Annotated in this window: 50 protein-coding genes (2 of these 50 running past the window's edge); 31 read left to right on the top strand and 19 right to left on the bottom strand. The window is 71.8% G+C overall.

Features of this window, described 5'->3' with window-relative positions; all coding sequences use genetic code 11:
• Both ACFS27_RS01065 and ACFS27_RS01060 read left to right on the top strand, forming a co-directional pair.
• Positions 1-440, top strand: the 3' portion of a protein-coding gene (locus tag ACFS27_RS01065; RefSeq protein ID WP_377179462.1) for an NADPH-dependent F420 reductase. The gene continues 235 nt to the left of window position 1, outside the view; the window shows 440 of its 675 coding nt (coding positions 236-675); its start codon lies off the left edge, out of view; it ends in the stop codon at positions 438-440.
• Complete coding sequence (locus ACFS27_RS01060) at positions 391-1,380, top strand: alpha/beta fold hydrolase (protein ID WP_377179460.1); 990 nt, start codon at positions 391-393, stop codon at positions 1,378-1,380. The genes ACFS27_RS01065 and ACFS27_RS01060 overlap by 50 nt, the downstream gene beginning before the upstream one ends.
• 44 nt (positions 1,381-1,424) lie before the next feature.
• Here ACFS27_RS01060 and ACFS27_RS01055 read toward each other — a convergent pair whose 3' ends face one another.
• The 4 genes from ACFS27_RS01055 to ACFS27_RS01040 form a co-directional block, all read right to left on the bottom strand.
• Positions 1,425-2,084 carry a response regulator gene (locus ACFS27_RS01055; RefSeq protein ID WP_377179458.1) on the bottom strand — a complete coding sequence of 220 codons (660 nt, stop codon included), beginning with the start codon at positions 2,082-2,084 and terminating at the stop codon, positions 1,425-1,427.
• Entirely contained in the window at positions 2,081-3,256 is a 1,176-nt protein-coding gene (locus ACFS27_RS01050; RefSeq protein WP_377179456.1) for a sensor histidine kinase, read from the bottom strand. Before ACFS27_RS01050 ends, ACFS27_RS01055 begins: the two co-directional genes overlap by 4 nt.
• The gene (locus ACFS27_RS01045; protein ID WP_377179454.1) at positions 3,253-4,086 is read right to left on the bottom strand and encodes a CPBP family intramembrane glutamic endopeptidase; all 834 of its coding nucleotides are present in this window, start codon (positions 4,084-4,086) and stop codon (positions 3,253-3,255) included. Before ACFS27_RS01045 ends, ACFS27_RS01050 begins: the two co-directional genes overlap by 4 nt.
• 149 nt (positions 4,087-4,235) lie before the next feature.
• Entirely contained in the window at positions 4,236-4,730 is a 495-nt protein-coding gene (locus tag ACFS27_RS01040; RefSeq protein WP_377183564.1) for an aminoacyl-tRNA deacylase, read from the bottom strand.
• A gap of 533 nt (positions 4,731-5,263) precedes the next feature.
• Between ACFS27_RS01040 and ACFS27_RS01035 the strand changes: the two genes are divergently transcribed.
• The gene (locus tag ACFS27_RS01035; protein WP_377179452.1) at positions 5,264-7,588 is read left to right on the top strand and encodes a rhamnogalacturonan lyase; all 2,325 of its coding nucleotides are present in this window, start codon (positions 5,264-5,266) and stop codon (positions 7,586-7,588) included.
• Between the two features lie 204 nt (positions 7,589-7,792).
• Complete coding sequence (locus ACFS27_RS01030) at positions 7,793-9,259, top strand: transglycosylase family protein (RefSeq protein WP_377179450.1); 1,467 nt, start codon at positions 7,793-7,795, stop codon at positions 9,257-9,259.
• A 104-nt stretch (positions 9,260-9,363) separates the two neighbouring features.
• Here the strand turns inward: ACFS27_RS01030 and metH are convergent, their stop codons facing one another.
• Positions 9,364-12,891 carry a methionine synthase gene (metH, locus tag ACFS27_RS01025; RefSeq protein ID WP_377183562.1) on the bottom strand — a complete coding sequence of 1,176 codons (3,528 nt, stop codon included), beginning with the start codon at positions 12,889-12,891 and terminating at the stop codon, positions 9,364-9,366.
• 142 nt (positions 12,892-13,033) lie between these two features.
• Between metH and ACFS27_RS01020 the strand changes: the two genes are divergently transcribed.
• Positions 13,034-13,813, top strand: coding sequence for an SDR family NAD(P)-dependent oxidoreductase (locus ACFS27_RS01020; protein ID WP_377179448.1), 780 nt, complete (start codon positions 13,034-13,036; stop codon positions 13,811-13,813).
• 149 nt (positions 13,814-13,962) lie between these two features.
• Here the strand turns inward: ACFS27_RS01020 and ACFS27_RS01015 are convergent, their stop codons facing one another.
• A complete protein-coding gene (locus tag ACFS27_RS01015) occupies positions 13,963-14,904 on the bottom strand; it encodes a LacI family DNA-binding transcriptional regulator (protein WP_377179446.1) in 942 nt (313 codons plus the stop codon).
• Positions 14,905-15,063: 159 nt separating this feature from the next.
• Between ACFS27_RS01015 and ACFS27_RS01010 the strand changes: the two genes are divergently transcribed.
• From ACFS27_RS01010 to ACFS27_RS00980, 7 genes are all read left to right on the top strand, one after another.
• Positions 15,064-15,885: an ABC transporter permease gene (locus tag ACFS27_RS01010; protein WP_377179444.1), complete on the top strand. Its 822-nt coding sequence runs from the start codon at positions 15,064-15,066 to the stop codon at positions 15,883-15,885.
• Positions 15,882-16,715, top strand: coding sequence for an ABC transporter permease (locus ACFS27_RS01005; RefSeq protein WP_377179442.1), 834 nt, complete (start codon positions 15,882-15,884; stop codon positions 16,713-16,715). The genes ACFS27_RS01010 and ACFS27_RS01005 overlap by 4 nt, the downstream gene beginning before the upstream one ends.
• Positions 16,712-17,758 carry an ABC transporter ATP-binding protein gene (locus ACFS27_RS01000; RefSeq protein ID WP_377179440.1) on the top strand — a complete coding sequence of 349 codons (1,047 nt, stop codon included), beginning with the start codon at positions 16,712-16,714 and terminating at the stop codon, positions 17,756-17,758. Before ACFS27_RS01005 ends, ACFS27_RS01000 begins: the two co-directional genes overlap by 4 nt.
• Positions 17,755-18,828, top strand: a complete 1,074-nt coding sequence (locus ACFS27_RS00995; protein ID WP_377179438.1) for an extracellular solute-binding protein — start codon at positions 17,755-17,757, stop codon at positions 18,826-18,828. The genes ACFS27_RS01000 and ACFS27_RS00995 overlap by 4 nt, the downstream gene beginning before the upstream one ends.
• Positions 18,829-18,839: 11 nt before the next feature.
• Complete coding sequence (locus ACFS27_RS00990) at positions 18,840-19,964, top strand: adenosine deaminase family protein (RefSeq protein WP_377179436.1); 1,125 nt, start codon at positions 18,840-18,842, stop codon at positions 19,962-19,964.
• A gap of 225 nt (positions 19,965-20,189) precedes the next feature.
• The gene (locus ACFS27_RS00985) at positions 20,190-21,326 is read left to right on the top strand and encodes a GNAT family N-acetyltransferase (protein ID WP_377179434.1); all 1,137 of its coding nucleotides are present in this window, start codon (positions 20,190-20,192) and stop codon (positions 21,324-21,326) included.
• Positions 21,327-21,396: 70 nt separating this feature from the next.
• The gene (locus ACFS27_RS00980) at positions 21,397-22,512 is read left to right on the top strand and encodes a GNAT family N-acetyltransferase (RefSeq protein WP_377179432.1); all 1,116 of its coding nucleotides are present in this window, start codon (positions 21,397-21,399) and stop codon (positions 22,510-22,512) included.
• Between the two features lie 5 nt (positions 22,513-22,517).
• On the opposite strand, the gene ACFS27_RS00975 is transcribed toward ACFS27_RS00980, so the two are convergent.
• Positions 22,518-23,330 (bottom strand): TrmH family RNA methyltransferase, encoded by an 813-nt coding sequence (locus tag ACFS27_RS00975; protein ID WP_377179430.1) that lies wholly within the window; start codon positions 23,328-23,330, stop codon positions 22,518-22,520.
• Between the two features lie 25 nt (positions 23,331-23,355).
• Complete coding sequence (locus ACFS27_RS00970) at positions 23,356-24,126, bottom strand: enoyl-CoA hydratase-related protein (RefSeq protein WP_377179428.1); 771 nt, start codon at positions 24,124-24,126, stop codon at positions 23,356-23,358.
• A gap of 60 nt (positions 24,127-24,186) precedes the next feature.
• Here ACFS27_RS00970 and ACFS27_RS00965 point away from each other — a divergent pair, with 60 nt between their 5' ends.
• Positions 24,187-25,365 (top strand): acyl-CoA dehydrogenase family protein, encoded by a 1,179-nt coding sequence (locus tag ACFS27_RS00965; RefSeq protein ID WP_377179426.1) that lies wholly within the window; start codon positions 24,187-24,189, stop codon positions 25,363-25,365.
• Between the two features lie 71 nt (positions 25,366-25,436).
• Here the strand turns inward: ACFS27_RS00965 and ACFS27_RS00960 are convergent, their stop codons facing one another.
• A complete protein-coding gene (locus ACFS27_RS00960; protein WP_377179424.1) occupies positions 25,437-26,009 on the bottom strand; it encodes a TetR/AcrR family transcriptional regulator in 573 nt (190 codons plus the stop codon).
• Between the two features lie 41 nt (positions 26,010-26,050).
• On the bottom strand, positions 26,051-27,067 hold the full coding sequence (locus tag ACFS27_RS00955) for a hypothetical protein (protein ID WP_377179422.1): 1,017 nt from the start codon (positions 27,065-27,067) through the stop codon (positions 26,051-26,053).
• A 245-nt stretch (positions 27,068-27,312) separates the two neighbouring features.
• Here ACFS27_RS00955 and ACFS27_RS00950 point away from each other — a divergent pair, with 245 nt between their 5' ends.
• The 4 genes from ACFS27_RS00950 to ACFS27_RS00935 all read left to right on the top strand — a co-directional run bounded on the left by ACFS27_RS00950 (position 27,313) and on the right by ACFS27_RS00935 (position 31,665).
• Positions 27,313-28,458 (top strand): DUF4185 domain-containing protein, encoded by a 1,146-nt coding sequence (locus tag ACFS27_RS00950; protein ID WP_377179420.1) that lies wholly within the window; start codon positions 27,313-27,315, stop codon positions 28,456-28,458.
• 68 nt (positions 28,459-28,526) lie between these two features.
• Entirely contained in the window at positions 28,527-29,858 is a 1,332-nt protein-coding gene (locus ACFS27_RS00945) for an ABC transporter substrate-binding protein (protein WP_377179418.1), read from the top strand.
• A gap of 14 nt (positions 29,859-29,872) precedes the next feature.
• Positions 29,873-30,847, top strand: coding sequence for a carbohydrate ABC transporter permease (locus ACFS27_RS00940; RefSeq protein ID WP_377179416.1), 975 nt, complete (start codon positions 29,873-29,875; stop codon positions 30,845-30,847).
• Positions 30,844-31,665 carry a carbohydrate ABC transporter permease gene (locus tag ACFS27_RS00935; protein ID WP_377179414.1) on the top strand — a complete coding sequence of 274 codons (822 nt, stop codon included), beginning with the start codon at positions 30,844-30,846 and terminating at the stop codon, positions 31,663-31,665. The genes ACFS27_RS00940 and ACFS27_RS00935 overlap by 4 nt, the downstream gene beginning before the upstream one ends.
• A 54-nt stretch (positions 31,666-31,719) precedes the next feature.
• Here the strand turns inward: ACFS27_RS00935 and ACFS27_RS00930 are convergent, their stop codons facing one another.
• Positions 31,720-32,856: a glycoside hydrolase family 172 protein gene (locus tag ACFS27_RS00930; protein ID WP_377179412.1), complete on the bottom strand. Its 1,137-nt coding sequence runs from the start codon at positions 32,854-32,856 to the stop codon at positions 31,720-31,722.
• 152 nt (positions 32,857-33,008) lie between these two features.
• Between ACFS27_RS00930 and ACFS27_RS00925 the strand changes: the two genes are divergently transcribed.
• The 6 genes from ACFS27_RS00925 to ACFS27_RS00900 all read left to right on the top strand — a co-directional run bounded on the left by ACFS27_RS00925 (position 33,009) and on the right by ACFS27_RS00900 (position 42,852).
• Positions 33,009-33,998: a LacI family DNA-binding transcriptional regulator gene (locus ACFS27_RS00925; protein ID WP_377179410.1), complete on the top strand. Its 990-nt coding sequence runs from the start codon at positions 33,009-33,011 to the stop codon at positions 33,996-33,998.
• A 145-nt stretch (positions 33,999-34,143) separates the two neighbouring features.
• Entirely contained in the window at positions 34,144-36,654 is a 2,511-nt protein-coding gene (locus tag ACFS27_RS00920; protein ID WP_377179408.1) for a GH116 family glycosyl-hydrolase, read from the top strand.
• 32 nt (positions 36,655-36,686) lie between these two features.
• Positions 36,687-38,327, top strand: a complete 1,641-nt coding sequence (locus ACFS27_RS00915) for a fucose isomerase (RefSeq protein WP_377179406.1) — start codon at positions 36,687-36,689, stop codon at positions 38,325-38,327.
• Positions 38,328-38,373: 46 nt separating this feature from the next.
• On the top strand, positions 38,374-39,930 hold the full coding sequence (locus tag ACFS27_RS00910; protein ID WP_377179404.1) for a carboxyl transferase domain-containing protein: 1,557 nt from the start codon (positions 38,374-38,376) through the stop codon (positions 39,928-39,930).
• Between the two features lie 5 nt (positions 39,931-39,935).
• Positions 39,936-41,912 (top strand): ATP-binding protein, encoded by a 1,977-nt coding sequence (locus tag ACFS27_RS00905; protein WP_377179402.1) that lies wholly within the window; start codon positions 39,936-39,938, stop codon positions 41,910-41,912.
• Positions 41,905-42,852, top strand: a complete 948-nt coding sequence (locus ACFS27_RS00900; protein WP_377179400.1) for a hydroxymethylglutaryl-CoA lyase — start codon at positions 41,905-41,907, stop codon at positions 42,850-42,852. The genes ACFS27_RS00905 and ACFS27_RS00900 overlap by 8 nt, the downstream gene beginning before the upstream one ends.
• 8 nt (positions 42,853-42,860) lie before the next feature.
• Here the strand turns inward: ACFS27_RS00900 and ACFS27_RS00895 are convergent, their stop codons facing one another.
• Positions 42,861-43,280 (bottom strand): MerR family transcriptional regulator, encoded by a 420-nt coding sequence (locus ACFS27_RS00895; protein ID WP_377179398.1) that lies wholly within the window; start codon positions 43,278-43,280, stop codon positions 42,861-42,863.
• Between the two features lie 40 nt (positions 43,281-43,320).
• Between ACFS27_RS00895 and ACFS27_RS00890 the strand changes: the two genes are divergently transcribed.
• Both ACFS27_RS00890 and fgd read left to right on the top strand, forming a co-directional pair.
• Positions 43,321-44,154 (top strand): SDR family oxidoreductase, encoded by an 834-nt coding sequence (locus ACFS27_RS00890; RefSeq protein WP_377183560.1) that lies wholly within the window; start codon positions 43,321-43,323, stop codon positions 44,152-44,154.
• Positions 44,155-44,315: 161 nt separating this feature from the next.
• Positions 44,316-45,317: a glucose-6-phosphate dehydrogenase (coenzyme-F420) gene (gene fgd, locus ACFS27_RS00885; protein ID WP_377179396.1), complete on the top strand. Its 1,002-nt coding sequence runs from the start codon at positions 44,316-44,318 to the stop codon at positions 45,315-45,317.
• Here fgd and ACFS27_RS00880 read toward each other — a convergent pair.
• Positions 45,304-45,960: a response regulator gene (locus tag ACFS27_RS00880; protein WP_377179394.1), complete on the bottom strand. Its 657-nt coding sequence runs from the start codon at positions 45,958-45,960 to the stop codon at positions 45,304-45,306. The genes fgd and ACFS27_RS00880 overlap by 14 nt on opposite strands.
• Positions 45,957-47,117: a sensor histidine kinase gene (locus ACFS27_RS00875; protein WP_377179392.1), complete on the bottom strand. Its 1,161-nt coding sequence runs from the start codon at positions 47,115-47,117 to the stop codon at positions 45,957-45,959. Before ACFS27_RS00875 ends, ACFS27_RS00880 begins: the two co-directional genes overlap by 4 nt.
• Positions 47,118-47,236: 119 nt before the next feature.
• Here ACFS27_RS00875 and ACFS27_RS00870 point away from each other — a divergent pair, with 119 nt between their 5' ends.
• From ACFS27_RS00870 to ACFS27_RS00860, 3 genes are read left to right on the top strand one after another with little or no spacing between them, the layout of a single operon-like run.
• Positions 47,237-47,665: a hypothetical protein gene (locus ACFS27_RS00870; protein WP_377179390.1), complete on the top strand. Its 429-nt coding sequence runs from the start codon at positions 47,237-47,239 to the stop codon at positions 47,663-47,665.
• Positions 47,662-49,236, top strand: coding sequence for a multicopper oxidase family protein (locus tag ACFS27_RS00865; RefSeq protein WP_377179388.1), 1,575 nt, complete (start codon positions 47,662-47,664; stop codon positions 49,234-49,236). The genes ACFS27_RS00870 and ACFS27_RS00865 overlap by 4 nt, the downstream gene beginning before the upstream one ends.
• Before the next feature lie 20 nt (positions 49,237-49,256).
• Complete coding sequence (locus ACFS27_RS00860; protein WP_377179386.1) at positions 49,257-49,946, top strand: HAD hydrolase-like protein; 690 nt, start codon at positions 49,257-49,259, stop codon at positions 49,944-49,946.
• A gap of 1 nt (position 49,947) precedes the next feature.
• Here ACFS27_RS00860 and ACFS27_RS00855 read toward each other — a convergent pair whose 3' ends face one another.
• The 3 genes from ACFS27_RS00855 to ACFS27_RS00845 are packed head-to-tail and all read right to left on the bottom strand — an operon-like array spanning position 49,948 to position 53,098.
• Positions 49,948-50,769 (bottom strand): ABC transporter permease, encoded by an 822-nt coding sequence (locus ACFS27_RS00855; RefSeq protein WP_377179384.1) that lies wholly within the window; start codon positions 50,767-50,769, stop codon positions 49,948-49,950.
• Positions 50,766-51,740, bottom strand: a complete 975-nt coding sequence (locus ACFS27_RS00850) for an ATP-binding cassette domain-containing protein (protein WP_377179382.1) — start codon at positions 51,738-51,740, stop codon at positions 50,766-50,768. The genes ACFS27_RS00855 and ACFS27_RS00850 overlap by 4 nt, the downstream gene beginning before the upstream one ends.
• Complete coding sequence (locus ACFS27_RS00845; RefSeq protein WP_377179380.1) at positions 51,737-53,098, bottom strand: FAD-binding oxidoreductase; 1,362 nt, start codon at positions 53,096-53,098, stop codon at positions 51,737-51,739. Before ACFS27_RS00845 ends, ACFS27_RS00850 begins: the two co-directional genes overlap by 4 nt.
• Positions 53,099-53,315: 217 nt before the next feature.
• Here ACFS27_RS00845 and ACFS27_RS00840 point away from each other — a divergent pair, with 217 nt between their 5' ends.
• The gene (locus ACFS27_RS00840) at positions 53,316-54,131 is read left to right on the top strand and encodes a sensor histidine kinase (protein ID WP_377179378.1); all 816 of its coding nucleotides are present in this window, start codon (positions 53,316-53,318) and stop codon (positions 54,129-54,131) included.
• On the top strand, positions 54,128-54,796 hold the full coding sequence (locus ACFS27_RS00835) for a response regulator (protein WP_377179376.1): 669 nt from the start codon (positions 54,128-54,130) through the stop codon (positions 54,794-54,796). Before ACFS27_RS00840 ends, ACFS27_RS00835 begins: the two co-directional genes overlap by 4 nt.
• Before the next feature lie 10 nt (positions 54,797-54,806).
• Here ACFS27_RS00835 and ACFS27_RS00830 read toward each other — a convergent pair whose 3' ends face one another.
• Positions 54,807-55,334 carry an O-acetyl-ADP-ribose deacetylase gene (locus ACFS27_RS00830; RefSeq protein WP_377179374.1) on the bottom strand — a complete coding sequence of 176 codons (528 nt, stop codon included), beginning with the start codon at positions 55,332-55,334 and terminating at the stop codon, positions 54,807-54,809.
• The gene (locus ACFS27_RS00825) at positions 55,331-55,783 is read right to left on the bottom strand and encodes a GNAT family N-acetyltransferase (protein ID WP_377179372.1); all 453 of its coding nucleotides are present in this window, start codon (positions 55,781-55,783) and stop codon (positions 55,331-55,333) included. Before ACFS27_RS00825 ends, ACFS27_RS00830 begins: the two co-directional genes overlap by 4 nt.
• Before the next feature lie 181 nt (positions 55,784-55,964).
• On the opposite strand from ACFS27_RS00825, the gene ACFS27_RS00820 reads away from it, so the two are divergent.
• A protein-coding gene (locus ACFS27_RS00820) for an HNH endonuclease signature motif containing protein (protein ID WP_377179370.1) crosses the window boundary here: on the top strand, positions 55,965-56,617 show its 5' end (the start). The gene runs 1,474 nt beyond the window's last position; only the first 653 of its 2,127 coding nucleotides appear in the window; its start codon is at positions 55,965-55,967; its stop codon lies beyond the right edge, outside the window.

The following is a 56,617-nucleotide window of genomic DNA, read 5'->3' as shown; positions in this document are numbered from 1 at the left end:
CGCCGCTGGCGGGGAAGGCGGTTATCGACACGTCCAACTACGGCCCCGAACGTGACGGGCAGATCCCCGAGCTCGACGACGCGTCGCTCACCTCGAGCGGTCTGCTGCTGCGGTACATCCCGGACGCCGGGGTCGTGAAGGCGTTCAACACCATCTATTTCAAGCACCTCCTCTCACTCGCCCGCCCGGCGGGTGCGGCCGACCGCTCGTACCTGCCGATCGCCGGGGACTCCGCACCCGCGAAGGCGACGGTGACCGCATTCATCGACTCCGTCGGGTACAGCGTCGTGGACGCGGGCACGCTGGCCGACAGCTGGCGGCAGTCGACGGGCACGCCGGTGTGGGGGACCCCCTACGGGCCGGCCTCGAACGGGAAGGGCCAGCCGGCCGGTGCGGACGCCATTCGCGCGGCACTGGCCGCCGCAACGAGACGACCGTAAGTTGGCGCGGGCCGCGGTATGGCCCTGGCCGTGTCGTGGCCCCGTCCACTACCTCCGGTTCGACGGCGAGCGACCCGGCGCCCTGCCGATCGTGCTGACCCACGGCTGGCCCAGCACCTTCCTGGAGCTCACCGACCTCGCCCGGCGCCTCGCGGAACCGTCGAAGCACGGCGGCGACGCGTCCGACGCGTTCACGGTCATCGTTCCCTCGCTACCCGGCTACACGTTCTCACCGCAGCGGCCGACCCTCCCGCCGACGCTCCAGACGCACGAGATCTGGCACCGGCTCATGCGGGACGAGCTCGGCTTCGACCGGTACGCCGCCCACGGCGGCGACCTGGGCGCGGGGATCACCTCGCGCCTGGGTGAGGCCTACCCGGAGTCGCTGGCCGGCATCCACCTGCTCGCCGTCGCCGCACCCCGGGACTACGACGCCGCGAGCATCACCCCGGACGAACAGGCCTACCTCGACCAGGTCGCCACCTGGAGCGCGGAGGAGGGCGGTTACCAGCACCTGCAGAACACCCGCCCGCTCACCCTGGCCCACGCGCTGTCCGACTCTCCGACCGGCCTGCTGGCCTGGATCGTCGAGAAGTACCGCGCCTGGAGCGACTCAGGCGGCGACCTGTCGTCCCGGTTCACCGACGACCTCGTCCTCACCCAGGCGTCCCTGTACTGGTTCACGGGCACGATCTCGACGTCGTTCCGGCCCTACTACGAGTACGCCCGCGGGCTGACCCGGCGCGTCGAGAAGGTCGAGGTACCGACCGGCGTCGCTGTCTTCCCCGCCGACCTCACCCAGCCCCCGCGCTCCTGGGCCGAACGCACCTACAACATCACCCGGTACACGCCGGTGCCACGCGGCGGACACTTCGCCGCCCACGAAGAGCCCGAGCTGCTCGCCGCCGACATCACCGAGTTCTTCCGTCGGCTGCGCTGAGACCGACCCTGCAGCAGTCGGAGGGCCGCCGCCGTGCGCAGTCCTCAGGTCACCAGCCCGCTGCGGTAGGCGTGGACCACCGCCTGCACGCGGTCCCGCAGGCCGAGCTTGGCCAGGAGGCGCGACACGTACGTCTTGACGGTCTCCTGGCTGATCACCAGGGTCGCGGCGATCTCGCCGTTCGACAGGCCGGTGGCGATGAGCCGCAGCACCTCGAGCTCGCGCGGCGTCAGAGCGGTGTCGGTGGCCGCACCCTCGGCGGGGCGGATCCGGGCCGCGTACCTGCCGACGAGCTTCCGGGTCACCTCGGGTGCCAGCAGCGCCGCCCCGCTCGCGACCGTGCGGATGCCGTGCAGCAGCTGCGCCGCCGGGGCGTCCTTGAGGAGGAACCCGCTGGCCCCCGCCCGCAGCGCCTCGTAGACGTACTCGTCGAGGTTGAACGTCGTCACCACGAGCACCTTGACGGGGTGCGCCACCCCGGCGCCGGCGAGCAGGCGGGTCGCCTCGATGCCGTCGAGCACGGGCATCCGGACGTCCATCACCACGACGTCGGGGTTCAGCCGTGCGGCGAGGTCGACGGCAGCCCGCCCGTCCCCACACTCGCCGACCACCGCGAGGTCGGGCTGGGCGTCGATGATCGTCGCGAACCCGGTGCGGATCAGTGCCTGGTCGTCGCACACCAGGACCCGGATCGGCGCACTCATGCCCGGCTCCCGGTTGGGATGCGCGCCCGGACGACGAAGGCGCCGTCGGCCCCGCGGTCCGCGTCGAACTCGCCGCCCAGCGCGTCCACCCGTTCGCGGAGCCCGACGAGCCCCCGGCCGCTCCCGCCAGGAGAGCGCGGGCGGGCGCCGACGAGGGCCTGCTCTGGTCCGGTCCCTGCGGTGCTGATCTCCACGGTGATCTCCCTGTCGTCGTAGCGCACGCCGACCGCCGTCGGGCTGCCGTGTGCGTGCTTGAGAGCGTTCGTCAGAGCCTCCTGCACCACGCGGTGGGCGACCAGCTCGGCGCTCCCCGCCGACTCCGACGGTGTGCCCTCCTCGGTGAGCTCGACCGGCTGCCCGGCCCGGCGGGTCTGCTCGACGAGCGTGCGCAGCTCCCGGAGGGACGGCGTCCGGGCGGCGCCGTCGTGGCCCGGGTCGAGCAGGTCGAGGAGGTTCCGGAGGTCGCCGATCGCCCGCCGGCCCGTGTCCGCGACCGCGTCCAGCGTCTCGTCGAGACGGTCGGGGGCGCCTGTCAGGTACCGGGCAGCCTCCGTCTGCACCACCATCGCCGTCACATGGTGGGTCACCACGTCGTGCAGCTCGCGCGCGATCCGCGTGCGTTCCGCGGTGCGGGAGTCCTCCGCGACCCGGAGGCGCCGTTCGGCCTCCGCGGCCCGGGTGGAGCGCAGCCACGAGCCGACTGCCCACACGAGGACCAGCGTCAGGTAGAACGTCAGGTACCCGTCCGCCCGCTCGGTCCCGCCGACCAGGTCGAGCGCGAGCGCCAGCACCACGTAGGCGCCAGAGAGCAGGATCGCGACCGTGCGGCGACGGCGTTCCAGGTAGGCACCCGCGCTCAGCAGTGCGATAGCGAGCCCGGTGCCCGCGAGCGTGTGGTAGCCGCGCAGCTGGTCGAGGGCGAAGCCGAGAAACACCAGGACGAGGCAGGCGGCCGGCCACCGCCGGCGAACTGCGAGCGGGAAGCACTGGAGGACGATCGCCGCGACGGCCAGCGCATCGAAGGGACGGGTCGGCAGCGCGCCGACCTCCGTCCCCACCCCGTGGAACGCCGGCACGAAGGACGCGACCGCCGGCAGCAGCACGAGCGGCAGGTCCCGGACCGTGACGTCGAGCTGCCGCCACCGGTCCAGGACCCGCCCGAGATCGATCACCGGGAGAGCCTAGCGGCGACGTCCGCCCGGGCCGAGCGACGGAGGGGGACCACGTGACCACGCCGGTAGGCCAGCCACATGAACACGCCGGTGGCCAGCACGCCGAACACCACCGCGTAGATGCTGCCCTCCGGTCCGAAGTCGCCGCCCGTGACCAGCGCGGGACCCGACATCGTCGCGTCCAGCAGGCCCTGCGCGGTGTTGCTGCCGGACACCTCGGTGCTGAAGATGGCGCTCGCGGCGATGTTCCAGCCGAAGTGCAGACCGATCGGCACCCACAGCTTGCGGGTGGCGATGTACGCGGCGGTCAGCATGCCGCCTGCCTCGATGGCGATAGCGACGCCACCCCACAGGGTGGCATTCGGGTTGAGCAGGTGGATCAGGCCGAACAGCGAGCCGGTCAGCGCGAGCGCGATCCAGGTTCCGGTCCAGCGTTCGACGTGCCGGAACAGGACACCGCGGAAGACCAGCTCCTCGGCCACGGCGGCACCCGCCATGACACCGAGCAGGGTGACGGCGCTCGCCGGCGTGCCCAGGCCGTTGATCGTGTAGTCACCGAAGAAGGCGATGATCGCGATGACTGCCCCGAACAGCGCGATGCCGAGCAGCGTGCCCCAGCTGATCCCGGCGCCTGCTCCCTTCAGCGACACCTCGACGGGGGCCCGGTGCTCGGTTCGCCGCACCACCCAGCCGTAGACCAAGATTCCGACGACGGCGGTCAGGAGGCCGGCGACGAGCGCCAGCCAGGGGTTGTCCTTCGCCGCAGCCGTGCCCAGATTGCCGAGGATCCAGACCGCCGCGACCGCCAAGAGCTGCCATACCAGACGCACGATGACTCCGATGTGAGATTCCGCGGCTGGAGCGCTGCGGGTTACCCCAAACGGTATGGATCCAGCGGCTCGCCGTAGTCACCGCACGGTGGACATTCGCAGGTAGCTCGCACGGGGGACATGCTGGGCTGCGCCGCCCGGCGCGGAGCTCAGTGAGGCGATTCCTCAGCGCTGATGTCGGTGACAGCCGCACCATAGGCGGCGACCAGGGCATCCGCGTCGACGAAGGCGACTCGCCCGCCCGTCCCCGTACCCACGGCGATACGGCGGCCGACTATTCGCTCGTCGGCGACGACCGGCCAGGCCGTGGTCGACCCGATCGGCGTGACGCCGCGCCGGTAGCCCGTCGCGGCGAGGGCCATCCCATCGTCGGATATACGCAGCTTGTTGACGCCGACCGCCGCGCGGAGCTTCGGCCACGAGATCTGGCGACCGCCGGGGATCAGCGCGAACAGGAAGGTTCCATCGTGCCGCTTCACGACAAGCGACTTCACGATGTCGCCGGGCTGGATGCTGAGCTGCTCGGCTACCTCTGCGAGATTCTGCGCCTCCAGATGCTCGACGATCTCAACGTCGAGTCCGCGCGCGGCCGCGTCTGCCTCGAACCGCTCCGCGCCGTCCATCACACGATCTGCGTCGCTCATTCTCCACCTCTCGGGCTTGAGCACGCAGGTATGTGACCCTCCGCACGCGTTGGACAATAGCCCGCGGGCCTCCGGAGCACAAAGCAAACCCGCACGACCCAGCTGTCCGCGAGCGGTGCGAAGCCGCGCCGTCCGGCTGGCTCGCCTACGCTTCCTCGACGTCGTCCTCCTGCGCCCCACTGGGCCGCCGCCAGAATCGGGCTGCGCCCGCAGGCCTTGCTGGTCCGCGTCCCAGCGCAGCCCTCCGCGCAGACCCAGGCTCCGTCGGACGACGCCGGCCCGGCCTGACCAGCTGGTCGACGTTCGCGCGGAGGGGTGGACAACGCTTACCGATTGGTGTTGTATCGATTCAGCCGAGTCGCCGTGGGTCGCCTGTCTGTGCTCGCGGTCGTCGGCGTCGGGATGCGCCGGACCGCGGCGTCCCGACAGCACTCCGGCCTGGCGCTCGCCTGGCCGTCTCGGCCTGGCCCCGACCGGGGGGCGACGCCTCGCGAACGACCACACGTGCAACGGCGCATGGAGGGAACGAGCGAATGAGAACGAACAGAGCGACAACCTGTGCGGTGGCCGCCGTCATGGCGGGGCTGCTGACCGCCACGGGCTCGACGGCGACCGCCGTCGAGCCGCAGGGTGCCCCGGCATCCGGCAGCGCACAGCTCGAAGATCTGGACCGCGGTCTCGTGGCCGCACGCACCAGCGAGGGCGTGCTCCTGTCCTGGCGCCTGCTCGGTGGTGAGGTCACCGGCCACACGGACACCGGGATGGCCGGTCCCGACTTCGCCGTCTACCGCGACGGCAAACGGATCGCCACTGTCACGGACTCGACGAACTACCTGGACACCGACACCGACACCGCGGCGGACGGTGCCGGCGTCCGCTACGCCGTCGCGCCCGTGACCGACGGCCGAGCCGGCCGGTCCAGCGCGCCCGTCACCGCGTGGGCGGACGGGCACCTCGACATCCCGCTGAACAAGCCGGCCGACGGCGTCACGCCGACGGGGGAGAGCTACACCTACTCCGCGAACGACGCCTCGGTCGCCGACCTGGACGGCGACGGGGAGCTCGAGATCGTGCTCAAGTGGGATCCGTCGAACTCCAAGGACGTGTCGCAGAAGGGCTACACCGGCAACACCTACCTGGACGCCTACAAGCTCGACGGCACCCAGCTGTGGCGCATCGACATGGGCGTCAACGTGCGCTCGGGGGCGCACTACACCCAGTTCCCCGTGTACGACTTCGACAGCGACGGGCAAGCGGAGCTCATGGTGAAGACCGCGCCCGGGACCAGGGTGACGACGTACCGGGACGGGAGGCCGGCCGCGGAGCGATACGTGCCGATCTCGAAGCGTGACCGCAAGGCCGGCGTCACGAACCAGGACGACTACCGCTGGAGCGCGGCCGACTACGCCGACCATCTGGTGAAGCTGTTCCAGGGCTGGAGCGACGAACCGGAGGTCCGCAGCGGCCAGTGGCCGGCCACGCTGGAGGAGGCGTTCGGTATCGAGCCGCGGTACGACTACCCGCTGTCCGCGGACGACGCCGGTGCGCTGGCGGACTACTACATCGACGAGTGGGCGCCCACCCGGTCGGACCGCAACGACCTTCGTACCTTCGAAGGTTTCGTCCTCACCGGACCGGAGTACCTCACGGTCTTCGACGGCGGCTCCGGCCGCCCGCTGGACACGGTGGACTACGAGCCCGGCCGTACGGACGACGGCCTCCGGTGGGGCGACTACGAGTGGTCGCGGGTCGAGCCCGGCAACCGGGTGGACCGGTTCCTCTCGGGTGTCGCCTACCTGGACGGAGAGCACCCGTCGGCGATCTTCGCGCGCGGCTACTACACGCGTGCCGCGATCGTCGCCTACGAGTGGGACGGCCGACGGATCTCTACCCGGTGGACGGCGGACTCCGGGTTCCGGCCGATGAACAACCCGTTCGACGACGGGGCCAACAAGGGCGTGCAGCCCGATCCCGACAACGAGCTCACGCGGCTGTGGGGCCAGGGGTTCCACTCGCTCTCGGCCGCGGACGTCGACGCCGACGGCAAGCAGGAGATCGTCTACGGCGCGGCCACGCTCGACGACGACGGCACGCTGCTGTACTCGTCGTCCGACACGTTGCCCGAAGGATCCGCCGACCCCGGCGCGGTGAAGGGTCTCGGGCACGGCGACGCCATGCACGTCGCCGACATCGACCCCGCGCGCCCCGGGCTGGAGATCTGGACGTGCCATGAGGGCGGAACCGGAGTTCCCTACGGGGCAGCCATGCGGGACGCCGCCACGGGAGAGGTGCTGTTCGGCGAGTACACCGGCGTCGACACCGGTCGCTCGCTGGTCGGCGACGTGCGTCCCGACGTCCCCGGCCTCGAGGTCTGGTACAGCGGTCAGGCGGGCGACGACCGTCCGCAGGCGGCCGGCTTGCTCAGCGCGACAGGCCGAGCGCTCGAGGAGTCCGGCCCGGGCCTCAACCAGAGCATCCGCTGGGCCGGCGACGGCACGACACAGGTCGTGAGCGGCGACCGCGAGGAGACGCCGACCATCGAGGACTGGTCACGCGGCACCGTGCTGACCGCAGAGGGCACGCGCACCAACAACTACTGGAAGGGCAACCCCTCGCTGGTGGCGGACGTGCTCGGCGACTGGCGCGAGGAGCTGCTGGTGCGCACCGAGGACTCGTCGGCGCTCCGGCTGTACCTCTCCACCGAGGTGAGCGACATCAAGATGTACACCCTGCTGCACGATCCGCAGTACCGGGTCGAGGTCGCCCGGCAGCAGACCACCTACAACCAGCCCTCGCACCCGGGTTTCTACCTGGCCTCCGATACCGACTGGTCGCAGGTTCCGCTCCCGCGGGAGTAGGTGGCCTGGAACATTTGGGATATTGCCAAATGTTCCAGGCTTTTTGCAGGGCTGATTGCCGAAAAGGCTTGCATTTGATAACGGCAGGGTTACGGTCGCTGAGACCGCCGGATCGGCTGGCCGGGCCCGCGCCCAGCGCGGGAGGCACGTGAGAATCGTGTCGCCCCGGCCCCCGTGCCCGGAACTTGCCAGGACTGGACCCGCGTGACATCTCCCCACCCGGCTCAGGGCACCCCCAGTGATCAGCCCATCAACCCTGAGGTCGACGGCAGCGTCGGCATCACCGAGCTCTTCGGCCCACCGTCGTCGGCGGACGAGGCCTCCTCCGCGGCAGAGACAGCCGCAACCGGCCCCCAGGCCGGCCCTCCATCCGGCGCACCGCCCGCAGCGGTCGCCCCGACGGCCGCAGCCGCGGCCGGTCCACACCCACCTCCGCCGCCCGCCCCGCCCCGGCGCCGTCGCAGGGCCGCCTTCCTCGCGGGGGCCGCCGCCGTCGCAGTGGTCGGTGCCGGCGGCATCACCGCATATGCCTCCGCCCACAAGAGCGTCACGCTCGACGTGGACGGCAAGGTCACGACCGTCGAGACCCTCCAGGGCGACGTCGCCGGCCTCCTGGTCGACGAGGGCGTCGAGGTCACGAACCGGGACGCCGTGACGCCCGGCATCGACGGCTCCCTACGGGACGGCGGCATGGTCGTCGTCCGCTACGGCCATCAGGTCACCCTCCAGGCGGACGGCGAGCGTCGGACCGCCTGGGTCGCCGCGCTCGACGCCGACCAGGCGCTCGCCACGCTCTCCGAGCGGGCCGGCGACGTGGCCCTGGTCCCGTCCCGCTCCGGTGGCCGGGTGACGCTCCCCATGCGGCTCGACGCCGACAGCCCGGTGAACCTGGTGGTCGGCGGGAAGACGCAGCAAGTGGCCGACGGTGCCGCGGCGCTCGACGACCTGCTCGCCGAGAACGACGTCACGGTCGACGCGGACGACAGGGTCACCGTCGAGCGCGCACTGGCGGCCGGCTCGGACGCGCCGGCGATCACCCCGGGAGCGGCGACGGTCACCGTCGTCGTCGAACAGGTCGAGACCTCGATCGAACGGACCGTGACCCGGCTGCCGTTCGACCGGGTCACGGCCGAGGACCCGGACCGCTTCGAGGATCTCGACCCCTACCTGGCCACCGAGGGCGAGGCGGGCAAGCGTGTGACGGAGTGGGACGTCACCCGGGTCGACGGCAAGGTCGTGGACAGGGACAAGCTGTCCTCGACGGTCGAGCGCAAGCCGGTCGACGAGGTGACCATGTACGGCACCAAGCCGCGCCCCGAGCCCGAGCCCGAGCCCGAACCGGAGCCGGAAGCGGCACAGGAACCGGAACCGGCACCAGAACCACGGGAGGCCGAGGAGCCCGCTCCGGAGCCGGATGCCCCGGCGGCCGCGACCAGCGGCGTCTGGGCCGCCCTCGCGGAGTGCGAGTCGGGCGGTGACCCGACCACCAACACCGGTAACGGCTACTACGGGCTCTACCAGTTCTCCCTGCCCACCTGGGAGGCGATGGGCGGCTCCGGCCTTCCCTCTGATGCCTCCGCCGCCGAGCAGACGATGCGCGCTCAGGCGCTTCAGCAGCAGTCCGGCTGGGGCCAGTGGCCCGCCTGCGCCGCATCGCTCGGCCTGTACTGACCCGCCTCCGGTCGTGTCAGACGCCCACGTCACTGGGGTGACCCGTGCGTCTGACACGACCGGAGGCAGTCTGATGGGCGGCAGACGGCCATCGTCCCCAGAAGTCACACGGAGAAGTACTTCGCCTCCGGGTGATGAAAGACGAACGCATCCGTCGACTGCTCCGGGTGCAGCTGCAGCTCGTCCGACAGAGTCACCCCGACCCGCTCCGGCCGCAGCAGCTCCACCACCTTGTGCCGGTCCTCCATGTCGGGGCACGCCGGGTACCCGAGCGACATCCGCGCCCCCCGGTACTCCAGCTTGAACATCCCCTCCACGGTGGCGGGTTCCTCCGAGGCGAACCCGAGCTCCGACCGCACCCGCGCATGCCAGAACTCGGCCAGCGCCTCGGTCAGCTGGACGGAGAGCCCGTGCAGCTCCATGTACTCCCGGTACTTGTTCGCCTCGAAGAGCTTCGCGGTGTGCGCGGACACCGAGTCCCCGACGGTCACGAGCTGCACCGGCATCACGTCGAACCGCCCGGTCTCCTCGACCCACGACCGAGGCCGCACGAAGTCAGCAAGGCAGAGGTGCCGGTCCCGACGCTGCCGCGGGAAGCGGAACCGCAGCCGTTCCGTCCCGGCAGCACCACCGGAGCCGCCGTCGGGTGCCCCGATGCCGGCGAGGTCGCCGTGGTGCGCGACGACGACGTCGTTCCCCTCCGACCACACCGGGAAGTACCCGTACACCACCGTCGGGTCCATGATCTGGTCGGTCAGGATGCGGTCCATCCACTCCGCGAGCCGCGGGCGACCCTCGGTCTCGACGAGCTCTTCATAGGAAGCACCGTCCGAGGACCGCCCGGGCTTGAGCCCCCACTGCCCCATGAACGTTGCCCGCTCGTCCAGGAACGCGGCGTACTCGGACAGCTGCACGCCCTTCACGATCCGCGTTCCCCAGAACGGCGGCTCCGGCACCGGGTTGTCGGCAGCGACGTCCGACCGCTCCGGCAGGTCCTCCTCCGCCGTCTGCGTCACCGTCACCACCGCGTGCCGCCGCTTCTTCAGCGCCGGCAGCCCGACGTCGTCGGGGGAGGCCCCGCGTGCGACCCGCACCAGCGGCTCCATCAGCCGAAGCCCCTCGAACGCGTCCTTCGCGTACCGCACCACGCCGGGGAACTGCCCGGCCAGGTCGTCCTCGACGTACGTCCGGGTGAGCGCGGCCCCGCCCAGCAGCACCGGCCAGCGCTTGTCGTATCCCCGGGAGGCCAGCTCTGCCAGGTTCTCCTTCATGACCACCGTCGACTTCACCAGCAGCCCCGACATGCCGATCACGTCGGCGTCGTGCTCCAGCGCGGCGTCGATCATGGCGCTCACCGGCTGCTTGATGCCGATGTTCACCACCTTGTAGCCGTTGTTGGTGAGGATGATGTCCACGAGGTTCTTGCCGATGTCGTGGACGTCGCCGCGCACCGTGGCCAGGACGATGGTCCCCTTGGTCTGGTCGCCCTCGACCTTCTCCATGTGCGGCTCCAGCAGCGCGACAGCAGCCTTCATGACCTCCGCCGACTGCAGCACGAACGGCAGCTGCATCTCGCCCTTGCCGAACAGCTCGCCCACCACCTTCATGCCCTCCAGCAGGTGGTCGTTGACGATGTCGAGCGCCTTCATCCCGGCGCCCAGCGCCTCCTCGAGGTCCGGCTCCAGGCCCTTGCGGGCCCCGTCGATGATGCGGCGCGCCAGCCGCTCGCCGACGGGCAGCCCGGCGAGCTCCGCGGCCCGCGCGTCCCGGATCGCCCCGGCGTCCACGCCCTCGAACAGGTCGAGCAGCTTCGAGAGCGGGTCGTACGTCAGGTTGCCCTCTGCGTCCCACTCCCGCTTGTCCCACACCAGGTCGAGCGCCGTCTGCCGCTGCTCGTCCGGGATCGAGGCCAGCGGCAGGATCTTGGCCGCGTGCACGATCGCCGAGTCCAGGCCCGCAGCGGTCGCCTCGTGCAGGAACACCGAGTTCAGCACGGCGCGCGCCGCCGGGTTGAGGCCGAAGGACACGTTCGAGACGCCGAGGGTCGTGTGCACGCCGGGGTACTTGCGCGTGATCTCTCGGATCGCCTCGATGGTCTCGATGGCGTCGCGCCGCGTCTCCTCCTGGCCCGTGGCGATGGGGAACGTCAGGGCGTCGACGATGATGTCGTCCACGCGCATGCCCCACTCGCCCACCAGGGTGTCGATCAGCCGGGACGCGATGGCGACCTTGTGGTCGGCGGTGCGTGCCTGGCCCTCCTCGTCGATCGTCAGCGCGACGACGGCGGCGCCGTGTTCCATGACCGCAGGCATGATGCGCCCGAACCGTGACGTCGGCCCCTCGCCGTCCTCGAAGTTCACCGAGTTCACCACGCCGCGCCCGCCCAGCAGCTCCAGACCCGCGCGGATGACCGCCGGCTCCGTGGAGTCGATCACGAGCGGGAGCGTGGACGCAGACGCCAGCCGCGAGACCACCGCGCGCACGTCCTCGACGCCGTCGCGCCCCACGTAGTCGACGCACACGTCCAGCAGGTGCGCGCCGTCACGGGTCTGCGCGCGGGCGATGTCGACGATGTCGTCCCAGCGGCTCTCCAGCAGCGCCTCGCGGAAGGCCTTGGAACCGTTCGCGTTGGTGCGCTCGCCGATCGCCAGGAAGCTCGTCTCCTGGCGCAGGTCGGTCGCGGAGTACAGCGAGGCGACGGCGTTCTCACGCACCGGCTCGCGCTGCCCGACCGGCGCGCCACCCACTGCCTCGACCACGGCCCGCAGGTGCTCCGGCGTCGTGCCGCAGCAGCCGCCCACCAGGCCCAGCCCGAACTCACGCGCGAACTGTGTGTGCGCGGCGGCCAGCTCCTGCGGTGTCAGCGGGTAGGAGGCACCGTTCGCCCCCAGCACGGGCAGGCCCGCGTTGGGCATGCAGGTCACCGGGATCTCGGCGTGCTGCGACAGGTGCCGCAGGTGCTCGCTCATCTGCTCAGGACCCGTCGCGCAGTTCATGCCGATCGCGTCGATGTTCATCGCCTGCAGCGCCACCAGCGCCGCGCCGATCTCCGAGCCCATCAGCATGGTCCCGGTGGTCTCGACGGTCACCTGCACGATGACGGCCACGCGCTGCCCGACGTCGGCCATCGCCTGCCGGCAACCTGTCACCGCGGCCTTGGCCTGCAGCAGGTCCTGGCTCGTCTCGACCAGCAGCGCGTCCGCGCCACCCTCGATCAGACCGGCTGCCTGCTCCGCGAACGTGTCCCGCAGGTGCGCATAGGTGGTGTGCCCCAGCGACGGCAGCTTGGTGCCAGGCCCCATGGAACCCAGCACCCAGCGCGGCCGCGCCGGCGTCGCGTACACGTCGGCACGCTCGCGGGCGATCCGTGCGCCCTCGCGGGCCAGCTCGCGGATGCGGTCGTCGATGCCGTAGTCCGACAGGTTCGACCAGTTCGCCCCGAACGTGTTCGACTCGATCGCGTCCACCCCGACCTCGAGGAATGCGTCGTGCACGCCCGCGATGAGGTCGGGGCGTGAGACGGTGAGGATCTCGTTGCACCCCTCCAGGTTCTGATAGTCCTCGAGGGTCGGGTTCGCCGCCTGGATCATGGTGCCCATGGCGCCGTCGGCCACGACCACACGAGTGCGCATGGCCTCCAGCAGGGCGGCGGAGCGTTCGGCGAGTGCGGGAAGAGCGGTCACCCGGGCAGCGTAAGCCCCACCCGACGACGGCGCGGCGGCTGCCCGGAGGTCGGTACCGTCGCCGTCGCCAGAGGTCGGTATGGTCCCCGCCATGACAACGCGTGACTACCTGGCTGCCCTGTTCTCCCTGGAGGGTCGCACCGCCGTCGTGACAGGCGGCAGCTCCGGCATCGGACGGGCCATCGCCGAGGCACTGGCCCAGGCCGGCGCCCGCACCGTGCTCGTGGCGCGCGGCGTCGAACGACTGGACGACGTCACCACGCACCTGCGGGAGCGCGGCTGCGCCGTCGAGCCCGTGGTCGCCGACCTCTCCACCCGCGACGGGATCCGCGCCGCCGCCGACGGGATCGTGGCGGCCGCCGGGGAGCCCGACATCCTCGTCAACAGCGCGGGCATCAACCTGCGGCCGCACCTGGGCCAGGTCGACCAGGAGATCTGGGACGTCACCATGACCGTCAACCTGGAGGCGCCCTTCCTGCTCGGACAGCGGTTCGCCCCCGGCATGGCGGAGCGCGGCTTCGGCCGGCTCATCCACATCTCGTCCCAGCAGGCGCACCGGTCGTTCGTCGACAGCGGTGCCTACGGTGTCTCCAAGGGCGGGCTCGAGTCTCTCGCACGTTCCCAGTCCGAGGCGTGGTCGTCGCGCGGCGTCACCGCCAACACCCTCGTGCCCGGGTTCGTGCTCACGCCCCTGAACCAGCGGCTCCAGGACGACACCGAGAAGGTCGAGGCGCTCGCCGCCCGCACGACGGTGGGCCGCAACGGCGTGCCGGAGGACTTCGCGGGCGCCGCCGTCTTCCTCGCGAGCGCCGCCTCGGGATACGTCACGGGCCACTCGCTCTTTGTCGACGGCGGCTTCTCGGTCCACTGAGGCCTCGGTGCACACAGCCTGCGGGTCGCAGCCGTCGTGGCTGGGTGTCGGGGAACCCTCATGCGGTGGAGGTCGGTTGCCGAGAGTGGACAACGTCTACTCAGAGCAACAGACCTCGTTCGCATATGCCTTCCCCGGTGCCGCGACGGCTAGCCCCGCACCGGCACCGCCAGCCGCACCTGCCGGCCGGGTTCGTCCTGCCCGTCGAGCTGGCGCGCCAGCAGGTCCATCGCCGTGCGGCCCAGCTCCTCGCCGTCGACGTCGATCGCCGGTGTGTGCTCCAGCCCGAGGGCCTCGATGACCCTCGGCTCGGTGCTCACCACCAGGTCGCGCGGCACCTCGACGCCGCGGGTGCCCAGCGCGAGCAGCAGGCCGATGCCGATGGAGGTCGCGTACGGCACGACGGCGGTCGCGCCGGTCTCGACGACGGCCGCCGTCACCTCGACGCCCGCGGCGAACGTCGCAGGGCAGGGGCCGAGCACGGTGAGCTCGGCCCCCGCCCGGCGTGCGGCGTCCTGCACGGCGGCCGTGCGCTGGCGGTCCTGCCAGGACCCCTCTGGTCCGCCCACGTAGACGATCCGCTCGTGGCCCTTGGTGGCGAGCCAGGTGGTCAGGGTGCCGAAGGCGGCGGCGGTGTCTGCAACGACCGAGGTCATGCCGTCGATCTCACGGTCGACAAGGACGGCGGGCTTGGCCGCGCTCGTCCCGACGACCAGCGTGTCGCTGCCGCGCGGCGCGACGACGAGGAATCCGTCGACCTGGCTCGCGAGCCGCGCGAACGCACCCGGGGCGTCCGGGCCGTGCACCGCGACGGTGAGCTGGAAGCCTGCCTCCTCCGCGCGGGCCTGGGCGCCGGCGATGATCGGGGTGAAGAACGTGTTGTCCAGCGTCGGGACCACGATGGCGATGATGCCGCTGCGGCCACGGGCGAGCTCCCGCGCCGCCCGGTTCGGCACGAACCCGAGCCGGGCGGCTGCCGCCAGGACGCGCCCGGCGGTCTCGGGGGCGACCAGGCCGCGCCCGTTCAGAGCTCGTGACGCGGTTGCCTTGGAGACACCGGCCACCGCCGCGACATCGGACAGTGTGGACAACGTTCCTCCTTGGTCGGTGCGCCTACTTTAGACGTGCATGCAACCGTTTCCTCCCAGTTCCGTGGCCGGTGTAACAGAAAGTTAACGCGGGATTGCCAGACGGAGCCGGGGGATGCCTTAGGGTCCCATGGAACCGGTTCCATCCACGAAAGACGGCTCGTGCGCGCACGCTCCACACTTCTCCTGCTCCTGCCAGGGCTGGCGTTCCTGCTCGTGGGCTTCCTGCTGCCTGCGGTGGCGATGCTGTTCGCGCCGCCCGGCGTGACCTTCCCCCAGGTGCTCGAGCGCATGGGGGCGATGCTCACCGACCCCTACGATCTCGGCATCGTGTGGCGCACCGTGCGCATCGGGCTGGTCGTCACCGCCCTGTGCGTCGCGCTCGGGTTCCCGATCGCCTCGCTGCTGGCCCGCTCCCAGTCCCGGTGGGCCGGGGTGCTGCTCGCGCTGGCGATCTTCCCGCTCCTGCTGAGCAACGTGGTCCGCACCTTCGGCTGGCTGGTCATCCTCGGGTCCAACGGCGTGATCGGGCAGCTCCTGACCGGGCTGGGGATCGTGGAGGACGCGCCCCAGCTCCTGTACACGGAGCTGGCCATCGTGCTGGGCCTGGTCCAGCTCTTCCTGCCGCTGGCGGTCATCACCTGCTACTCCGCCGTCGCGCAGGTCGATCCGGGGCTCGACGAGGCAGCCAGGGGGCTGGGCGCCAGCCGCACCCGTGCCTTCTGGACGGTCCTGGTCCCGCTGTCGCTGCCGGGCATCGTGGTGGCGGCCACGCTCGTCTTCGCCGGGTCGGTCACCGCGTACACGACGCCCTACCTGCTCGGCGGGTCCAGCCAGCGGATGCTCTCCACCCAGCTCTTCTCCTACGCGAGCGTCACCGTCGACTGGGCGGCCGCCTCTGCGACCGCGATCGTCATGACGGTGCTGGTCTTCCTGGTCTCCGGGCTCTCGTCGCTCGTCGGCCGCAAGGGGGCGACGGCATGAGCCAGGTCATGAGCCACGCAGGCAAGCAAGGCATGCGGCTGCGTCACCCGGTCGCCGGCACGCTCGCCGTCCTCGGCTACGTCGTGATGATCGTCCCGATCCTCTTCGTCGTGGCCACGGCGTTCACGGCGGGGAGCACGCTGCGCTTCCCGCCCGAGGGCTTCTCGCTGCGCTGGTTCGCCGAGGCCGCCGGGTACACGCCGTTCGCTGAGGCCCTGGTCTCCAGCCTCGAGCTCGCGGTCCTGGCCACCGGGCTGGCGCTGCTGCTCGGCGTGCCGGTCACGCTCGCGATCCACCGCGGCCGCATCCCTGGCAAGGAGCTGCTGGAAGGCCTCTTCCTGTCGCCGCTCGTGGTGCCGGAGCTGGTGGTGGGCCTCGCCCTCTACCAGCAGCTGATGATCGGCGTGGGGCTGGACAACTTCAGCACCCTGCTGCTCGGCCACACCGCCCTGCTGCTGCCCTACGCCGTGCGGGTCACGGGCGCCTCGCTCGCACTGGCCGACCCGGCGCTGGAGGAGGCGGCCCGTGGCCTGGGCGCGTCGCCGCTCAAGGCCTTCGTCACGGTGACCCTGCCGATGCTGCGGCCCGGCCTCATCTCTGCGGGCCTGCTCGGCTTCGTCACCTCGTTCAACAACGTGCCGCTGTCGCTGCTGCTGCAGACGCGCGACTTCCGGACGCTGCCCGTCACGATGCTCGACTACGTCCAGCAGAGCTACGACCCGATGGTGGCCGCCGCCTCCACGATCGTGCTCGCCGCGACGGTCGTCGTCGCCGTCGTCGCGGAGCGCACGGTCGGCTTCGCCAAGATCTTCGGAGGAATCAACCGATGACCACCCCCGCCGCCGAGCTCATCGGCGTCTCCCAGCGGTTCGGCAGCTTCACCGCCGTCGACTCGATCGACCTGCAGATTCCCCGTGGGCGCCTGACCACGCTGCTGGGCCCCAGCGGCTGCGGCAAGACCACGACGCTGCGCATGCTCGCCGGGTACAGCGCGCCGACGTCGGGCCGGATCCTGATCGAGGGCGACGACGCGACCCGCACGCCCCCCGAGAAGCGCAACCTCGGCATGGTCTTCCAGTCCTACGCGCTGTTCCCGCACCTCACGGTCGCCGACAACGTGGCATACGGCCCGAAGATGCGCCGCGTGCCCGCCCCCGAACGGCGCCGCCGGGCAGGGGAGGCGCTCGAGCTCGTCGGGCTCGCGCACCTGGGGGACCGCAAGCCCAAGCAGCTCTCGGGGGGTCAGCAGCAGCGTGTCGCGCTGGCCCGGGCGATCGCCATCCGTCCCCGCCTGCTGCTCCTCGACGAACCGCTGTCCAACCTGGACGCGCGGCTGCGCGTGCAGATGCGGGCCGAGATCCGCCGCATCCAGTCCGAGACCGGGCTGACCGTCGTGCTCGTCACGCACGACCAGGACGAGGCCCTGGAGATGTCCGACGAGATGGTGGTCATGCGCTCGGGAAAGATCGTGCAGAGCGGCGCACCCCGCGACGTGTTCCCCGCGCCGGCCGACCGGTTCGTCGCGGAGTTCCTCGGCTACGAGAACTTCCTGACGCTCGCGGACGGCCGGCAGGCCGCCGTCCGCCCGGAGCACCTGCGCGTGGTGCCCCTCGAGACGCCCGCCGACGGTGCGGTGGCGCTCGACGCCGTCGTCGTCGACGTCGCCTACCGCGGCGTCGACCTGCTCGTGACGCTCGACGCGACCGACCCCGCCGGCGCCGCCGTGCGCCTGCTGGCCGACCACCGTGCCGACTCCGCGACAGGGCCGACGCCGTCCGCCGGCGACCGTGTGCGGCTGCTGGCGCCCGAGGCTCGTCTCGCCCTGCTCGACCCCACACCCGCCCCCGCCACCCCGACCGAAGGAATCTCATGACCCGCACCCTGACGGCGCGCCGCACCGCGGCGATCGCCTCCGGCCTCGCGGCCACCTCGCTCCTGGCCGCCGGCTGCTCCGCCACCGACGACGCGGCGGCAGAGGACACCATCGTCGTCTCCGCGTTCCCGTTCGGCGTCGAGGAGTTCCAGGAAGCCGTCGTCGACCCGTTCACCGAGCAGACCGGGATCGAGGTCGAGGTGGAGACCGGGTCGAACGCCGACCGGCTCTCCCAGCTCCAGGTGGCTGGCGAGGACTCCGGCATCGACGTCATGCTGATCTCGGACTACTACGCGGCGCTCGGCCAGGAGGACGACCTGTTCCAGCAGGTCGACGCCGCCAAGGTGCCGTCGCTGGAGCAGGTCGCCGACTTCGCGCTCGAGGACGCCTACCTCGGCCCGGCCTACAGCTACCAGCTCAACGGGACGCTCTACTCGACCGAGGCGCTGAGCGCCGAGGAGGCGGCCGCCTGGGACCTGTACGGCGACGCCGCGCACGCCGGTGAGCTGGCACTGCCGGACATCTCGGTGACCGCAGGGCAGCTCATGATCTCGGGCGTCGGCGCCGAGTACGGCGACGGGCCGTACGACATCGACGCCGCGCTGACGCAGCTCGGGGAATGGGCGCCGGGGATCCTGCAGTTCTATGCCTCCTCCACCGAGGTGACCAACCTGCTGACGCAGGGCGAGATCGTCGCCGCCGACTCCCTGAGCGGCTTCGCCACCGACCTGGTCGCCTCCGGTGAGCCGTTCGCCTGGACGCCGCCGGACACGGGCCGCTACATGGCCACCAACCGCGCGATGATCCCGGCGGGCGCTCCGAACGCCGACGGCGCGCACCAGTTCATCGACTACCTGCTCTCGGCCGAGGGCCAGACCAAGTCCGCCGAGCTGGTGGGCGACCTGCCCGTGAACACCGAGGCGACCGTCCCCGACTCGATCGCCGCCGTGGTCGGCGACATCGCGGCCGACCCCGTGGCAGCGGGCTACGAGACGCTCGACCCGACGGAGCTCGTCCCCACGCGGGCCGACTGGGTGGACCGGTTCGCGCGTGAGGTGACGGCCGGCTGACCGGGCACCTCATGAACACTCTCCCCACCTCCCTGCCCACCGCCCCGTCCACCCTCGTCGACCGCATGCCCAAGGTCGACCTGCACTGCCACCTCATCGGCAGCGTCCGGGCGAGCACCTTCGCGGAGCTCGCGCGCCGCGAGGGTCTCGACCTGCCCGCGCCGCCCGAGCGCATCTACGCCGACGTCAACTCGCTCCCGCCCGACCCGGACCTGTACCGCGACACCCGTATCCCGGTGCCGCAGGGGCGCAGCGCCGACGAGCCAGAGGTCTCGTACTCGCTCTTCCAGGTCTCCGGCTGGGTGGGCCAGGTGCTGCGCTCCGCCGACGACCTGACCCGCATCACCTACGAGGCGTTCGAGGCAGCGCACCGCACCAGCGCGACGCGCCACCTCGAGCTGTTCTTCGACGCGGTCCCCGAGCACCTCGCCGCGCTGGGCTACCTGGGCTCCGTCGAGGCGTACGCCGAGGGCATCCGGTTGGCCGAGCGGGACTTCGGCATGACCGGCCGGCTCATCGCGGGCATCGACCGCAGCGGCACGGCGCAGGACGCGCTGGACCGGGTGCGCACCGTCGTCGACCACCCGCACGAGTACGTCGCGGGGATCGGCCTGGACAACCTCGAGACCGCTGGACCGCCCGAGCGGTTCGAGGCCGCCTACCGGCTCGCCGGGGAGGCCGGCCTGGGCCGGACGGCGCACTCCTCCGAGCACGCCCCCGTGGCGGTCAACACCGTGACCTGCCTGGACGTGCTCGGCTGCGACCGCATCGACCACGGCTACTTCGTCCTGCAGGACGACGACGTCGTGGCCCGGGTGCGCGACGAGCAGGTGCCGTTCACCGTCATCTCCACGACGTCGCGGCGCTCGTGGCGGCCGTGGCGGCGGGCGTCCATCGCGGCGATGCTCGAAGCGGGGCTCAACGTGATCCCGGCGTCGGACGACCCCGGGATGTTCCCGACCACGCTGGCCGGCGAGTACCGGATCCTGGCCGACGACCTCGCGGTCCCGGCCGAACGGCTGCGCGAGATGGCGCTGGCCGGCGTCGAGGCCTCCTGGCTGCCGCCCGCCGAGAAGGCGGCGCTCCGGTCCCGGTTCGTCACGGAGCTGGACGCGCTGGCGACACCGGAGCTCTGAGTTCGGTCTGTTGCTGGGTGGTGCCCGCTGAGTTCGGTCGGATGGGATGAGATCGGTCCGACAACTGACCGATCTCATCCCATCCGGCCGATCTCACAGGTCAGGCCCGGTCATGGGACCGAACTCGCGAGCCCCGCAGCCCGAACCCGCGCGAGCGGCCCCCGAGCCGCCGATCACCCGCAAAATCCCGTGCCGACGTCGGAGGGGTCGCCTAGCGTGGCTGACATGTCCTCCCCAGCGCGCCTGCGTCCCGTCGAGCCCGAGCCGGCGCCGGCCCCGATCGCGGAGCGCGCCGCCGCCCCCGCGACCCCGCGGCTCCCTACCGCGGGCGACCTGACCTGGCGCCCCTGGGCCCGCGAGGACGTCCCGGCCCTCGCGGTGCTCCTGAGAGCTGTGCAGGAGGCCGACGGCCGCGACTGGTTCACCCCGGCCGACGAGATCGCCGAGGCCTTCGATGCCCCGGTGTTCGACGCCGCCGCCGACACCCTGGTGGGCACCGACGCCGACGGCGTGATGCGCGCGTACGGTCAGGTCGAGCGGTTGTCCAGCGTGGGAGCCACGCGCCTGCGCGTCTCCGTGTCCGGCGGTGTGCACCCCACGCACCGCGGCAGGGGCATCGGCACGGAGCTGCTGGTCTGGGCGACCGGACGGGCGCGCCAGGCGCTCGCCGCGCTGGGCACGGACCCGCGGCTCGACGTGCTGCCCGCCCGGATCTCCGCGCACCTCGAGGACAGCGACCCCGCCGAGCGGCGCGACCTGGTGCGCACCGGCGGCTTCGAGCCCATCCGGTACTACGCGAACCTGCTGCGGGACCTGAGCGTGCCGGTGCCCGCCGTCGGGCTGGAGGCGCCGCTGCGCCTCGTGCCGTGGTCCGAGGCCCTGGACGACGCCACGCGCCTGGCCCGCAACGACGCGTTCCGCGACCACTGGGGCAGCCAGCCGCGCACGCCCGAGTCGTGGCGGGCGTACCGCAGCTCGTTCGCGCCCGAGTGGTCCTTCGTGGTGGTGGACGAGTCGGTGCGGTACCAGGGATCGGAGCAGGAGCAGCCGGGGGACGCGACCGTAGCGCCGGGTACGCCCTACGTCGTCGGGCTGCACCTGGCCTCGCGGTACGAGCACGACTGGGAGTCACAGGGGTACACAGCGGGCTACACCGACCTGCTGGGCGTCCGGCGCGCCTACCGCGGCCGCCGCATCGCGGTCGCCCTGCTGACGCACGCGATGCGCATCTACGCAGACGCCGGCATGCAGCAGGCGGAGCTGGACGTCGACACGGAGAACCCGACCGGCGCGACCGGGCTGTACGCACGGCTCGGCTACACCAAGTCCGACGGCTCGACCCTCTTCACCATCGAGCTGTGATGCACCAACGAGCTCTGGTGCACCATCGAGCGCCGAGCGGCCGGAAGACCTGAGCTCCAAGGAGACCAGCATGACCGTTGACACCACGCCCCTTGCCCCGATCGCCGAGCGCGCGGCCGCGCCGGCGACCCTGACCCTGCCCACGGCGGGCGGCCCGACCTGGCGCGCCGCTACCCGCGATGACGCGCCCGTCTGGCTGGCGCTGCGCAACCATATCGCCAGGGCCGACGCCGAGCCGTACGTGGAGAACCTCGAGGAGATCGAGGAGATCTTCGAGGGTGCGTGGCGCGACATGGCCAGCGACTCCCTGCTCGGCTTCGACGCCGACGGAGCGCTGGTGGCCTGGGCACAGGTCGAGTGCCCACCCGGCGACGTCACGCAGGTCCGCGCCTTCTGCTGGGGCGGCGTGCACCCGGACCGGCGCGGCGAAGGCATCGGCCGCGAGCTCCTTGCCTGGGAGTCCGGCCGCGCGCGGCAGCTGCTGGCGGCGTCGGGCAAGGAGGTGCCCGCACGGATCGGCGTGTTCGCGGAGGACGACGGCCCCGCCTCCAGGCACCGGCTCTACGAGCGGGCCGGGTTCCAGGTGCGGAGGTACTACTCCGACCTGGCGCGGCCGCTCGGAGGGACCTCGTCCGGTCCCGTGCCTGACGTGCCCCTGACGGGCTCGCTGCGGCTCGTGCCGTGGTCGGCGGACCTGGACGAGGCCGCCCGCCTCGCGCACAACGACGCCTTCCGCGACCACTGGGGAAGCCAGCCGCAGACCCGCGAGCAGTGGGCGCAACGGGTCTGCTTCGCGCCCGAGTGGTCGTTCCTCGTGGTCGACGCGGCGCCCGACGTCGACGCGCTGCTGGCCTCGCCGGACACCGACGCCGAGACGGCCGCCGCCCTGCGCGCAGGAGAACCCCTCGTGGTGGGCTACGAGCTCGCGTCCCGGTACACCGAGGACTTCGCGGTGCGCGGCTACTCGTTCGGCTACACGGACATCCTGGGTGCGCGTCGTGCCTACCGTGGCCGCAAGGCCGCCCTGGCGGCGCTCGCGGCGGGCATGCGTGCCTTCGCCGCCGACGGCATGCAGTTCGCGGTGCTCGACGTCGACACGGCCAACCCGAGCGGGGCACACGGGCTCTACGCCAGCCTCGGCTACACCAAGACCTCGGGATCCCGGATGTTCTCGATCGAGCTCTGACCTACCTACTTCGCCAGCCGCTGGCGACGGGCCTCGTAGAGCACCACGGTGGCGGCGTTGGCCGCGTTGAGCGAGCTGGCCGAGCCGGTCATCGGGATGCTCAGCGTCACGTCGGCGGCGTCGCGCCACGCGCGGGTCAGGCCGTCGTTCTCGCTGCCGACCAGCAGCAGGACCGGCTGGGTGAGGTCGAACGCGGACATGTCGGCGTCCCCGTGCTCGTCCGTGGCCACCACGACGATCGGGAGGCCGGCGGCGCGGCGCTCCTCGACCCAGGAGATGACCGCCGCCGGGGACGGGCTCCGCACCACGGGCATCGCGAAGAACGACCCGGTGGTGGCGCGCACCGCCTTGGGGTCGTAGGCGTCGGCCGAGTGGCCGGTGGTGATCACGCCGTGCGCCCCGAACGCGTCCGCCGACCGGATGACCGCGCCGATGTTGCCCGGCTGGGTGGGCCGGTCGAACACGACTCCCAGAAAGTCCGGGCCGGCCTCGATGCGGTCGAGGACGTCGGGCCGCATGGCGACGACCGCGAGGAGCTCGACCTCGTCCTTCTCGGCCAGCTCGGCGAGCAGGTCGGGCGACATCTTCACGTGCTCGGTGTGCGGGTGGGCCGCGAGCACGTCCCTCGCCCACTGCGAGAGGCGGCGCTCGCCGTCGTACAGCAGGGCCTGGATCTCCCAGCCGTGCTCGACCGCCATCGTGATGGGCCGCACGCCCTGCACGATGAACTGCCCGGCGCGATGCCGCTTGTTGCGATTGGTGAGCAGGGTCTGCAACTGCTGGAAGCGCGCGTTGCGCAAGGAGATCCGGGTAGCCACACCCCCATCCAACACCGTTTCTCGGTCAGCGCCGCAGCAGCCTCGCCATCGCGGCTCGGGCCCGCTCCGAGCCGAACAGCTCGGCGGACCCGGTGACGGCGTCGTCCACGTGCGTGTCGAAACGGGTCAGCAGGTCCGCGTTGAGCAGCTCCTTGGTCGCGGCCAGCCCCTGCGGGTCGCCCGCCGCCAGGTCGGCGAGGACGGCGTCGACCGCCCGGTCGAGGTCCGCCGACGGGACGGCGTGGGTCACCAGCCCCCAGGCAGCGGCCTCGGCCGCCGTGAAGGGCGCCCCGGTCAGGAAGGTGCGCGACGCGGCGCGTGGCGTCATCCGCGGCAGCACCGCCAGCGAGATGACGGCCGGCGCGAGCGCGAGACGCGCCTCGGTGAAGGCGTACGTGATGTGGTCCGCGCTGATCGCGACGTCGCACGCGGCGACCAGCCCGATCCCCCCGGCCCGCACCGGCCCGTGCACGCGCGCCACGACGGGCTTGGGCAGGGCGAGGATCGCCCGGAGCACCTCGGCGAGCCGCCGCGCGGAGCGGGTCATGCCGTCGGCAAGGGCCTCGGTGAGGTCCGCCCCGGAGCAGAACGCCGGCCCGCTCGCGGCCAGCACGACCGAGCGGACGTCGTCGTGCGCGGCGCGGTCCAGGGCGGCCTCGAGCTGGTCGAGCAGGGCCGACGAGAGGGCGTTGCGCCGCTCCGGGGAGTCGAGCGTGATCCGGGCGTACGGGGCTGACGGAGCATCGGCAGGCTCGGTCGCGACGACCTCGTACGCGACGTGGCTGGGGCTGGGCATGAAGAAGTCCTCCTGGTGGGGCCTGGCGCACTGAGGTTAATGGTGGTTAACCTCAGTGACATGCCTAACATGCATACCTCACCAGAGAACCCGGGGCACACCAAGCTCCGGGACGCGGTCCGGGAATTCGCCGACCGCGAGATCGCGCCCCACATCGCCCGATGGGACAGGGAAAGCCGCCTGCCCGTCGAGGTGGTGCACCAGATGGGAGAGCTGGGCCTGTTCGGCCTGACCGCCCCTGAGGAATACGGCGGGTCCGACCTCGGGCTCACCGGGCTCACCATCGCCGTCGAAGAGATCGGCCGCGTGGACCAGTCCGTCGGCATCACGCTCGGGGCCGGCGTCGGCCTCGGGGTAGGAACCCTGCTGGCCTACGGAACCCAGGAGCAGAAGCAGACCTGGCTGCCCGACCTCGTGGCGGGGCGCCGGCTCGGCGCCTTCGGCCTCACCGAACCCGGCGCAGGCAGCGACGCCAACGCCATGAGCACCACGGCAGAGCTCGTCGACGGCGAGTGGGTCATCAACGGCGCCAAGCAGTTCATCACCAACTCCGGGACGCCGATCACGAGCCTGTGCACCGTCGCGGCCCGCACCGGCACCCTGCCCGACGGTCGTCCGGAGCTCAGCGCCATCCTCGTGCCGACCGACACCCCCGGGTTCATCGTCGAACCCCTGCACGACAAGATGAGCTGGCGCTCCTGCGACACCCACGCGCTGCGGTTCGAGAACATCCGCGTCCCCGAGGCGAACCTGCTGGGCCAGCGGGGCAACGGGTTCAAGCAGCTCATGATGTCCCTCAACTCCGGCCGCGTGGCCGTCGCCGCCCTGGCGACAGGCTGCATCCAGGCGATGCTGGACCTGGCCGTCGAGCACGCCGGCGTACGCCCCACGTTCGGCGGCCCCATCGGCCGCAAGCAGGGCGTCGCCTTCCAGATCGCGGACGTCGAGGTGATGCTCCAGGCCAGCCGGGCGCTCACCTACCGGGCAGCCGCCCTGAAGGACGACGGCGCGCCGCTCGACGAGTTCCGCAGGGCGTCCTCCGTCGCCAAGCTCTACGCGACGGAGTCCGCCGTGACCGCCACGCGCATCGCGGCGCAGGTGTTCGGCGGCTACGGCGTCATGGAGGACGGCCCGATCGCCCGCTTCTACCGGGACGCGAAGGTCCTGGAGATCGGCGAGGGCACGTCGGAGCTCCAGCGCATGCTCATCGCGAGGGGCCTGGGCCTCCCGGTCGAGTAACCGCACCGAGCAGCCGTCGAGTGCTGGGTAGCTGCGCTCTCGAATGATTCGAGGGAGCAGACACCCAGCACTCAGCGGTCCCGGGAGGCCGTCCCGGGGAGCAGGGCTGCGCGGGCCATGGTCGTCAGGAGAGAGCGCATCGTGGCGCGGCCGATCCGCGCGCTGTGCGGGGTCGAGTTGAGCAGGCCGAACGCGGCCTGTACCGCCGCCCGCGCCTGCGGCCCCGACAGGTCCGGCCGTAACGGCCGCAACGCATCGCACCACACGTCGACGTAGGCGAGCTGGCGCTCGCGGACCTGCGCCCGCGCGTCGGCGCCGAGCGCGCCCCACTCCCGCTCCTGCACGACGATCAGGGCGGGGTTGTCGAGCGCGAAGTCCGCGTGCCGGGCGATCAGGGCCGTCAAGGCGCCCTCTGCCGCGGCCTCCGGCTCGGACAACAGCTCCCGGGCTCCGGCGAGGAGCTGGTCGGAGGCGTGCAGCAGACAGTGCCCGAGGATGTCGTCCTTGCTCGCGAAGTGCTTGTACAGGGCGGGTCCGGAGATGCCGACGGCCGCACCGATGTCGCCCATGGAGACGCCGTGGAAGCCACGGGCTGCGAACAGGCCGGCGGCCGTGCTCAGTATCTGCTGCCGGCGCGGGGTCACGGGAGCAGTCTAGGAGCGGCGGCCGGGAGGGTGCGCGCAGGTCAGGGGGCCAGGTGCCGGGCGCTCGCGGACGCCACGTCGGCGTCGGACCGGAACGGCTCCACCCAGTAGACGAGCTCCTGCTGGTCCCGGAAGGGCTCGACCACCTCGAAGTTCTCGTACGAGACGCCACCGGGGATCGGCGCGGCGCTCGCCCAGTAGGCCCAGCGCCCGTTGACGAGCACCTCGAGCGCGTCGCTCGGCTCGGGGACGCGCCAGCCCTGGACCGCCTTCTCACCGAGGTACCGCCAGTGCTCCGCGGTGTCCGCCGAGTGCTCAGCGTCGTGCGGCGCTGCCTCGTCCGGGGTCGCCCACACGCTGACCGCCCCACCGGACTCCGCGAGCAGCGCGCGCCCGAACACCCCGTGGGCGGCGAAGCCCGTCCCCGTGAAGCCCGGCCAGAGCTCGCCCGGCGTGACCACGCGCTCGCGGAGGTGGAGCCGGCGCAGCCGCGCGAAGTTGCCCATCGTCGCGGTGAGGACGCACGACCGCAGCGGCACGGACCCCTCCCGGAGCGCGGCGGCCACGGACACCTCGTGCGGCCGGTCGGCGCGGAACCTGACCCGCACCACCACCTCGGCACCGTTCTCGAAGCCCTCGCTGTGCACGTGGACGGTGAGGTGCTCGACACCACCGATCTCTTCGACCACGCCGCGGGCGGGCCGCAGCGGATCCCGTGGTGTCGGGTCCTCCGGGCCGTCCGCGCTCCAGAACCGCTTGCCCGGAGCGTCGTCCAGGGCGCTGTGCTCCAGCTCGGAGTAGCCGCGCTCCGTCGCCCCGTGCGGGATGGGTTCGACGGCGATGAAGTTCAGCAGCCGGTCACGCGGATGCCCGAGGTAGGGGGCGTAGACGCGCAGCAGTCCCCGCGGCCCGCGCAACGGGTGCAGGCCCACCTGGAGCCCGTCGGCGAAGCCCCAGCGCGGCTCGGCGGGGACCTCGCTCGCCGGGCGGAGCCAGCCGTCGGCGACCTCGGGCGGGTGGGGCGGGTCAGGGGGCACGGGAGCTGCGGTGGATGTCATGTGGACCTTCCAGACCTGGACGTCGTCGGACCGGGCTGTGCGAGCGGCAGGCTAGCCCTATCCGAAACCGGTTTCAAGCACCTGAGTCCAAAGCCGGCTCCGACGGGTGGATCAGCGGCTGTCGGACGGGACGAAGGGTCCGGAACGTGGCTGTTTGCGGCTCGATTCGGCCGCACGATCGCACACTTGACGGTGAAATCGGTTTCTGTCACCCTGGGCTCATCGCCATCGATCGAGGAGGATTCATGGCACGGAGGCTCGGGCGCACCGCGTTCGTCGTCGTACCGGCTGTCGGTGCTCTGTCGCTCGCCGCAGGGGCCGGCTCTGCCGCCGTCGCGGGACCCGACTCTCGCGACGAAGGGTTCCTGCTCACCGACGTCACCAACGTCGAACGCGTGGGGCAGATCACCGGCGCCGAAGGTCCCGGCGACACCACGCAGTACGCCGTGAACTTCACGGACCTCGGCTCGATGTTCGAGGCCGACGGCAAGGTGTGGTTCGCGTTCGGTGACACGTTCGGCGAGCGCGACGACGACATGACAGGGGGAGGCGGCTCGCACTGGCGGTCGAACACCCTGGGTTTCACCACCGACACCGACCCGTCCGACGGCGTGACGATCGAGGGCATGATCCTCGACGACGCGGGGGCGGCGAAGGAGCTGCTGGGCTCCAAGAAGGTCGACGGCGACGAGATCACCGTGATCCCCACCCACGGCTTCGCCACGGACGCCGGGATGTACCTGCACTACATGTCGGTGCGGCAGTGGGGCACACCGGGTGAGTGGGAGGTCAACCACGCCGGCCTCGCGCGGTCGACCGACCAGGGACAGTCCTGGACCACGTTGGACGCCCCCCGCTGGAGCGGCGACTCGGGCTTCGTGCAGATCAGCCCCGCCCACGTGACCATCGACGGCCAGGACTGGCTCTACGTCTGGGGGATCACGCACGGCAGGTTCGGGGGAGTCTCGCTCGCCCGGGTCCCTGCCGCGCAGGTGGAGGACCCGGGGGCCTGGGAGTACTTCGCCGGGCTGAAGAAGGGCGGGCCAGGGGCCGACGGCCGGCCGCGCTGGGCCGACGACCCGGCGGACGCCGCCCTCGTGCTCGACGACACCGTCGGTGAGCTCTCCGTGGTCTGGAACGACCATCTCGACCGCTGGATCATGACCTACCTCGCGGAGGGGCGCGGCGTCGTGCTCCGCGAAGGGCTGACCCCCTGGGGGCCGTGGGGCGAGCCGGTCGAGCTCGTCGGTGCCACGGAGGTCCCCGGGCCGTACGCCCCCTACATGCTCCCGCGCTACACGCAGGACGGCGGGCGAACCATCTACTTCGCCCTGTCGATCTGGGACCCCTACAACGTGTTCTGGTACCGGGCCGACCTGGTCAAGAACTGACGGCGCGCACCGCCTGCCGTCATCCATCGGCGAGCTCACCGACGAGCTCACACCACGAGGAGAACATCATGATCAGCAAGCGATCACGCCGCGCGATCGGCGTCGCAGCCGCCGTCGCGACGGCCTTCAGCCTCGGCGCGTGCGGGAGCGGCGGCGATGCGGCGGCCGACGGCCGCGTGCACGTCACGTTCTGGCAGCAGAAGTTCGAGGACTACCAGCAGGAGTGGTTCAAGGAGAACGTCGAGGCGTTCAACGCCTCGCAGGACGAGGTCACGGTGGACCTCCAGGTGGTGCCGGCCGACACGTGGGAGCAGAAGCTGCAGGCGGCGCAGGCGGCAGGCAAGCAGCCGGACATCGCCACGACGAGCTACGGGAACATCAAGTCGGGCGTCGCGGAGGGCAAGTTCGCCCCGCTGGACGAGTTCCTGCCGGCCGAGGCCTTCAGCGACCTGAAGGAGAACGTGGCCCCGTTCGTCACCGTGGACGACCAGCACTACGCGTACCCGATGCTCGTGGAGCCCTCCACCGTCCTGTACTACCGCTCCGACCTCGTGCAGAAGGCCGGGCTCGACCCGGACAGCCCGCCCGAGTCCTGGGACGAGCTCCTGGAATGGTCGAAGGCCCTGACGAAGGACGACGTCAAGGGTATGACCGTCGCATCGACCGCCGCCGACCTCAGCTGGTCGAGCTGGGGCCTGCAGCTCAACGCGTGCGGCCACCTGCCCGTCGCTGACGACTGGTCGGCCGCCCGGGCGACCGAGCCGTGCTTCGCCGAGCTCGCCGACTTCTACAAGGAGCTCTACCAGGAGGACCTCATGCCGCAGCAGCCCAAGGTGGGCTACGCGGACGGCCAGCCGTACGGCGAGGGCGAGGTGGCGATGATGCAGGGCGGCTCCTGGGTGGTGGGGCAGCTCAAGAACGACTTCCCCGATGTCGTCGACAAGACGATGGTCGCTCCGTTCCCCTCGGCCGACGGCGACGTGACCAGCACGACCTCGACGCTCGGCGGCTGGACGCTCACGCTCGACTCGAAGTCCGAGGCGCCCGAGGAGGCCGCACAGTTCATCGAGTACCTGCTGGCGGGCGACCCGGAGATCATGGCCGGCTTCTTCAAGGAGACGGGCTACTCGAAGTACACGGTCCGCGGCTCGGTCGACGAGATCCTGGCGGACGACCCGGAGGCCTCGGCGGACCCGTTCATGGCCGTCATCTCCGAGCAGGTGGTGCCGTACGGCCAGGCCGAGCCCGCGTACCCGTACGACATCGCGCTGGCCATGGGCACGGCGCTCGAGTCGGCGATGAAGGGCACCACCGACGTCGACGGCTCGCTGCAGACGGCCGACGACGCCATCAACGACATCATCGAGAAGCAGAAGCTCTCGGGCAACGCGACGAGCTAGGAAGGACGTCAATCGTGTCCATCACCGCGGCTCAGCAGCACCCCGCCGCGCCCGGCGCGGCAGGGGTCGAGGACGTGACGGGCGAGCGTCGCCCGGCCGGTGCGGCGGCCAAGCGGCCACGCGACAACGTCACCGCCTATCTGATGATCGCGCCCATGGTGATCCTGCTCGGGATCTTCGTCATGTGGCCGCTCGTGTACGCGTTCTACCTCAGCGGATTCGAGATCAGCTTCTACTCCGACCCCGAGTTCGTCGGCCTGCAGTTCTACCGGTACGTGCTCGAGGACGAGCGCTTCTGGGCGTCGCTCGGTGTCGGCCTCTACTACGCGGCGATGGTCGTGCCGACCGGGATGTTCATCTCGCTGCTGATCGCGAGCTTCATCAAGACCCTCAGCGTGCGCATGGCGAGCTTCCTGAAGACGACCATCTACGTGCCCGCCGTCGTCTCGACCGTGGTGGCGTCGGTGCTGTTCGTCTTCATCTACCAGGACCAGGGGCTGGCCAACTGGCTGCTCGGGGCGCTCAACGCGGGCCCCGTCGCGTGGCTCAACGACCCGGCGCTGGCGCTGCCCGCCATCGCCGTGCCTGGCATCTGGCTGGGCCTCGGCCTCACCACGCTCATCATGCTGGCCGGGCTGCTCGACATCCCGGAGAGCTACTACGAGTCGGCCCGGCTCGACGGCGCGTCGTTCGTCCAGCGCACCTGGTACATCACCATCCCGCTGCTGAAGAACGTGCTCCTGTACCTGTTCGTGACCGGCACCGTCGCAGCTCTCCAGATGCTCGACCTCCCGCTCATCATGACCAACGGCGGGCCGGTCAACGCGACCACGACCCCCAACCTGTTCATCTTCAACACGTTCCGGGACGGGAGCGAGTACTCGGTGAGCTTCTCGCTGACCGCCGCCCTGCTGCTGTTCCTCGTGCTCGGCGGCATCTCGGCCCTCGTGTTCCGGCTGATCAGCTCAGAGAAGGCGATCGACGGATGACCAGATCTCTTCGCACCGCAATCGTCAAGTGGGTGCTGCTCGTCCTCATCTCGTTGAGCGTGCTGTTCCCGCTTGCCTGGATGGCGATCGCCGGCTTCAAGGGCAAGACGGAGGTGCTCTCCAGCCCGTTCCAGTTCTTCCCCGAGATCTGGCGGTTCCAGAACTACGCCGACATCCTCGCCGACCCGCAGTTCGCGCGGTCCATGGGCGTGACGCTCCTCGGCGCGGTCATCTTCACGGCAGGCAGCCTCGCCGTGAACTCCATGGCCGCGTACGCGCTGGCCCGGCTCGACTTCGCGTGGAAACGGTTCTGGTGGGTGTACTGCATCCTGCCGATGTTCGTGCCGATGATGGCGATCCTGCTGACGTCGTTCGTCGTCGTCACGGAGCTGGGCATGCTCGACACGCTGGCCGTCCTCATCATCCCCGGCGTCGCGTCCTCGGTGCAGATGTTCTTCGTCCGGCAGTTCTACCTCGGGATGCCCATGGCGCTGGAGGAGGCCGCCCGCATCGACGGCTGCACGCGGTGGCAGATCTTCACGCGGATCTTCGTGCCCCAGTCGGGGTCGGTGTTCGTCGTCGTGGGCATCGGGTCGTTCCTCGCCTTCTGGAACGCGTACGTCTGGCCCATCCTCACGATCACCGACCCGAACCTCATGCAGATCATGCAGTTCCTCGGTACCTTCCGGTCCGAGCGCGGCAACGAGTGGGGCCTGCTCATGGCCGGCTCCACCCTCGCGGCCCTGCCGACCATCGTCCTGCTGCTGTTCTTCCAGCGGTTCGTCGTGGCCGGCGTGCGCATCTCGGGCATGAAATGAGCTGAGCGGCACCGCGCTCGCGGTGCCGCTCAGGGGTATCCGGCCCCGGACTGCTCAGTCGCGCGGAGCGCGCTGGGGCGTCGCGCCGATGTCGGGCACCGGGCCGGTGGCCAGGTGCACCTCCATGTCGTCGGCGGTCGGCGTGGCCGGGCGGTGCGCGGTCGGCCGGTCCAGGTAGAACAGGGCGGTCGACGCGATGTCGTCCCGCAGGGGGAGGTACCGCCACCCGCTGCGCCAGCCGAGCGCCTGGATGTCGACGCGCAGCCGCTCGGCGAAGTGGATCGGGTCGGTGACGTGCCAGCGGTACATGCCGAAGCGCTGCTGGCTTGCGTAGAGCCCGTCGGGCCGGATCACCTGGGGCATGCCGAGGTACGGCGTCGAGAACTCCGTGTAGCCCTGGCCGGGGACGTCGAAGTTCCACGCGCCGCCGAAGTAGTCCTCCGTGCCCGTGCCGCAGATCGTCGGGTAGTCCTCGTCGGCGTCGAGGTAGAACTTGATCTCGCCCTCGCCCCACCACCCGTTCGAGTTCACGCCCCACGCGAGGTAGGTGCCGACGTAGTGCCCGGACCCCTCCACGCCCTCGACGATGGTGTGCGGCACGCGGTCCTCGAGCGGGTTGCTGCGGCGCCACTGCGCGTGGAAGTAGCCCTCGTTCGCGTGGCCCCCCTGCGGGGAGACGTCCTGCTCGTAGGTGACCTGGTAGTAGACGCGGACGTCCACCTCCGAGGTGTTCTCCAGCGTCAGCCGGGCACCCGTGCGGAACGGCATGGGCCAGTACGAGTTGAAGCCACCGTGCGGGTTGGCGGCGATCATCTGGGAGCTGACCTGCGTGAAGACGCCCCATCCGCTGCAGAAGAAGTCGCCGTACGGCACCTCGACGGCGGGCTCGGCCGCGTCGTCCCAGAACGCCCGGATCACGAGCGTGCGCCAGTTGTCGGTGTGCGTGGTGATCCAGATGTGCGTGATCCGGCCCGCGCCGCGGATGGTGGCCAGGTCGAACGTCTCGCCGGCCCTGATGTCGACGCTCGGTGAGATCTTCCACCCGGGGCCCAGGTCACGCGCCGATGCGGCGCCCGTGCCTTCCGTCGCACGTCCACCACCGCCCTCCGAGCCGTCGAAGTTCTCGGGGCTGATCGATCGGGTCCGGACGTCGCGCAGGGCCGAGAGGCTCCGCAGACCAGGGTCGAGCATGTTGAGACCACACTTCCTCGTGCGTCGGGGCCGCGGAGGGCCTTCCTTGTGAAACCGATTTCACCAATGTAGGGTCGAGCCAGACCCGTGTCAACCAGCTCGGGGCGCACGGCCGACGCCGTGTTTCACCGCACCTCGCCGGAAGGACGCCGATGGCCACGATCTACGAGGTCGCCGAGCTCGCCGGCGTCTCCCCGGCGACGGTGTCCCGCGTCTTCAACGGCACCAGGGTGTCGCCGGAGAACGCCGAGCGGGTCCGCCAGGCGGCGGCGAAGCTGAGCTTCACGCCGAACCGCACGGCGCGCACCCTGCGCAGGCAGCACTCCGAGGTGATCGCCCTGGTGATCCCCGACATCGAGAACCCGTACTTCACCGAGATGGCGCGCGGCGTCGAGGACGTCGCGCAGGAGGCCGGGTTCTCCGTGGTGCTGTGCAACACGGACTCGCAGCCGGCCAAGGAGGCCACCTACTTCCAGATCGCGCTCTCGGAGAGCATGGCGGGCATGATCGTCGCCCCTGCGTCGAGCCGGAGCGACCTCGCGAGCGTCATCGGGCGCGGGCGGCCGGTGGTCACCGTCGACCGCACCACCGACTTCGACGTGGACGCGGTGGTGATGTCCAACCGGCCGGCGGGCCGCGCGGCCACGGACGCGCTCTACCAGGCCGGATACCGCCGGATCGCGTGCATCACCGGTCCGGAGGACATCGATACCGCCTACGAGCGGGCCCAGGGCTGGAAGGACGTCGTGACCCGGCACGAGATGTTCGCCGACCCCGCCGAGTACCTCCGGTACTCGACCTTCGGGGTCGACGGCGGGGTCAAGGTGGTGACCGACCTGCTCGCGCTGCCGGAGCCGCCGGACGCGATCGTCGCCGCGAACAACCTCCTCGGCGTCGGCGCGCTGCAGGTGCTCACCGAGCGCGAGCTGACGCCGCTGAGGGTGGGTGTCGCCGTCATCGGCGGGCTGCCGTTCACGACGCTGCCGCCGAGCGCCGTCACCGTGGTGCGGCTGCCGGCCCGGAACATGGGCGTCACGGCCGCGCGGATCCTGATCGAACGGATCAAGGGCGACACGCAGCCTGCCCGCACCATCGTGCTGCGCAACCAGCTGGTCCCCGGGCGTCATCGGGTGGCTCCCTGACGGACCGCGGGGCCCGGCTCGCCGGCCCCTGTGCCGCCGATGTGGCACCTTGAACGTGAAATCGATTTCTGCAAGAGTGGTCCTGGAACGACCGAACGGCACGCAGGAGTGGGTCAGCGCGACCCACGGATCAAGGAGGATCCCGATGGCTACCGGGCTGAGCGGCAGGCAGGACGGCGTGCTGGACGCCTCGGCGTCGGCCGCCGCGTTCCCGCTGGGCGGGATCGGCACGGGCAACGTCTCGGTCGGCGCCCGCGGCGAGCTGCGTGACTGGGAGCTCGCGAACCGGCCCGCGAAGGGCGCGAAGAACCCCTTCTCGTTCTTCGCGATCCGCGTCGCGCCCGGTGGGCCGGACGCCGCCGGTGGGCCGGACGGCGCAGTGCCCGTGACGTGCGTGCTGGAGGCGCGGCACCGCCCGCCGCACGAGGCGGACCAGGGTTACTACGCGGGCGACGTCGCCGGGCTGCCCCGGCTCGCGGACACGCGACTGCGGGGCCGTTACCCGCTGCTGGAGCTGGACTTCGTCGACGCAGACCTGCCCGTCGACGTGTCGCTGACGGCGTTCACCCCGTTCGTGCCGCTGGACGAGGACGACTCGGGCATCCCGTGCGCCGTCCTCCGCTACCGGGTGCACAACCCCGGCGCCGCCGCCGTGCGGGTGTCCGTGGCGGGATCGCTCGCCAACCCCGTCGGTGCGGGCCCGGGACGCGACGTCTTCCACTTCCCCGAGTACGCAGGGCGCCCCCGCAACGAGTGGCGCGCGGCGGACGGGATCAGCGGCCTGTTCCTGACGTCCGACCTGCCCGCCGACCACCTGCGGTCGGGCACGGTGGCGCTGACGACCGGCCGGTCGCCGGGCCGCGTCACGGCCAAGCCGACCTGGCTGTACGGGGCCTGGCAGGACGGCGTGCAGCGGTTCTGGGACGAGTTCCGCGACACCGGTTCGCTGACCCCCGAACCCGTCGCGAGCCTCGACCCGGAGCCCCACCCGCACTGGATGACCCGCCTGCGCGTCGGCTCGCTCGCGGTCGAGGCCGATCTGGCCCCTGGCGCCTCGCACGACTTCGAGTTCCGGCTGACCTGGCACTTCCCGAACCGGCCGTGCGGCTGGGGCGGCAACATCGTGCACGACGACCCGTACCTCGACGAGGTGGTGCGCAACGCCTACGCCACGCGGTACGACGACGCGTGGGCCGTCGCGGTCGACCTGGACCGGCGGCGCGACCCCCTGGAGTCGGCGACGCGCGCCTTCACCACCGCCCTCTACGACAGCACGCTGCCGGGACCGGTGCTGGACGCCGTCGGGTCGAACCTGGCGGTCATCCGCAGCACCACCTGCTTCCGGCTGGCGGACGGGACGTTCGCCGCCTGGGAGGGCAGCTTCGACCAGGTGGGCAGCTGCGAAGGCACGTGCACCCACGTGTGGACCTACGCGCAGTCCCTCGCCTGGCTGTTCCCCGCGCTGGAGCGCAGCGCGCGACGTACCGAGCTCCTGGTCGAGACGCGCGCCGACGGCCGCATGAACTTCCGCGCCAACCAGGTCTTCGGCTCGCCCGCGTGGGACTTCCACCCCGTGGTGGACGGCCAGCTCGGCACGGTGCTGCGCGTGTACAGGGAGTGGCTGCTCAGCGGTGACGACGGGTTCGTCCACGAAGTCTGGCCTGCGCTCGTCAGGGCGGTCGAGTTCGCCTTCGCCCGGTGGGACGCCGACGGCGACAACGTGCTCGACGGCATGCAGCACAACACGTACGACATCGAGTTCGTGGGCGCCGACTCGCGCGCCGGCTCGATCTTCTACGCAGGGCTCCTGGCGGCGGCCGAGCTCGCGGACCGGGTCGGGGACACCGGCCTGGCGGCCCGCTGGCGCGAGGCCGCCGCGGTCGGCGGCGAGCGGATGGACCGGCTGCTCTTCAACGGCGAGTACTACCAGCAGCACCTGGCCGACGTCGACGCGGTGCGCTACCAGTTCGGCACCGGCGTGCTCAGCGACCAGATGCTCGGCCAGCTCCTCGCCCACGTCGTCGGGCTGGGCCACCTGTTCCCGCCCGAGCACGTGCGCTCGGCGGTCCGAGCGGTGCACACGTACAACTTCCGGCCCTCCCTGCTGGCGCACGAGAGCGTGCAGCGTACGTACGCGCTCGGGGACGAGGCGGGGCTGGTCCTGTGCTCGTGGCCCCGCGGCGGACGCCCGCGTATCCCGTTCGTGTACGCCGACGAGGTCTGGACCGGGATCGAGTACCAGGTCGCCGCGCACCTGGCGTTCGAGGGTCTCGTCGACGAGGCCCTCGAGATCGTCACCGCGACCCGGGCGCGGCACGACGGGTACCGGCGCAGCCCGTGGAACGAGGCGGAGTGCGGCAACCACTACGCGCGATCGTTGGCGTCCTGGGCCCTCCTGCTCGCCTGGTCGGGCGTCCGCACGAACGTCGCGGACCGGTCCATCGCCGTCGACCCGCCGGCCGGCACGCAGGCCCTGCGGTCCTTCTTCAGCACGGGGACCGCGTGGGGCCGGCTCGACCTGGACGACGACGGGCTCCGGCTCCACGTGGACGGCGGGGTGCTGCACCTCGACCACGCCGTCGTGCGCGGCGCCGTGCTCACCACCACACGGTCCGGCGCCGTGCGGCCCGGACAGACACTCACCTTCACCCCATGACCATCGGACCAGCAGCACAGAGGGAGCACCACATGTCCTACGAACTTCCAGCAGTGACCCCGCGCCCGCAGGTGGCGCCGAAGACGGCGTACCTCGTGGCGAGCGGCGACCTGCGTGAGTCGGCGAACCAGGCCGGCTGGCCCACCCAGGCGGCGATGGAGGCCGACATCACGGCGGCCTTCGCCGAGCTCGGCTGGACGGTCGTGCGCGCCAACGACGTCGACCCGGCGACGGGGCACGGGTTCATCAGCTCCCAGCGGATGGGGCTCGAGGTGTTCCGCTCCGTCCCGCCGGAGGCGCCGCTGATCGTGGCCGAGGCGGTGTGGCAGTACAGCCACCACGTGCTGGCCGGCCTGCGCACCCACGAGGGCCCGATCCTGACCGTCGCGAACTTCGTGGGGGACTGGCCCGGCCTGGTGGGCCTGCTCGGCCTCAACGCGGGGCTCACCAAGATGGACAAGCCCTACTCGACGATCTGGAGCGTGGACTTCACCGACCAGTGGTTCCGCGACGGCCTGCGCGAGTGGCTGGCGACCGGACGCATCGAGCACGACGCGTCGCACGTGACAGAGGCGCCCACCCTGCCGTCCGGCCCGCAGGCCGACCTGGGGCGCGCCCTGGCCGACCAGCTCCTGCGCGACAAGGCGATCATCGGCGTCTTCGACGAGGGCTGCATGGGCATGTACAACGCGATCATCGACGACGAGCTGCTCAACCCGATCGGCATCTACAAGGAGCGCCTGAGCCAGTCAGCGCTCTGGGCCGAGATGCAGCGGGTGCCCGACGCCGAGGCCGACGCCGTGCAGTCCTGGCTCGAGGACGCGGGCATGACGTTCCGCCTGGGCGGTGACGAGGCGACCGACCTGACCCACGCCCAGCTGCGGTGGCAGCACAAGATGTACGTCGCAGCGCTGCGGATCGCCGACGACTTCGGCGTGGACGCGGTCGGCGTCCAGTACCAGCAGGGGCTGAAGGACCTCAGCCCGGCGTCCGACCTCGCGGAGGGCCTGCTCAACAACGTGGCCCGCCCGCCGGTGCGGTCGAGGGACGGCGCTCGCGTGCTGTGGGACGGCAAGGCGCTGCCGCACTTCAACGAGGCCGACGAGGGCGTGGCCGTCGACGCGCTGGTGACCAACCGGCTGTGGACCGCGATGGGCCTCGACCCGGCCACCACGCTGCACGACGTGCGCTGGGGCGAGGAGTACGACGGCCGGTTCGTGTGGGTGTTCGAGATCTCCGGCTCGGTGCCGCCGTCCCACCTGGAGGGCGGGTACGCCGGCGCGCAGGGGTGGCGGCAGGACCCGGTGTACTTCCCGCTCGGCGGCTCCACCATCAAGGGCGTCTCCCGGCCGGGCGAGATCGTCTGGTCCCGCGTGTACATCTCGGGCGGCAGGCTGCACGTCGACCTCGGCCGCGCCTCCGCCGTCGCCCTCCCCCCGGAGGAGACGGAGCGCCGCTGGCAGGCCACCAACCCGGAGTGGCCGATCATGCACGCCGTCCTGCACGGCGTGAGCCGCGACCAGTTCATGGCCCGGCACAAGGCCAACCACCTCAACGTCGCGTACGCCCCGGACGCGGCGACCGCCGACGACGCACTGGTCGCGAAGGCTGCGTTCTTCGAAGGGCTCGGTCTCCAGGTGCACGTCTGCGGTGAGGTGGCTGCGCTCGTGTGACCCCCAGAGGTTAACGATCATTAACCGGCGGACTATGCTGCGGCACATGGCCACCGACACCGGCGTTGGACCGGATCTACGCACCCTCACCGTGCAGCTGCGCGAGCGGCTGGCGCGCGTGCGCGAGGGCGGCTCGCCCGCGGCGCGTGAGAAACACACGGCGCGCGGCAAGCTGCTCGCCCGCGACCGGGTCGACCGTCTGCTCGACCCCGGCGCCCCGTTCCTCGAGATCGGGGCGCTGGCCGCCTACGACATGTACGGGGGCGAGTGGGCGGTGCCCAGCGCGGGCATCGTCACGGGGATCGGCCGGGTCGCGGGACGCGAGTGCGTGATCGTCGCCAACGACGCCACCGTCAAGGGCGGCACCTACTACCCGACGACGGTGAAGAAGCACCTGCGCGCGCAGCAGATAGCGGCGGAGAACCACCTGCCGTGCGTCTACCTCGTGGACTCCGGCGGCGCGTACCTGCCGATGCAGGACGAGGTGTTCCCCGACCGGGAGCACTTCGGCCGCATCTTCTACAACCAGGCCAACCTGTCCGCACGGGGAATCCCGCAGATCGCGGCGGTCATGGGGTCCTGCACGGCGGGCGGCGCCTACGTGCCCGCGATGAGCGACGAGGCGGTCATCGTCCGCGACGAGGGGACCATCTTCCTCGGCGGGCCGCCCCTGGTGCAGGCCGCCACCGGCGAGATCGTCACCGCCGAGGAACTGGGCGGCGGCCTCGTGCACACCACGACGTCCGGCGTCGCGGACCACCTGGCCGACGACGACGCGCACGCCCTGCGCATCGTCCGCGAGATCATCGGCACCACCACCGGCGCGGCGCCGGCCCCGAGCCTGGACCGGCAGCCGCCGGAGGAACCGGAGCTCGACCCCGACGGCCTCTACGACGTGCCGTCCGACCCCCGGACCCCCTACGACGTGCGCGACGTGATCCGGCGGATCGTCGACGGCTCCCAGCTCACCGAGTTCAAGGCCCGGTACGGCGAGACCCTGGTGTGCGGCTTCGCCCGCATCGACGGGTACCAGGTCGGCATCGTCGCGAACAACGGGATCCTGTTCTCGGAGTCGGCCCTCAAGGGCGCGCACTTCGTGCAGCTCTGCGACCAGCGGCGCATCCCGCTCGTGTTCCTGCAGAACATCGCCGGCTTCATGGTCGGGAAGGAGTACGAGCACCGCGGCATCGCCAAGGACGGCGCCAAGCTGGTCACAGCCGTCGCGTGCACGTCGGTGCCACGGTTCACCGTGGTGCTCGGCGGGTCGTTCGGCGCAGGGAACTACGGCATGAGCGGCCGCGCGTACGACCCACGGTTCCTCTGGATGTGGCCCGGTGCCCGCATCTCCGTCATGGGCGGCGAGCAGGCGGCGTCCGTCCTCGCGACCGTCCAGCGCGACCTGGCGCCCGAGGACGTCGAGGCGTTCAAGGACCCCATCCGCGCCCAGTACGAGGCCCAGGGCAACCCCTACTACGCCACCGCCCGCCTCTGGGACGACGGCGTGATCGACCCCGCCGACACCCGCCGCGTCCTGGCCCTCGGCCTCGCCGCGTCAGCCAACGCCCCGATCGCCGAGCCGTCCTACGGCATCTTCCGGATGTGAGCGACATGCCCACCACGATCCATACCCTGCTCATCGCCAACCGCGGCGAGATCGCCCTGCGGATCATCCGCACCGCGCGCCGCCTCGGGCTGCGCACCGTCGCCGTCTACTCCGACGTCGACGGCACCGCCCCCCACACCCGCGCCGCCGACGTCGCCGTCCGGCTCGATGCTGCGCCGTCCGCAGCAACCAACACCGCGTCGTATCTGTCCGTCCCTGCGCTGCTCGCCGCAGCGAAGGAGACCGGCGCCGACGCCGTCCACCCCGGCTACGGGTTCCTGTCCGAGCAGCCCGACTTCGCGCGCGCCGTCATCGGCGCAGGGCTGACCTGGGTCGGGCCGCCCCCCGAGGCCATGGACGCCATGGGTCGCAAGGACACGGCCCGGGAGATTGCCGGGAAGGCGGGCGTCCCCGTACTACGGTCGCTGGGCAACGTCCGAGGCGGGTGGTTCGCCGCCCAGGGCAACCTCCCCTTCCCGATCCTTGTCAAGGCCGCCGCAGGCGGCGGCGGCAAGGGCATGCGCATCGTCCGCGGAGAGGACGAGCTCGGACCCGCGATCGCCGCCGCAGGCCGTGAGGCCGCCGCCGCGTTCGGCGACGACGCCCTGCTGCTGGAGCGCTACATCGAGCGCGGCAGGCACGTCGAGGTGCAGATCCTCGCCGACGAGCACGGCAACGTGCTCCATCTCCACGAGCGCGACTGCTCCGCCCAGCGCCGCCACCAGAAAGTCCTGGAGGAGGCGCCGGCGCCCGACCTCGACCCGACCCTGCGCGACGCGCTGCACGCCTGGGCGGTCCGCCTTGCCCGCGAGGCCGGGTACACCGGCGTCGGGACGGCGGAGTTCCTGGTGGAGGTCGGTCCCCCGACAGGCTCGACCAGCGGGTACGGCGCCTGGTTCCTCGAGATGAACACCCGCCTCCAGGTCGAGCACCCCGTCACCGAAGAAGTGGTCACCGTGCGCGGCGAGCGCATCGACCTCGTCGAGCAGCAGCTCCGCGTCGCGGCGGGGGAGGAGCTGGGCTTTACCCAGGACGACGTCGCCGTCGTCGGCCACGCGATCGAGGCGCGGATCTACGCCGAGGACGCGTTCGGCGGGTTCTTGCCGCAGGCCGGGACCGCCACCCGGGTGCGGTGGGCCGAGGGCTCGCACGTGCGCGTCGAGGCCGGCATCGAGGACGGCACGGTGGTCCCGGCCGCCTACGACCCCATGGTCGGCAAGGTCATCGCCATCGGCGCGGACCGCGAGACCGCCCGGCGCGGCCTCGTCGACGCGCTCGACGCCACGGCGATCGGCGGCCTGGTCACCAACACCGGCTTCGTGCGGGCGCTCGCGGACTCCGACGCCTTCCGCGACGGCGAGGTGCACACCGCGTGGCTCGACACCCACCCGATGCCGGCACCCGACCCGGCGCCCGCGCTGGTCGCGGCCGCCTGGTCCGTCGCGGCGGCGGCGGTGCCCGACGGCGGCGACGGCTGGCGCCTCGGCGGCCCGCCCGCCGACACCTGGGTCGAGCTGGACGACGCCGTGCTCCGCGTGAGTATCGCCAGGGGCGAGGTGCGGCGAGAGGGCGAGCCGCCCACCTCGTGCCGGGCCGTCGGTGACGGGCTGCTCGCGCTCGACGGCGCCACCGCGCGGTTCGCCGTCGACGTCGGTCCCCGGTCGGTGGAGGTGAGCACGCGCGGGCACACGTTCCGGTTCGTCCGGCCGGGTGCGTCGAGCGTCGGGGCGGCCGAGCTGTCCGACGGCGTGGTCCTCGCCGCGATGCCCGGCACGCTCGCCCGTGTCGAGGTGCGCGACGGCGACCTGGTGACCACCGGGCAGACGCTCGGCGTGCTGGAGGCGATGAAGATGGAGGTGGCGCTCCTTGCGCCGGCGGACGGCGTCGTACGGGTCCGCGCCGGGGCGGGCGACCAGGTCGCGGCGCGGCAGGTGCTCTTCGAGGTGGGACCGGCCGACGAACCGGAGGCGACAGATGGCTGAGCAGCTCCGCCACCCCCAGGTGGTGCCCGACCTGAGCCTGCCGGACCGCGTGACCATCTACGAGGTGGGCCCGCGCGACGGGCTGCAGAACGAGAAGGCGATCGTGCCGACGGAGGTGAAGGTCGGCCTGGTCGAGCGGCTGCTCGACGCCGGTCTCCCGTACGTGGAGGCCACGAGCCTGGTGCACCCACGCTGGGTGCCGCAGCTGGCCGACGCCGAGGAGGTGCTCGCCGCGCTGGTGGAGCGCATCGGCGACCACGCCCGCGACCTGCCGGTGCTCGTGCCCAACGAGCGGGGCCTGGAGCGTGCCTTCGACCTGGGGCTGCGGCACGTCGCGGTCTTCGCCAGCGCCACCGACACGTTCGCGCGCCGGAACCTGAACCGTTCCCTGGACGAGCAGTACGCGATGTTCGAGCCGGTCATGAAGCGGGCCCGTGCGGCGGGGATGCGGGTGCGGGCGTACGTCTCGATGTGCTTCGGCGACCCGTGGGAGGGCGACGTGCCCATCCAGCAGGTGGTCACGGCGGGCAAGCGGCTGATGGACCTCGGGGCGGAGCAGCTCTCGCTCGGCGACACCATCGGCGTCGGCACGCCGGGGCACGTCGTCGCGCTCCTGGACGCGCTGAACGCCGCCGGGCTCCCCGACGACGTGCTCGCACTGCACGCCCACGACACCTACGGCCAGGCGCTCGGCAACGTCGCCGCCGCGCTCCGGCACGGCGTGACGACGTTCGACACGTCGGCGGGCGGGCTCGGCGGGTGCCCGTACGCGGAGTCGGCCACGGGGAACCTCGCCACGGAGGACCTGCTCTGGATGCTGGACGGACTCGGGATCACCACCGGCGTGTCCATGCCGCGACTGGTGGAGACCGGGACGTGGCTGGAGGGACATCTGGGGCGCCCCTCGCCGAGCCGGGTGCTGCAGGCGCTGCGGCCCTGAAGCGTGGTTCAGAAGTCGTGAGGCGTGTGGTGCTTCAGCTGTAGATCGTGATCGTGATGCCTGGGGTGCGGCTCGCCACGGGGTGTCGCCTCACCGGCAAGATAGCTGTCGAGGGTCTTCCGGCGTTGTGCCAGGTGCAGCTCCTGCCGGACAAGTTCGTCCCGAGCCTCACGGACACGGGTGAGAAGTGCTGAGCAGTCCGCTTCCGTGCGCGTGTGTCCGGCCGGCGGAAGGCTGTCACGGATGATCTGCGAGGACAGGCCCGCGCTGAACAGGTCTTGGATGAAGGCGACTCGCTCTACCGCGTCCGGCTCGTACTCCCGGTAGTCGTTGGCTGTGCGGCAGCTTCGCAGCAGGCCCTGTTGCTCGTAGTAGCGCAAGGAGCGACGGCTCACGCCCGTGGCCGCGCTGAGCTCTCCGATCCGCACCGCGCTCCTCCGAACGTCTCCGATGTTGACCTTGACACTGGTGTCACAGTTTAACGTTCCGGGCATGCCTACCGCACCGGAGTCCTCACCGATCACGACGACAGCCCACGAGCTGGGTGGCCTGCGCGGGCGCCGCGTCCTTGTCACCGGTGGCAGCAAAGGCATCGGCCGCGCCGTCGCCTCCCGGCTCGCTGTCGCCGGCGCGACGGTCGTCGCGGCGGCCAGAAGGGATCCCGGGGACCTACCGCCCGCAGTGCATTTCGTCCCGGCCGACCTCAGCACGGCAGACGGCTGCGCTGAGTTGACTACCGCCGCGACCGATCTGCTCGGCGGTATCGATGTCCTGATCAACAACGTCGGCGCCGGTACCCCGCCACCTGACGGAGTGCTGACGGCCTCGGACGCGATCTGGGAACAGACACTCCAGCTGAACCTGCTGGCTTCGGTCCGCCTTGACCGCGCGGTGCTCCCGGAGATGATCGCGCGAGGCAGCGGCGCGATCGTCCACGTCACCTCGGTGGGCGCCTACCTCCCGATCGGCCCAGACGTCCCCTACCAGGCGGCGAAGGCGGCACTGTCGACCTACAGCAAGGCGCTGGCCAACGAGTTCGCCGGACGCGGTGTCCGGGTCAACAGGGTTTCCCCCGGACTGATCGCCAATGACGCAATCTCCGCGCTGCTCGCCCAGTCCGCGCACGCCCCCAGCGACCCCACCGCGCAGATGCTCGAGGAATGGATCGGCGGCATTCCCCTGGGACGTCCCGGGCAACCTGCCGAGGTCGCCGACCTGGTCGCCTTCCTGGTCTCCGACCAAGCCGCCTGGATCACCGGCTCGGACTTCCGTATCGACGGCGGCTCGTTCCAAGCCGTGTGACCGGCGCCCCGAACGCCGACCTGGAGATGCACCGTGAGGAGCCGGCTCAGCACATGGCCGGCCTCGGCGATGAGGAGTGCCTGTGGGCGCCTGAACAGGACAGATGTGACGTGCGCGACGCTGGGGTTCGCGCGTCGGCGATCGAGCGTAGGGTCGCAGACGTGACTCTGAAAATCGGGTACAAGGCGTCCGCCGAGCAGTTCGGGCCGCGCGAGCTGGTTGAGCTCGCAGTACGCGCGGAGGAGGTGGGACTGGACAGCGCCATGGTCTCCGACCACTTCCTGCCGTGGCGGCACGAGGGTGGTCATGCGCCGTCGGCGCTGGCCTGGCTCGCTGCCGCGGGGGAGCGGACCTCGCGGATCCAGCTCGGTACGAGCGTGCTGACCCCGACGTTCCGCTACAACCCCGCCGTCATCGCGCAGACGTTCGCGAGCCTCGCCCTGCTCACCGAGAACCGCGTGATCCTCGGCGTCGGCACGGGCGAGGCCCTCAACGAGACCGCGGTCTCCGGCCGCGAGTGGCCGGAGTTCAAGGAGCGGTTCGCGCGGCTGCGCGAGGCGGTACAGCTCATGCGGGCGCTCTGGACCGAGGACACGGTCGACTTCAAGGGCGACTACTACGAGCTCGTCGGCGCCAACATCTACGACCGGCCGGACAACCCCGTCCCTGTCTACATCGCGGCGGGCGGCCCGCTCGTCGCGAAGTACGCCGGCCGTGCCGGTGACGGCTTCATCTGCACCTCCGGCAAGGGCATGGACCTGTACACGGAGAAGCTGCTGCCCGCGGTCGCCGAGGGCGCCGCCAAGGCGGAACGCGACGTCGCGGGCGTCGACAAGATGATCGAGATCAAGATCTCCTACGACCGCGACGCCGCCACCGCGCTGGAGAACACCCGGTTCTGGGCGCCGCTCTCGCTGACGCCGGAGCAGAAGCACAGCGTCCACTCGGCGACGGAGATGGAGCGCCTGGCGGACGAGCTGCCGATCGAGCAGGTCGCGAAGCGCTGGATCGTCGCGTCCGACCCGGAGCAGGCGGTCGAGATGATCAAGCCTTACGTCGACGCAGGTCTGAACCACCTCGTGGTGCACGGCCCCGGCCACGACCAGGAGCGTTTCCTCACCCAGTTCAGCGAGGACGTCCTGCCGCGGCTCAGGGAGCTCTGACCAGGCCCGTCTCGTACGCGAGGATCACCAGCGCCGCGCGGTCACGCGCGCCGAGCTTGGCGAGCAGCCTGCTCACGTAGGTGCGTGCGGTGGCAGGGCTGAGGTAGAGCTCGCGGGCGATCTCGTCGTTCGTGAGCCCCCGGCCCAGCTGCTGCAGCACCTCGCGCTCGCGCTCCGTGAGCCCGGCGAGCCGGTCGTCGCCCGACCGGGGCGCCGGGCCCGCGGCGACGGCGCGCAGCACCGTGGCCGTCACGCCAGGGTCGAGCAGCGCCTCGCCCGCCGCGACCACGCGGACGGCGCGGCGCAGCTCGGCGGGGGCGACGTCCTTGAGCAGGTAGCCGGCCGCGCCGGACCGGATGGCGTCGAACACGTGCTCGTCCTCGTCGAACGTGGTCAGGATCAGCACCCGGACGTCGGCCAGCGCGGGGTCGGCGACGATCTCGCGGGTGGCGGCCAGCCCGTCCAGGCGTGGCATGCGGACGTCCATCAGCACGACGTCGGGCCGCAGCTCCCGCACCCTGGACACGCCGGTGCGCCCGTCGGCTGCCTCCCCGACGACCTCGATGTCGCCATCGCTCTCCGCGAGGGCCCGCAGGCCCGCACGCACGAGCTCCTGGTCGTCCACCAGGACTATCCGGATCATGGCTCTCCCGTCTCCAGCCGGAGGGGCAGGTCGGCGGTCACGAGGAAGCCGCCGCCGGGTGCGTCGCCGACGGTGAGGCCGCCGCCGAGCAGGGCCAGCCGCTCACGCATCCCCGCGAGCCCCGAACCGGGTACCAGGTCCGCACCGGCGCCCAGGCCGTCGTCGGACACGCGCAGGGCGAGCCGGTCCCCGGCCACCCGTGCGGAGACCGTCACACGGGTGGCCCGGGCGTGCCGCAGCACGTTCGTCAGGGACTCCTGCACGACGCGGTACGCCGCCGCGGAGATGGCACCGTCGAGGGCACCGTCCGGCACGTCGAGCGTGACGTCGACCGTGAGCCCGGCCGCCCGTGCCGAGTCCGCGAGCGTGTCCACACCGGCCAGCCCGGTCGGCGCGGGTGCGCTCGCCTCAGCGGCGCCGGGCGTTCCGCCCACCGGCCCGCGCAGCACCCGGACGGTCGAGCGCAGCTCGTGCAGCGTGCCCGACGTCGCCTTCCGCACGTGCTCGAGCGCGCCCCGTGCCGCGTCGTCGTCCCGCCCCACCGCCTCGGCGGCCACGCCGGAGTGCAGCGCGATCACCGACAGGTTGTGCCCGACGACGTCGTGCAGGTCGCGCGCGATGCGCAGGCGCTCCGCCTGCAGCCGCTGCTCGGCGGCGCGGGCCTCGTGGACCCGCGCCTCGCGAGTCAGCCGCACCGCCACGCCCAGCGCGATCGCGGCCGCCGCGAGCGCGACGTTCGTGACGAGGTCGTACGGGGCGAGCTGCTCCTCAGGGGTGTTGCCGACCGTCCGGTAGTACGTCGCGACGGCCACCAGGGTGGCTCCGGCGCCGATCGCCCAGGCGGTGTGCCGCATCTCCGCCGCCGAGTACAGCGCCGCGATCGCGGGCAGCGCCATGCCGATGGGCGCGAACTGGAAGATGTAGTAGACGAACACGGCCAGCACCGTGACCACGAGGACCGTGCGCGGCGCCCGGCGCCGTACCAGGACCAGCGCCCCGAAACCCACCGCGAAGAGGTACGCCCCGGGTCCGGCGTGCCGCACGGCGTCGGGGTCCGCAGCGATGACGACCGCGACCGATAGCGACATGGCGAGCCCCAGGGCGAGGTCGGTGACGCGGGGGTCGACCGTTCGCGGGACCGCGCTCTGCTCTGGCACACCGTCACCCTACGGACCGCGCGGCGCCGAGGCATCAGGGTCGGTGTCGCCTCCAGGCGACACCAGGAGACGATCCAGGGCCGATGCGGAGCCCCGCCCCCGACCGGCACCGTCGAGACATGACCTCACCACACGTTCCCGCTCAGCCGACCCCGCACCGGTCCGCACCGGTCCCCGTCCCCTGGGCGGTCGTCGGCGGCCTCGCCGCGCTGGCCCTGCTCTGGCCGCTGACCGGCCTCACCGGAGCCCTCGGCACCGGCGCACCCAGGGCGCTGACCATCATCGGCATCACCGCCGTCGTCTGGATCGGGGTGGTCGGCCTCGGTCGGGTGCCCCGGCCGGTGCTCACGCTCACGCTCACGGGCGTGGCCTACGGGCTCGTCGCCCACGCCGTCGCGCTGCTGGTCCCCGTGCTCGGGGGCTTCGGCGGCCCCGGTGGCGGACCGCTGTGGACCATCGTTCCCGCGCTGCTCTTCGACGCGATGTGGGGAGCACTGGCGGGCCTGGCCGCCGCCGGCGTGCAGCGGCTGCGCGGGTCCGGCCGATGAGCCGCGTCGCTGCGCCCGGGGCACCCCCGACCCGAGCGCGCCGGAGCGTCCGGTCCCTCGTCGCCGCGGTGGCGATGCTCGCGTCTACCGGCGGCGCCCTCGCCGGGTGCGCGCTCGTCCCCGGCTCGGTCACCCCCGTCGCAGAGACCGAGTTCACCAACGAGCTCGCGATCCCGCCGCTGGCGCCGTCGAAGGTCGTGGACGGCACCCGCGTCTTCTCCCTCACGGCGCAGGAGGGCGTCACCGAGTTCCGGCCCGGCGTCGAGACACGGACGTGGGGCTTCGACGGCTCCCACCTCGGCCCGACCCTGCGCGCCGAGCGTGGCGAGCGGGTGGCCGTCGAGGTAGCGAACGATCTTGACGAGCCGACCAGCGTGCACTGGCACGGCATGCACCTGCCCGCCGCGATGGACGGCGGACCGCACCAGGAGGTCGACCCGGGCGCCACCTGGCGCCCCACCTGGGAGATCGACCAGCCCGCCGCGACCCTCTGGTACCACCCGCACCCGCACGGCGCCACGGAGCAGCACGTCTACCGCGGCCTGGCCGGCCTGTTCCTCCTGGACGACGACGCGTCGCGCACCGCCGACCTGCCCAGCACCTACGGCGTCGACGACGTCCCGGTCATCGTGCAGGACAAGGTCCTCGACGACGACGGGCAGCTGGAGCTGAAGGACGACGGCGGCGAGCCGGGCACGCTGGGCGACGTCGTCATGACGAACGGCACCGTGGGCGCCTACCAGGAGGTCACCACCGAACGCGTGCGGCTGCGCCTGCTCAACGGTTCGACGGCGCGTACCTACCAGCTCGGCTTCGCCGACCGCGAGATGGACCTGGTGGCGACCGACGGCGGCCTGCTGGACGCACCCGTCCCGATCGACGACATCCGGCTCGCACCCGGCGAGCGCGCCGAGGTGGTCGTCACGATGAGCCAGGGGGAGACCACACGGCTGCGCTCGGTCGAGGCCGACCTCGGCAGTGTCGCGGCGCCGTTCGCGATGGGGGCCAACGACGCGTTCGACGTGCTCGAGCTGCGTGCCGCCGACGAGCTGGCCCCCTCGCCGAAGCCCGCGTGGGGTGCCTCGGAGCACGCGACGGCCGACGCACTGCACGAGGCCGACGCGTCGGTGACCCGCACCTTCGAGCTGGACGAGAAGCGGATCAACGGCCGCTCGATGGACATGGGCCGCATCGACGAGGTGGCGGAGCTGGGCAGCACCGAGGTCTGGGAGGTGCACAGCACCGTGCCCATGCCCCACAGCTTCCACGTGCACGACGTGCAGTTCGAGGTGCTGAGCATCGACGGCGACGCCCCGCCGCCCGAGCTCACGGGCCGCAAGGACACCGTCTACCTGGAGTCGGGACGCGACTACCGGCTCCTCATGCGCTTCGACGACTACGCCGACCCCGACATGCCGTACATGTACCACTGCCACATGCTCATGCACGAGGACGCAGGGATGATGGGCCAGCTCGTCGTCGTCGGACCGGGGCAGGAGGCGGGGGCGCCACCCAGCCATGGGCAGCGCACCGGGAGCGGCGGCGTGGACGCGCACCAGGGGCACCACTGAACGTGTGGCACGCTCGTCCGGTGACCCTCTCGCTACCTCGCCGCATCACGCACGTCCTGCTCGACCTCGACGGCACCCTGACCGACTCGGCCCCCGGCATCATCGCGTCCCTGCGCGTCGGGTTCGCCGACGCCGGCTTCGACGTCCCGACCGACGACGTCCTGCGGACCTTCGTCGGCCCGCCGCTGGGTGCCAGCATGACGGCCATCGGCCTGTCCGACGCCGACGCCGCCACCACGATCGCCGCCTACCGGCGCGACTTCGAGAAGCACGGCATGTTCGACAACTCCGTCGTGCCCGGATTTCCCGAGGCGCTCGCGGAGCTGCGCGAGGCAGGGGTGACGCTCCTGGTCGCCACGGCCAAGCCGGAGCACTACGCGCGGCAGATCGTCGAGCACTTCGGGCTCGACGGGTACCTGACCGGCGGCCTCGACGGCGTCCACGGCGCAGCGGGCGAGGCGGCCGGCCTGGTGGAGGGCAAGGAGGTCGTGGTCGAGCGCGCGCTGGCCCACGCGGTGGCCCTCGGCGCGGATGCCGGCCAGGTCGTCATGGTGGGCGACCGCGAGCACGATGTGCACGCTGCCGCTCACCACGACATCCCGACGATCGGTGTGACCTGGGGCTACGCGGCACCCGGCGAGCTGGAGGCCGCCGGCGCCGCTGCGATCGCCACGACGCCGGCCGAGCTGCGCAAGCTGCTCGCGAGCTGACTCACATGCGCCGCCGGTAGGCCCACGCGGCGAGCGGGGCGAGGACCACGAGGGCGAGACCGCCCCACAGCAGGGTCATCGTCACGGGCTCGGCGGCGGGACCGCCGAGCAGCAGGGCGCGGCTCGCGTCGATCGCGTGGCTCACCGGATTGACCTCGGCCCAGGCCTGGAGCCAGCCGGGCATCGTCTCGGCCGGCGCGGCCATGCTCGTGCCGAACACGAGCGGGAACGGCAGCAGGAACGCGACGGTGCTGACCAGGTTCTCGTCGCGGACCAGCACCGCGACCAGCACCGTCAGCCAGCTGAGCGCGAAGCCGAACCCGATGGCCAGGGCGACGGCCCCCAGGGCGGACGCCAGGTCCGTCTCGACCCGGAAGCCGAGCGCGTAGGCGAGGCCGAAGAGCATCGCGACGGCCAGCGGGTAGCGGACGGCGTCACCGAGCACCGAGCCGAGGAGCGGTGCCGAGCGGGCGATCGGCATGCTGCGGAACCGGTCGAACACCCCCTTCTTCAGGTCGAGCACGATGCTCAGCCCGGTCGAGACCTGCCCCGTCAGGATCGTGGTGAGCACGAGGACGCCCGGGAAGACGTACTGGAGGTACTCCTGGGACGACCCGCTGACGGCGCCTCCGAACAGGTAGACGAACATGAGCAGGAAGATGACGGGCATGATCACGGCGTCCAGGAGCACGCCGGGGTTGCGCCGGGTCTTGGTGAGGCTGCGCCCCGCGAGGGCGAAGCCCTGCCGGAACAGTGGCCATGGCCGCGGTGCGGTCGCGACGGTCCGGTGACCGGCCGTCGGCCGGGTGGCTGTCTCGGTCATGCTGTCTCCCTCGTCTCGGTCAGGCTCGTCCGGCCGGTGACACCGGTCACGCCGGTCAGGCTGAAGAACACGTCGTCGAGGCTCGGCAGCCGGAGCGCGAGCTCGGCGACGTCGATCCTCGCGGACTCCAGGGCGCCCACGACGTCGGTGAAGTGCTGCGTGGCGTCGGCCGGTGTGGTGAGGACGCCGCCGTGCTGGTGCTCGACGGGTCGCCCGGTCACGCGCTCCACCACGCGGGCCGCGGCGCCCAGCCGGTCCGGGTTCGTCGGGCGCACGACGATGGTCCGGCCACCGACGAGCTGCTTGAGCCCGGCGGGGGTGTCGTGCGCGATCACCCGGCCGTGGTCGATCACGGTGATCTCGTCGGCGAGGGCGTCGGCCTCCTCCAGGTACTGCGTGGTGAGCAGCACGGTGGCGCCGTCGTCCGCGAGCGACCGGATCGTCGCCCACAGGTCCTCCCGCTTGCCTGGATCGAGGCCGGTGGTCGGCTCGTCGAGGAACAGGATCTCGGGCCGGCCGATGAGGCCCGCGGCGAGGTCGAGCCTGCGTCGCATGCCCCCTGAGTACGCCGAGACCCGCAGACCGCCGGCGGAGGTCAGCCCGAGCTCGGCGAGGAGCGCCGTCGCGCGGACGCGTGCGGCGGCGCGCGGCAGGTCGAGCAGCCTGCCGAGGAGCACGAGGTTCTCCGCACCGGTCAGGTCCTCGTCGACGGTGGCGTACTGGCCGGTGAGCCCGATCCTGCGGCGCACCAGCGCGGCGTCACGGACGACGTCGAGCCCACCGACCGTCGCACGCCCGGCGTCCGGCTCCAGCAGGGTCGCCAGGATCTGGATGGCCGTGGTCTTGCCGGCGCCGTTGGGTCCGAGCACGCCGAGGACCGTCCCGCGGCGGGCGTGCAGGTCGATGCCGGCCAGCGCCGTCGTACGCCCGTACCGCTTGACCAGGCCCTCGGCCTCGAACGCGTAGCTCACTGGTTCGCTCCTTCCGTGGCCGGGCGGTCGCTCGGCGCGACGTTGTGGTTCCGGGCGAAGAGGTTCTCGGGGTCGTAGCGGCGCTTCGCGGCGGCCAGGCGGGCATAGGTCCGCGGCGGGTAGGCGGCCGCCAGGTCGTCCGGCGTGTCCGAGCCCTGGAAGTTGAGGTAGACGCCGGTCCCGTGGCGGGCGACGGCGGCCCACGGGGCCAGTGCGGCGTCGGCGTCGGCGTCGGTGGCGTCGGTGGGGAGGAAGGCCGCGCCGACGATCATCGCCTCCGCCTCCCGGTGCGCGAACGCGGTGGCGTCGGCCGGCACCCGGCCGAACGCGCCGCCGAGGCTGCGCAGCACCGTGGAGATCCCGCTCCGGTAGGCGGCGACGGTGGCGTCGACCACGTCGTCGTCCAGGGTGGGGACGAGCGTGTTGCGGGACAGCAGACGCCCGGGTGGCGGCTGGTGCGCGCTCGCGAGGACGTCGGTGTACTGCATCACCCGGACGTCGTCCGTCAGCACCTCGCCGATGTCCCGCAGCGGGGCGACGGCCCGCAGCGGACCCTCGGCGTCGTCCGCGTAGCAGACCGTCACCGTGGCGGACGCCGGTCCGCCGACCATCGGCGGGACCAGGGCAAGGGTGCTGGTGAGGGACTCGGGCGCTGTGCGAAGGTGGTCGCGCCAGGCCGTCACCAGCCGTGCGGGGTCGTCGGGGCGGTAGGTGATGGTGCCGAAGTGCACCAGCGGCACCCGCTCGGCGACGAAGTCGAAGCTGACGACCACCCCGAAGTTGCCGCCACCGCCCCGGATCGCCCAGAACAGGTCGGCGTGCTCGTCCGCGTCGGCTCGCAGCACGCGCCCGTCGGCCGTGACGACCCTGGCTGCCACCAGCCGGTCGATCGCCAGACCCTGCGCGCGGACCAGCCAGCCGATACCGCCGCCGAGCGTCAGCCCGCCGACTCCGACGTCCGCCGTGTCACCGGCGGTGAGGCCGAGCCCGTGCGGGGCGAGCGTCCGCATGACGGTGCCCCAGCAGGCGCCGGCGCCCACCCGCACCCGCCGGCCGTCCGGGTCGGCGCCGTCGGGATCGATCAGCTCGACGGTGTCGAGGTGCTTCAGGTCCAGGACCATGCCGCCGTCGTTCGTCGCCGACCCTTGGAGGCCGTGCCCGCCGGACCGGACCGAGAGGGCCAGACCCTCCCGTCGCGCATGGCTGATCGCGGCCGCGACGTCCGCGGCGTCGCGCGGCCGCACGACGAGCGCCGGCTTCCCGCTCGCGAAGAAGGTGGTCGCCGCTGCGGCGTATCCGTCGTCGTCGGGTAGCAGGACGTCGCCGCGCAGGTGGTTCCTCAGGGGCTGATCGCTCACGGGGTAGCTCCTCGGTCGTCGGGTTCGATCGCTGGTCGGGTTCGACCGATCCCGATCCTTCGCCGGACGCGGCGGGATGTCGTCGTCCGGCGGGTGACACCTGCGGCTACCGGCACGGATGTAGGGCGGCGCACGGGCTACTACCCCTGGAGTACTCCCGGGGGTACGCCCACCGGGGGATGCGTGCGGTGGGCGACCCGCCATAGGCTCGACGACCATGCGCACTGATCTGGGCTGGCGACGCTTCTACGCCGCGGGCTGGCTCGCCACGGCGGGTGTGGCCACCGTGACGTTCGTGCTGTGGCGCGCGCACGTGCGCGAGGTGGAGCAGCGGGCGGAGGAGGCGGAACGCACCCGTGACGAGGTCGCCCGGCGACGCGCTGTCGAGGAGCGGCTGCACATCGCGCGCGAGCTCCACGACTCGCTGACCCACAGCATCTCGGTCATCAACGTGCAGGTCGGTGTGGCGGCGCATCTCGCCCGCAAGCGTGGCGAGGAGCCCGCTGCCGCACTGCTCGCGATCCAGGAGGCGAGCACGGACGCGGCCAGGGAGCTCCGGTCCACCCTCGACGCCCTGCGCCGCGACGACGACGGCGGCGGCGCGGGGCTGGACCGGCTTCCCGCGCTGGTCGACCGGGCGCGCTCGTCCGGGCTGCCGATCACCGTCACCGTCGAGGGGACGCCGACGCCGCTGCCGCCCGACGTCGACCAGACGGCCTACCGTGTGGTCCAGGAGTCGCTGACCAACGTCGGCCGGCATGCGGGCACCGCGACGGCGAGGGTGTGGCTCAGGTACGGCGCCGGTCTCCTGAAGGTTCAGGTCGACGACGACGGGTCGGCGTCACGGCAGCCGCCCGTCCCGGGGCACGGACTGATCGGGATGCGGGAACGGGTCGCCGCGCTGGGCGGGAACCTGCGGGCAGGCCCCGGGCCGACGGCGGGATTCTCGGTGGTGGCCGAGCTGCCGACCGGTCCCCGGCCCGGACGGTCCGGCGGGTCTGCGGGTGGCCCCGCGGCAGAGGGCCCGCCATGATCTCGGTGGTCCTCGTCGACGACCAGCACTTGATCCGCTCCGGTATCCGAGCACTGTTGGAGAGCGAGGACGACCTGGACGTCCTCGCCGAGGCGGGCAACGGCGAGGAGGCCGTAGCCGCAACCCTGGAGCATCGGCCCGACATCGTGCTGATGGACGTGCAGATGCCGGTGCTGGACGGCATCGAGGCGACGCGCCGTATCGTCCAGGACGACCGGCTGTGTGACGTGCGGGTCGTGATGCTGACGAACTACGGCCTGGACGAGCACGTGTTCCGGGCCCTGCGCGCCGGCGCTGCGGGGTTCCTGCTCAAGGACACCGACCCGGCAAGCCTGCTGCAGGCGCTCCGGGTGGTGACTCGCGGGGACGCGCTGCTCTCACCGTCGGTCACCCGGCAGCTGATCAGCGAGTTCGTGGCCCGCCCGCCCGACGTGCTCTCCGGGCGCGGGCTCGACCTGCTCACCAACCGGGAGCGGGAGGTGGTGGCCCTGGTGGCGCACGGGCTCAGCAACGACGAGATCGCCGAACGGATGGTCCTCAGTCCGACCACCGTGAAGACCCACGTGAGCCGCGCGATGACCAAGCTGCACGCCAGGGACCGCGCGCAGCTCGTCGTGCTCGCCTACCAGGCGGGGCTCGTCTCGCCCCGGGCGCGGCGGGACTGACCGCCGTCCGTCACGCGGCGTCCAGGGCGGTCTCGAACACCTCCCGCGCCCGTTCGTCGAGGACCACGAACCGGATGTTCTCGATGCTGCTCGCTGGATGCTCTGCGAGCCAGCCGCGGCAGGTCAGCACGGCGATGCGTGCGACGTCGGTCACCGGCCAGCCGTAGGCGCCGGCGCTGACGGCGGGGAAGGCGACCGATCGGACGTCGAGCTCCGCGGCGACGTCGAGCGACCGGGCGAAGCACGACGCGAGCAGGGCGGGATCGTCCTGGCCTCGGTGCAGGTTCGGCCCGACCGTATGGATCACCCACGCCGCGGGCAGGTCGAACGCGGGGGTGGCGACGGCGTCGCCGACGTCCAGGCCCTCCCGATGAGAGGTCGTGCGCAGTCTGCGGCACGCCTCCAGCAGGCGCGGGCCCGCCGCTGCGTGGATGGCGCCGTCGACGCCTCCGCCACCCAGGAGCAGGGAGTTCGCGGCGTTGACGACGGCGTCTGCCTCCACGTGGGTGAGGTCGCCGACCTCGACGGAGATGCTCATGCGCCGACCCCCTTGGCCCCGGCTCCCAGGCCCCGGCGTTCCATCCAGGTGTACCCGTCGTCGACAGGCACCCAGCCGAACTGCTCGTAGAGGCCGTGGGCGTCGGCGGTCGCGAGCAGCGTGCGGCGGAGCCCGAGCGGCTCGATGTCGGCGACGACGCCTGCTACCAGGAGCTTGCCGATCCCCAGCCCGCGCAGGGCGGGGTCGACGATGACGTCGGCGAGCCAGGCGAACGTCGCGCCGTCGGTCACGACGCGTGCGAACGCCACCTGCTCGCCCGTGCCGGTGTGGAAGACGCCGTAGGGCCGGGAACCCGCGATGGCGGTGTCCATGACCTCGCGCGGCCGGTCCTTGGCCCAGTAGGTGTGCCGGGAGACGAGCTCGTGCACGCGGGTGGCGTCGATGCGGTCAGGGTCGGTGGAGAACTCGTAGGTCGAGACGTCGTTCATGGGCTGGAGTCAACCACCGGACACCGACACCGGCCGAGGGAATTCCGGCAGTGAGGAGCGTTCGCCACCTTCTTCTGCGGATGGCAGAAGCCGTGGCCGGTGTGGGTGGTCGCCTCTATTGTCGAACAGGTGTCCGAGATGATGGCATGGTGAAATAGCGTATAGGTGGAGGGGTGGAGTCATGGACGATGGTCAGCGCTACCCGGGTCTGAGCAGCGTGCTCCTGGAGGACCTGGCCGGCGACAACCCGGTCCTGGGAGAGCTCGTGGTGCGGGACGGGGTGGAGGTGCGCGTCGTGGCGCACGACGAGGTTCCAGCCTGGGTCTTCAACGCCCCGCCCGACCGTTGGCCGGACGCAGCACCCGACGATCTGCTGGATGGTGCGCCGGAAGGTGCGCCGGGCGGCCGGCTGCCGGAAGGCATGCCGGTGGCGGTGTGGCCGGAGGATGTTCTGCAGGAGGCGGTGCGGGGTGTGCCGGGAGCGCGGTTGGCGCGGGTGGTCGCGGAGGCGATCGACGTGGACGGCAACCTCGACCACGGCCGGGGCGAGGACCCGGGCCTGCCGGGCTCGAGTGTGCTGGGTGAGCTGTCGGACGACGCGCTCGGTGACCTCGTCACGGCGTGCGGGCGGTTGCAGTCCTGGGCCGCTGGTCTCCAGGCCCAGGTCGTGGCCGAACGCGCCACCCGCGAGTCCCACGCCCTGGCCCACAACTCTCTGGTCGCCCAGGTCACCAGCGAGCTCGTCGTGACCGAGTCCGAAGCCGCAGAAGTCGTGGTCCGGGCGCAGGCCGGTGCCCAGCACCCGAGCGTGATCACCGCACTGATCACCGGACG

The organism is Promicromonospora vindobonensis (genome assembly GCF_042685865.1).
GTDB lineage: Bacteria > Actinomycetota > Actinomycetes > Actinomycetales > Cellulomonadaceae > Promicromonospora > Promicromonospora vindobonensis.
This window is presented reverse-complemented; position numbering and strand designations above follow the sequence as displayed.

What these genes read in the sequence shown, in the direction of transcription:
- ACFS27_RS01055 (WP_377179458.1), bottom strand. Translation starts at nt 2,084, where the DNA reads ATGAGTGCGCCGATCCGGGTCCTGGTGTGCGACGACCAGGCACTGATC.
- ACFS27_RS01040 (WP_377183564.1), bottom strand. Translation starts at nt 4,730, where the DNA reads ATGAGCGACGCAGATCGTGTGATGGACGGCGCGGAGCGGTTCGAGGCA.
- ACFS27_RS01035 (WP_377179452.1), top strand. Translation starts at nt 5,264, where the DNA reads ATGAGAACGAACAGAGCGACAACCTGTGCGGTGGCCGCCGTCATGGCG.
- metH (WP_377183562.1), bottom strand. Translation starts at nt 12,891, where the DNA reads ATGCGCACTCGTGTGGTCGTGGCCGACGGCGCCATGGGCACCATGATC.
- ACFS27_RS01020 (WP_377179448.1), top strand. Translation starts at nt 13,034, where the DNA reads ATGACAACGCGTGACTACCTGGCTGCCCTGTTCTCCCTGGAGGGTCGC.
- ACFS27_RS01005 (WP_377179442.1), top strand. Translation starts at nt 15,882, where the DNA reads ATGAGCCAGGTCATGAGCCACGCAGGCAAGCAAGGCATGCGGCTGCGT.
- ACFS27_RS01000 (WP_377179440.1), top strand. Translation starts at nt 16,712, where the DNA reads ATGACCACCCCCGCCGCCGAGCTCATCGGCGTCTCCCAGCGGTTCGGC.
- ACFS27_RS00995 (WP_377179438.1), top strand. Translation starts at nt 17,755, where the DNA reads ATGACCCGCACCCTGACGGCGCGCCGCACCGCGGCGATCGCCTCCGGC.
- ACFS27_RS00990 (WP_377179436.1), top strand. Translation starts at nt 18,840, where the DNA reads ATGAACACTCTCCCCACCTCCCTGCCCACCGCCCCGTCCACCCTCGTC.
- ACFS27_RS00985 (WP_377179434.1), top strand. Translation starts at nt 20,190, where the DNA reads ATGTCCTCCCCAGCGCGCCTGCGTCCCGTCGAGCCCGAGCCGGCGCCG.
- ACFS27_RS00980 (WP_377179432.1), top strand. Translation starts at nt 21,397, where the DNA reads ATGACCGTTGACACCACGCCCCTTGCCCCGATCGCCGAGCGCGCGGCC.
- ACFS27_RS00970 (WP_377179428.1), bottom strand. Translation starts at nt 24,126, where the DNA reads ATGCCCAGCCCCAGCCACGTCGCGTACGAGGTCGTCGCGACCGAGCCT.
- ACFS27_RS00965 (WP_377179426.1), top strand. Translation starts at nt 24,187, where the DNA reads ATGCCTAACATGCATACCTCACCAGAGAACCCGGGGCACACCAAGCTC.
- ACFS27_RS00955 (WP_377179422.1), bottom strand. Translation starts at nt 27,067, where the DNA reads ATGACATCCACCGCAGCTCCCGTGCCCCCTGACCCGCCCCACCCGCCC.
- ACFS27_RS00950 (WP_377179420.1), top strand. Translation starts at nt 27,313, where the DNA reads ATGGCACGGAGGCTCGGGCGCACCGCGTTCGTCGTCGTACCGGCTGTC.
- ACFS27_RS00945 (WP_377179418.1), top strand. Translation starts at nt 28,527, where the DNA reads ATGATCAGCAAGCGATCACGCCGCGCGATCGGCGTCGCAGCCGCCGTC.
- ACFS27_RS00935 (WP_377179414.1), top strand. Translation starts at nt 30,844, where the DNA reads ATGACCAGATCTCTTCGCACCGCAATCGTCAAGTGGGTGCTGCTCGTC.
- ACFS27_RS00930 (WP_377179412.1), bottom strand. Translation starts at nt 32,856, where the DNA reads ATGCTCGACCCTGGTCTGCGGAGCCTCTCGGCCCTGCGCGACGTCCGG.
- ACFS27_RS00925 (WP_377179410.1), top strand. Translation starts at nt 33,009, where the DNA reads ATGGCCACGATCTACGAGGTCGCCGAGCTCGCCGGCGTCTCCCCGGCG.
- ACFS27_RS00920 (WP_377179408.1), top strand. Translation starts at nt 34,144, where the DNA reads ATGGCTACCGGGCTGAGCGGCAGGCAGGACGGCGTGCTGGACGCCTCG.
- ACFS27_RS00915 (WP_377179406.1), top strand. Translation starts at nt 36,687, where the DNA reads ATGTCCTACGAACTTCCAGCAGTGACCCCGCGCCCGCAGGTGGCGCCG.
- ACFS27_RS00910 (WP_377179404.1), top strand. Translation starts at nt 38,374, where the DNA reads ATGGCCACCGACACCGGCGTTGGACCGGATCTACGCACCCTCACCGTG.
- ACFS27_RS00905 (WP_377179402.1), top strand. Translation starts at nt 39,936, where the DNA reads ATGCCCACCACGATCCATACCCTGCTCATCGCCAACCGCGGCGAGATC.
- ACFS27_RS00900 (WP_377179400.1), top strand. Translation starts at nt 41,905, where the DNA reads ATGGCTGAGCAGCTCCGCCACCCCCAGGTGGTGCCCGACCTGAGCCTG.
- ACFS27_RS00880 (WP_377179394.1), bottom strand. Translation starts at nt 45,960, where the DNA reads ATGATCCGGATAGTCCTGGTGGACGACCAGGAGCTCGTGCGTGCGGGC.
- ACFS27_RS00870 (WP_377179390.1), top strand. Translation starts at nt 47,237, where the DNA reads ATGACCTCACCACACGTTCCCGCTCAGCCGACCCCGCACCGGTCCGCA.
- ACFS27_RS00865 (WP_377179388.1), top strand. Translation starts at nt 47,662, where the DNA reads ATGAGCCGCGTCGCTGCGCCCGGGGCACCCCCGACCCGAGCGCGCCGG.
- ACFS27_RS00855 (WP_377179384.1), bottom strand. Translation starts at nt 50,769, where the DNA reads ATGACCGAGACAGCCACCCGGCCGACGGCCGGTCACCGGACCGTCGCG.
- ACFS27_RS00840 (WP_377179378.1), top strand. Translation starts at nt 53,316, where the DNA reads ATGCGCACTGATCTGGGCTGGCGACGCTTCTACGCCGCGGGCTGGCTC.
- ACFS27_RS00835 (WP_377179376.1), top strand. Translation starts at nt 54,128, where the DNA reads ATGATCTCGGTGGTCCTCGTCGACGACCAGCACTTGATCCGCTCCGGT.
- ACFS27_RS00830 (WP_377179374.1), bottom strand. Translation starts at nt 55,334, where the DNA reads ATGAGCATCTCCGTCGAGGTCGGCGACCTCACCCACGTGGAGGCAGAC.
- ACFS27_RS00825 (WP_377179372.1), bottom strand. Translation starts at nt 55,783, where the DNA reads ATGAACGACGTCTCGACCTACGAGTTCTCCACCGACCCTGACCGCATC.